General features: G+C 71.8%; 52 protein-coding genes and 1 pseudogene (2 of these 53 cut by a window edge). 5 read left to right on the forward strand and 48 right to left on the reverse strand.

The genetic code is table 11. The features are described from left to right. Positions 1-380, reverse strand: partial view of a proteasome accessory factor PafA2 family protein gene (locus ET989_RS06705; protein ID WP_131167770.1) — the 5' portion only. The gene continues 997 nt to the left of window position 1, outside the view; 380 of the gene's 1,377 nt are visible here — the first part of the coding sequence; the start codon lies at positions 378-380; its stop codon lies off the left edge, out of view. Positions 381-440: 60 nt separating this feature from the next. On the opposite strand from ET989_RS06705, the gene ET989_RS06710 reads away from it, so the two are divergent. After that, positions 441-857, forward strand: coding sequence for a DUF3054 domain-containing protein (locus tag ET989_RS06710; protein WP_131167771.1), 417 nt, complete (start codon positions 441-443; stop codon positions 855-857). 87 nt (positions 858-944) lie between these two features. Here the strand turns inward: ET989_RS06710 and arc are convergent, their stop codons facing one another. The 5 genes and pseudogenes from arc to metH all read right to left on the reverse strand — a co-directional run bounded on the left by arc (position 945) and on the right by metH (position 9,055). Continuing rightward, positions 945-2,528, reverse strand: a complete 1,584-nt coding sequence (gene arc / locus ET989_RS06715) for a proteasome ATPase (protein WP_131167772.1) — start codon at positions 2,526-2,528, stop codon at positions 945-947. Next, positions 2,525-3,418 (reverse strand): annotated as a pseudogene (locus ET989_RS06720) (tRNA (adenine-N1)-methyltransferase); the annotation flags it as partial. The pseudogene ET989_RS06720 and the gene arc, both read right to left, overlap by 4 nt. 22 nt (positions 3,419-3,440) lie before the next feature. Next, positions 3,441-4,952 carry an ABC transporter substrate-binding protein gene (locus tag ET989_RS06725; protein WP_131167773.1) on the reverse strand — a complete coding sequence of 504 codons (1,512 nt, stop codon included), beginning with the start codon at positions 4,950-4,952 and terminating at the stop codon, positions 3,441-3,443. Further along, a complete protein-coding gene (locus ET989_RS06730; protein WP_131167774.1) occupies positions 4,945-5,640 on the reverse strand; it encodes an HAD family hydrolase in 696 nt (231 codons plus the stop codon). The genes ET989_RS06725 and ET989_RS06730 overlap by 8 nt, the downstream gene beginning before the upstream one ends. Then, entirely contained in the window at positions 5,630-9,055 is a 3,426-nt protein-coding gene (gene metH / locus ET989_RS06735) for a methionine synthase (protein ID WP_131167848.1), read from the reverse strand. The genes ET989_RS06730 and metH overlap by 11 nt, the downstream gene beginning before the upstream one ends. 122 nt (positions 9,056-9,177) lie before the next feature. Between metH and ET989_RS06740 the strand changes: the two genes are divergently transcribed. Both ET989_RS06740 and ET989_RS06745 read left to right on the forward strand, forming a co-directional pair. After that, positions 9,178-9,963, forward strand: a complete 786-nt coding sequence (locus ET989_RS06740; RefSeq protein ID WP_131167775.1) for a PAC2 family protein — start codon at positions 9,178-9,180, stop codon at positions 9,961-9,963. 75 nt (positions 9,964-10,038) lie between these two features. Then, complete coding sequence (locus tag ET989_RS06745) at positions 10,039-11,535, forward strand: carboxyl transferase domain-containing protein (protein ID WP_131167776.1); 1,497 nt, start codon at positions 10,039-10,041, stop codon at positions 11,533-11,535. Positions 11,536-11,644: 109 nt separating this feature from the next. On the opposite strand, the gene ET989_RS06750 is transcribed toward ET989_RS06745, so the two are convergent. The 24 genes from ET989_RS06750 to ET989_RS06865 all read right to left on the reverse strand — a co-directional run bounded on the left by ET989_RS06750 (position 11,645) and on the right by ET989_RS06865 (position 37,876). Further along, positions 11,645-12,424, reverse strand: a complete 780-nt coding sequence (locus tag ET989_RS06750) for a lysophospholipid acyltransferase family protein (RefSeq protein WP_131167777.1) — start codon at positions 12,422-12,424, stop codon at positions 11,645-11,647. Between the two features lie 3 nt (positions 12,425-12,427). Next, positions 12,428-13,099, reverse strand: coding sequence for a ribulose-phosphate 3-epimerase (gene rpe / locus ET989_RS06755; protein WP_131167778.1), 672 nt, complete (start codon positions 13,097-13,099; stop codon positions 12,428-12,430). Positions 13,100-13,183: 84 nt separating this feature from the next. Then, positions 13,184-14,479, reverse strand: a complete 1,296-nt coding sequence (locus ET989_RS06760) for an RsmB/NOP family class I SAM-dependent RNA methyltransferase (protein WP_131167779.1) — start codon at positions 14,477-14,479, stop codon at positions 13,184-13,186. Next, positions 14,476-15,411: a methionyl-tRNA formyltransferase gene (fmt, locus tag ET989_RS06765; protein ID WP_131167780.1), complete on the reverse strand. Its 936-nt coding sequence runs from the start codon at positions 15,409-15,411 to the stop codon at positions 14,476-14,478. Before fmt ends, ET989_RS06760 begins: the two co-directional genes overlap by 4 nt. A 41-nt stretch (positions 15,412-15,452) precedes the next feature. Continuing rightward, positions 15,453-17,396, reverse strand: a complete 1,944-nt coding sequence (locus ET989_RS06770; RefSeq protein WP_241656240.1) for a primosomal protein N' family DNA-binding protein — start codon at positions 17,394-17,396, stop codon at positions 15,453-15,455. A 29-nt stretch (positions 17,397-17,425) separates the two neighbouring features. Further along, positions 17,426-18,616, reverse strand: coding sequence for a methionine adenosyltransferase (metK, locus tag ET989_RS06775; RefSeq protein WP_131167782.1), 1,191 nt, complete (start codon positions 18,614-18,616; stop codon positions 17,426-17,428). Continuing rightward, positions 18,613-19,833, reverse strand: coding sequence for a bifunctional phosphopantothenoylcysteine decarboxylase/phosphopantothenate--cysteine ligase CoaBC (gene coaBC / locus ET989_RS06780; RefSeq protein WP_131167783.1), 1,221 nt, complete (start codon positions 19,831-19,833; stop codon positions 18,613-18,615). The genes metK and coaBC overlap by 4 nt, the downstream gene beginning before the upstream one ends. A 24-nt stretch (positions 19,834-19,857) precedes the next feature. Continuing rightward, positions 19,858-20,196 (reverse strand): DNA-directed RNA polymerase subunit omega, encoded by a 339-nt coding sequence (rpoZ, locus tag ET989_RS06785; protein WP_131167784.1) that lies wholly within the window; start codon positions 20,194-20,196, stop codon positions 19,858-19,860. 29 nt (positions 20,197-20,225) lie between these two features. Further along, positions 20,226-20,777 (reverse strand): guanylate kinase, encoded by a 552-nt coding sequence (gene gmk, locus ET989_RS06790; RefSeq protein WP_131167785.1) that lies wholly within the window; start codon positions 20,775-20,777, stop codon positions 20,226-20,228. After that, positions 20,774-21,085 carry an integration host factor, actinobacterial type gene (gene mihF / locus ET989_RS06795; RefSeq protein ID WP_131167786.1) on the reverse strand — a complete coding sequence of 104 codons (312 nt, stop codon included), beginning with the start codon at positions 21,083-21,085 and terminating at the stop codon, positions 20,774-20,776. The genes gmk and mihF overlap by 4 nt, the downstream gene beginning before the upstream one ends. An 83-nt stretch (positions 21,086-21,168) precedes the next feature. Continuing rightward, a complete protein-coding gene (gene pyrF / locus ET989_RS06800) occupies positions 21,169-21,975 on the reverse strand; it encodes an orotidine-5'-phosphate decarboxylase (protein ID WP_131167787.1) in 807 nt (268 codons plus the stop codon). Next, entirely contained in the window at positions 21,972-23,042 is a 1,071-nt protein-coding gene (locus ET989_RS06805) for a quinone-dependent dihydroorotate dehydrogenase (RefSeq protein ID WP_131167788.1), read from the reverse strand. Before ET989_RS06805 ends, pyrF begins: the two co-directional genes overlap by 4 nt. Continuing rightward, complete coding sequence (carB, locus tag ET989_RS06810; protein ID WP_131167789.1) at positions 23,039-26,371, reverse strand: carbamoyl-phosphate synthase large subunit; 3,333 nt, start codon at positions 26,369-26,371, stop codon at positions 23,039-23,041. Before carB ends, ET989_RS06805 begins: the two co-directional genes overlap by 4 nt. 1 nt (position 26,372) lies before the next feature. After that, positions 26,373-27,527, reverse strand: a complete 1,155-nt coding sequence (gene carA / locus ET989_RS06815; RefSeq protein ID WP_131167790.1) for a glutamine-hydrolyzing carbamoyl-phosphate synthase small subunit — start codon at positions 27,525-27,527, stop codon at positions 26,373-26,375. Positions 27,528-27,541: 14 nt separating this feature from the next. Next, positions 27,542-27,988 carry a transcription antitermination factor NusB gene (nusB, locus tag ET989_RS06820; protein WP_131167791.1) on the reverse strand — a complete coding sequence of 149 codons (447 nt, stop codon included), beginning with the start codon at positions 27,986-27,988 and terminating at the stop codon, positions 27,542-27,544. Further along, positions 27,985-28,554 carry an elongation factor P gene (gene efp / locus ET989_RS06825; RefSeq protein WP_131167792.1) on the reverse strand — a complete coding sequence of 190 codons (570 nt, stop codon included), beginning with the start codon at positions 28,552-28,554 and terminating at the stop codon, positions 27,985-27,987. Before efp ends, nusB begins: the two co-directional genes overlap by 4 nt. Positions 28,555-28,590: 36 nt before the next feature. Next, a complete protein-coding gene (locus ET989_RS06830) occupies positions 28,591-29,277 on the reverse strand; it encodes an FMN-binding negative transcriptional regulator (protein ID WP_131167793.1) in 687 nt (228 codons plus the stop codon). Beyond that, entirely contained in the window at positions 29,277-30,356 is a 1,080-nt protein-coding gene (aroB, locus tag ET989_RS06835; protein ID WP_131167794.1) for a 3-dehydroquinate synthase, read from the reverse strand. Before aroB ends, ET989_RS06830 begins: the two co-directional genes overlap by 1 nt. Beyond that, complete coding sequence (locus ET989_RS06840; RefSeq protein WP_131167795.1) at positions 30,353-30,862, reverse strand: shikimate kinase; 510 nt, start codon at positions 30,860-30,862, stop codon at positions 30,353-30,355. The genes aroB and ET989_RS06840 overlap by 4 nt, the downstream gene beginning before the upstream one ends. Next, positions 30,859-32,046 (reverse strand): chorismate synthase, encoded by a 1,188-nt coding sequence (gene aroC / locus ET989_RS06845; protein WP_131167796.1) that lies wholly within the window; start codon positions 32,044-32,046, stop codon positions 30,859-30,861. The genes ET989_RS06840 and aroC overlap by 4 nt, the downstream gene beginning before the upstream one ends. Before the next feature lie 60 nt (positions 32,047-32,106). Continuing rightward, positions 32,107-33,264, reverse strand: a complete 1,158-nt coding sequence (gene mltG, locus ET989_RS06850) for an endolytic transglycosylase MltG (protein ID WP_131167797.1) — start codon at positions 33,262-33,264, stop codon at positions 32,107-32,109. Then, a complete protein-coding gene (gene ruvX / locus ET989_RS06855) occupies positions 33,261-33,743 on the reverse strand; it encodes a Holliday junction resolvase RuvX (RefSeq protein ID WP_131167798.1) in 483 nt (160 codons plus the stop codon). The genes mltG and ruvX overlap by 4 nt, the downstream gene beginning before the upstream one ends. Continuing rightward, positions 33,740-36,418, reverse strand: a complete 2,679-nt coding sequence (alaS, locus tag ET989_RS06860; protein ID WP_131167799.1) for an alanine--tRNA ligase — start codon at positions 36,416-36,418, stop codon at positions 33,740-33,742. Before alaS ends, ruvX begins: the two co-directional genes overlap by 4 nt. A gap of 90 nt (positions 36,419-36,508) precedes the next feature. Then, the gene (locus tag ET989_RS06865; protein WP_131167800.1) at positions 36,509-37,876 is read right to left on the reverse strand and encodes a replication-associated recombination protein A; all 1,368 of its coding nucleotides are present in this window, start codon (positions 37,874-37,876) and stop codon (positions 36,509-36,511) included. 41 nt (positions 37,877-37,917) lie between these two features. Between ET989_RS06865 and ET989_RS06870 the strand changes: the two genes are divergently transcribed. Further along, positions 37,918-38,652: a 2,3-bisphosphoglycerate-dependent phosphoglycerate mutase gene (locus tag ET989_RS06870; protein WP_131167801.1), complete on the forward strand. Its 735-nt coding sequence runs from the start codon at positions 37,918-37,920 to the stop codon at positions 38,650-38,652. Between the two features lie 19 nt (positions 38,653-38,671). On the opposite strand, the gene aspS is transcribed toward ET989_RS06870, so the two are convergent. From aspS to ET989_RS06885, 3 genes are all read right to left on the reverse strand, one after another. Beyond that, the gene (gene aspS, locus ET989_RS06875; RefSeq protein WP_131167802.1) at positions 38,672-40,489 is read right to left on the reverse strand and encodes an aspartate--tRNA ligase; all 1,818 of its coding nucleotides are present in this window, start codon (positions 40,487-40,489) and stop codon (positions 38,672-38,674) included. Between the two features lie 194 nt (positions 40,490-40,683). Next, on the reverse strand, positions 40,684-42,015 hold the full coding sequence (hisS, locus tag ET989_RS06880; RefSeq protein ID WP_131167803.1) for a histidine--tRNA ligase: 1,332 nt from the start codon (positions 42,013-42,015) through the stop codon (positions 40,684-40,686). A 7-nt stretch (positions 42,016-42,022) separates the two neighbouring features. Continuing rightward, entirely contained in the window at positions 42,023-42,709 is a 687-nt protein-coding gene (locus ET989_RS06885; RefSeq protein WP_131167804.1) for an MBL fold metallo-hydrolase, read from the reverse strand. A gap of 65 nt (positions 42,710-42,774) precedes the next feature. On the opposite strand from ET989_RS06885, the gene ET989_RS06890 reads away from it, so the two are divergent. Beyond that, positions 42,775-44,019, forward strand: coding sequence for a DUF349 domain-containing protein (locus ET989_RS06890; RefSeq protein ID WP_131167805.1), 1,245 nt, complete (start codon positions 42,775-42,777; stop codon positions 44,017-44,019). A 6-nt stretch (positions 44,020-44,025) separates the two neighbouring features. Here ET989_RS06890 and ET989_RS06895 read toward each other — a convergent pair whose 3' ends face one another. The 15 genes from ET989_RS06895 to hisB form a co-directional block, all read right to left on the reverse strand. After that, positions 44,026-44,643: a response regulator gene (locus ET989_RS06895; protein ID WP_131167806.1), complete on the reverse strand. Its 618-nt coding sequence runs from the start codon at positions 44,641-44,643 to the stop codon at positions 44,026-44,028. After that, positions 44,640-44,915 (reverse strand): ATP-binding protein, encoded by a 276-nt coding sequence (locus ET989_RS06900; RefSeq protein WP_206662253.1) that lies wholly within the window; start codon positions 44,913-44,915, stop codon positions 44,640-44,642. The genes ET989_RS06895 and ET989_RS06900 overlap by 4 nt, the downstream gene beginning before the upstream one ends. Positions 44,916-45,031: 116 nt before the next feature. After that, positions 45,032-47,341, reverse strand: coding sequence for a RelA/SpoT family protein (locus tag ET989_RS06905; protein WP_131167807.1), 2,310 nt, complete (start codon positions 47,339-47,341; stop codon positions 45,032-45,034). Between the two features lie 30 nt (positions 47,342-47,371). Next, a complete protein-coding gene (locus ET989_RS06910; RefSeq protein WP_131167808.1) occupies positions 47,372-48,457 on the reverse strand; it encodes a potassium channel family protein in 1,086 nt (361 codons plus the stop codon). A 3-nt stretch (positions 48,458-48,460) separates the two neighbouring features. Then, positions 48,461-48,994: an adenine phosphoribosyltransferase gene (locus ET989_RS06915; RefSeq protein ID WP_131167809.1), complete on the reverse strand. Its 534-nt coding sequence runs from the start codon at positions 48,992-48,994 to the stop codon at positions 48,461-48,463. Then, the gene (secF, locus tag ET989_RS06920) at positions 48,991-50,157 is read right to left on the reverse strand and encodes a protein translocase subunit SecF (protein ID WP_131167810.1); all 1,167 of its coding nucleotides are present in this window, start codon (positions 50,155-50,157) and stop codon (positions 48,991-48,993) included. The genes ET989_RS06915 and secF overlap by 4 nt, the downstream gene beginning before the upstream one ends. Next, complete coding sequence (secD, locus tag ET989_RS06925; RefSeq protein WP_131167849.1) at positions 50,157-51,635, reverse strand: protein translocase subunit SecD; 1,479 nt, start codon at positions 51,633-51,635, stop codon at positions 50,157-50,159. Before secD ends, secF begins: the two co-directional genes overlap by 1 nt. Before the next feature lie 110 nt (positions 51,636-51,745). Then, positions 51,746-52,141 (reverse strand): preprotein translocase subunit YajC, encoded by a 396-nt coding sequence (gene yajC, locus ET989_RS06930; protein WP_131167811.1) that lies wholly within the window; start codon positions 52,139-52,141, stop codon positions 51,746-51,748. 75 nt (positions 52,142-52,216) lie between these two features. After that, positions 52,217-53,257, reverse strand: coding sequence for a Holliday junction branch migration DNA helicase RuvB (gene ruvB, locus ET989_RS06935; protein ID WP_131167812.1), 1,041 nt, complete (start codon positions 53,255-53,257; stop codon positions 52,217-52,219). Next, positions 53,257-53,865 (reverse strand): Holliday junction branch migration protein RuvA, encoded by a 609-nt coding sequence (gene ruvA / locus ET989_RS06940; RefSeq protein WP_131167813.1) that lies wholly within the window; start codon positions 53,863-53,865, stop codon positions 53,257-53,259. Before ruvA ends, ruvB begins: the two co-directional genes overlap by 1 nt. 31 nt (positions 53,866-53,896) lie before the next feature. Continuing rightward, a complete protein-coding gene (gene ruvC, locus ET989_RS06945) occupies positions 53,897-54,463 on the reverse strand; it encodes a crossover junction endodeoxyribonuclease RuvC (protein ID WP_131167814.1) in 567 nt (188 codons plus the stop codon). Positions 54,464-54,519: 56 nt separating this feature from the next. Beyond that, complete coding sequence (locus ET989_RS06950) at positions 54,520-55,308, reverse strand: YebC/PmpR family DNA-binding transcriptional regulator (RefSeq protein ID WP_131167815.1); 789 nt, start codon at positions 55,306-55,308, stop codon at positions 54,520-54,522. A 177-nt stretch (positions 55,309-55,485) separates the two neighbouring features. Beyond that, the gene (gene priA / locus ET989_RS06955; RefSeq protein WP_131167816.1) at positions 55,486-56,214 is read right to left on the reverse strand and encodes a bifunctional 1-(5-phosphoribosyl)-5-((5-phosphoribosylamino)methylideneamino)imidazole-4-carboxamide isomerase/phosphoribosylanthranilate isomerase PriA; all 729 of its coding nucleotides are present in this window, start codon (positions 56,212-56,214) and stop codon (positions 55,486-55,488) included. 74 nt (positions 56,215-56,288) lie between these two features. After that, positions 56,289-56,900 (reverse strand): imidazole glycerol phosphate synthase subunit HisH, encoded by a 612-nt coding sequence (gene hisH / locus ET989_RS06960; RefSeq protein WP_131167817.1) that lies wholly within the window; start codon positions 56,898-56,900, stop codon positions 56,289-56,291. Continuing rightward, on the reverse strand, positions 56,897-57,463 hold the 3' portion of the coding sequence (hisB, locus tag ET989_RS06965) for an imidazoleglycerol-phosphate dehydratase HisB (RefSeq protein WP_421958212.1). It continues 45 nt past the right edge of the window; 567 of the gene's 612 nt are visible here — the last part of the coding sequence; its start codon lies beyond the right edge, outside the window; the stop codon is at positions 56,897-56,899. The genes hisH and hisB overlap by 4 nt, the downstream gene beginning before the upstream one ends.

Raw genomic sequence — 57,463 nt, forward strand, 5'->3', positions numbered from 1 at the left:
GAGCGGCGCAGCAGGTAGTTCTCGTGGTAGCCGTAGGTCTGGCCCTTGCCGTCGGTGTTGTTCCTGAAGACCCGCACGGGGGTGCCCAGGGCGTTCGACACGGCGGCCGCGGCTTCGGCGACGATGCGGTCGCCGGCCAGTTCCCAGACCAGCGCGTCCGTGGGCGAGGTCGTCTCGGGGGTGCAGTACTCCGGGTGTCCGTGGTCGACGTAGAAGCGCCCTCCGTTGCCGAGCATGCGGTGCCGGGAGTCCTCGACGACGGGGGTGGCCGGGACGCCGCAGGCCTCCACCACCAAGGACGACAGGGCGTGCGCGTCGAGGTCCGGACGCCCGGGCGCAGCGATGCCGTACTCCGTCTCGGTCCCCAGGAGCAGCGGCATGCGGGCATTGTCGCAGGCGGCCGCTACGCTGGCGCGAAACCGGACCTGCGAAGGGGTGTCATGAGCCGCATTCTCGCGATCGTCTCCGACCTGGCGCTGGTGGTGGTCTTCGTCATGATCGGGCGCGCCTCCCACGCCGAACCGCTCGACATGGAGGGCATCCAGCGCACCGCGCTGCCGTTCCTGGCCGGCACCCTGATGGCGTGGATCGGCTTCCTGCTCAAGCGGCACTCCGGCCTGACGCTGGTCAACGGCGTGTTCGTGTGGGCGATGACGGTGGTGCTCGGCATCTTGTTCCGCCTGCTGCTGGGTGACACCGCCGAGTTCAGCTTCGTCCTCGTCACCGCCGCCGTGCTGGCCGCCTTCCTCATCGGCTGGCGCGCTGTCGTGTGGTTGGTCCGGCGCAACCGGCCGGAGCAGCCCAGGGCCAAGGACCCGCGCCGCTCCGGCAACCCCGCCAAGCGCAACGCCGGCTAGCAGCAGCCGAAGCGGAGGGCGCACTCCCAGTGCCTGCGCGCGACCCTCTTCCGGCAGGGCGCAACGGCGTCACGGATCGAGTGCGAGTCACCCGTCGAGAGCCCGGATTCCACCCTGTGAACCACCCGCCAACGTGCGCATGAAGACGATCCGTTCCCCGCGGCGTCCGGACAGCTTCGCCCAGTCTTCCGGGTTGGTGGTGTTGGGCAGGTCCTCGTTCTGGGCGACCTCGTCCCGCACGGCAGCGAGCACGTGGGCCCGGCGGACGCCGCGCTCGCCCCCTTCCAGCAGCTCCTTGATGGCCGTCTTCTTGGCGCGCGCCGCGATGTTGGCCAGCATCGCCCCGGAGGTGAAGTCACCCACGTACAGCACCTCGCGCTGGCCGCTGGCGTAGGTCACCTCGACGAACTGGTTCTGCTCGGTCCGGGCATACAGGTCGTCCACGGCGTCGGCGATGACGGACGCCCGGAGCACCCCGGCCCCGCCGGCGGCGTCCGCCTCGGCCCCGTTCCACGGGGTGGCGCCGGTGAGGGACAGCCCGAGGATCTCGGCCGCGCCAGCACGCCCCGGCCGGTCGAGGCGGATCTTCACGTCGAGGCGGCCGGGCCGCAGGATGGCGGGGTCGATGAGGTCCTCGCGGTTGGTGGCGCCGATGACGATCACGTTGGCCAACGACTCCACGCCGTCGATCTCGGCGAGCAGCTGGGGCACGATCGTGGATTCGACATCCGAGCTGACGCCCGACCCGCGGGTGCGGAACAGGGAGTCCATCTCGTCGAAGAAAACGATGACCGGACGCCCCGCCTCGGCCACCTCGCGGGCCCGGGCGAAGGTGAGCCGGATCTGGCGCTCGGTCTCGCCGACGTACTTGTTGAGCAGCTCTGGGCCCTTGATGTTGAGGAACGAGGAGCCCGCCGAGTTGGCCACCGCCTTGGCGACCAGGGTCTTGCCGCAGCCCGGCGGGCCGTAGAGCAGGACGCCCTTGGGCGCGGCCAGCCCGAACTCGATGAACAGGTCGCGGTGCCGGAAGGGCAGCTCGACCGCGTCGCGCACCTGGGCGATCTGGTCGTCGAGCCCGCCGATGTCGGCCCAGCTGACGTCGGGCACCTCCTCCAGCGTGAGTTCCTCGACGTCGGTGCGTTCGACGGACGCCCACGCCACCAGCGCCCGCCGGTCGGCCAGCAGGGACTGACCCGGCGTCAAGTCGGCGTGCCGCAGCGAGGACGCCAGCGTGACGACGACCTCCTCGTCGTTGGTGCCCGCCACCAGCGCGGTGGTGGCGTCGAGCCGCTCGCGCACCCGGACGATCTCCCCTGCCGGGGGGTGGTCGACCACCGCGACGGCGACGTGCGCCTCGTTGACCAGCACGCGGGCGCCCACGTCCAGGCGCTCCACGTCGACGACCTCGGGTGCGACGGCGGCGCGCAGCAGCCGCCCGCCCACGTGGACGTCGGCCAAACCGGCCTCCGGCAGCCCGAGCACCACACCGAACTGCTGCGGCGGCAGCGCCAGGGCGGCGACCTGCTCGCGCAGGGCGACGAGCTGGCCGCGGGCGTCCCGCAGCGTCGCGTTCAGCTTGTCGTTGTGCTGGGCCAGGGCACGGGCGTCCGCGCGCGCCTGCGCCAGGCGGCGCTCGGCCACCTCCAGCCGGCGGGCGTCACCGTCGGTCACGCCTGCTCCGACTCGATGACCGGCGCGGCCTCGACGCCGGCCGGACGGGGACCGGTGTAGTCGGCGCCGTAAGCCCCCGGCGCCGGACGCCGCTTCTTGCGCGGGGCGATGTGCCCGGGGGCCAGCCGGCGCGTGAACATCAGGAAGCCCGTGTGGCCCGACGTCGCGTGGCCGGGCCGGATCGCCAGGCCCTCGGCGTGCCAGTCGCGGGCGGTGTACTCCTTGAGCACCGGCTCGGTGAAGCCGCCGTGGGTGCGCAACGTGTCGGCGGTACGACCGAGCTGGGTCGCGGTGGCGACGTAGCAGCACAGGACACCACCCGGCACGAGCCGCTCGGCGACGGCGTCGATGCAGTCCCAGGGGGCGAGCATGTCGAGGATCGCGCGGTCGACCTCCTCGGGCCCGATCACCTCGGCCAGGTCGCCGAGCCGGACCTCCCACGTGCCGGGCTCCTCGCCGTAGAACGAGCGGACGTTCTTGCGCGCCACCTCAGCGAACTCGGCGCGGCGTTCGTAGGAGTACAGGCGCCCGGCCGGCCCCAACGCGCGCAGCAACGCCAGCGAGAGCGCCCCCGAGCCGACGCCGGCCTCCAGCACGCGGGCGCCCGGGAAGATGTCGGTCTGCATCAGGATGTGCGCGGCGTCCTTGGGGTAGATCACCGCGGCCTGGCGCGGCATGGCCACCATCACGTCGTGCAGCAGGGGGCGGAAGACCAGGAACTCGGCGCCGCCCACCGACAAAGCGACGACGCCCTCGGGTTGCCCGATCAGGTCGTCGTGGCTGATGCCGCCGTGCGTGGTGTGGAAGTTGCCGCCCGCCTTGAGCTTGACCGTGTGCCGACGCCCCTTGGCGTCCGTCATCACGACGCGCTCCCCCTCGCGGAGGGGACCGGTGGTGGTCGGGTAGGTGAAGTCAGTCACGCAGGCTCCAGAGTCCGAGTTGCCAGGCCGGCCCGAAGGGCTGGCCCTGGAGGGTGGTGCCGGGCCCGAGCAGCATGTTCTCGGGGCCGACGGAGAGGGGGATGAGCGTGAGGTCGACCGCCGCCTGCTGCTGGATCTCGGCGAGCAGGGCGTTGCGCGTCGCCGGGTCCGGCGTCTCCCGGGCGCTCTGCACGAGCTGGTCGATCTTGGCCTGCGATCCGGGCAGGGCGTCGTCGACGTAGGGCTGCAGCCAGCCGAACGCCGTGTTCACCCAGGCGGGGCGGTCGGTCAGCACGAGGTCGGCCTCGAGCGTGTCGGGGACGAGCTGCACCGACATGCCGGCGCTCTCCTCCAGCCGGTCGCGCAGGACGGCGGCCCGGTCGCGCGCCCCGGGCGCACGGCTGGTGTAGGCCAGCGTCAGCCGCAGGCGCTGGCCGCCCAGGTCGGGCATCTCGGCCTGGCCGCCGACCGGAAAGGCGTCCACCGAGCCCTCCACCGTGGGCGGCACGACGGACGCCAGCGTGCGGTCCGCCTGCAGGGCGGCCGCGACCGCACCGCGGACGGCCGGGTCGTCGCGGAACGGCGACGCCGGGCGGAAGACCAGCCGGTTCACGCGGGCCCCCGCCAGCTCGACGCGCGTGAATCCGGACTCGGTCCGCCCGCCCCCCGCAGCCATCTCGGTCGTGATGCGCTCCAGCGCCGAGGCCGACAGGCTCCGCCACACGACATCGGTGGACGCCTCGGCGACGGCCGCCTCGACCGCGGCCGAATCGGCCGCGAACTCCAGCTGGATCTCGTCGATCTGGCCGGTCAGGGCACCCCGGTAGTCGGTGAAGCGCTCGAAGACGAGGCGGTCCGGCGCGGTGGTGACGAGCTCGTAGGGCCCCGACCCGACCACCTGGCCCTCGTTGGGGCGCACGGCGTCCGGATCGTACAGCTCCTCGTCCACGATGCTTGCCGCCGGCGTGGCCAGCGCGTGCCCGAACTGGGTGTCGGCGTACTTGAGGTGGAACCGGACCGTGAGGTCGTCCGCCACCTCGACGCGGTTGAGTGAGTCGAAGAGCCGGATCGAGCTGCTCGGGACGCTCAGGCGGTAGGCCCGCTCGATGCTGAACTTGACGTCCGAGGCCGTGAGGGCGTGGCCGTTGTGGAAGGTCAAGCCCTCGGACAGATCGCACTCGTACGTGGTGGGCGAGGTGTAGAGGCAGTCGCGTGCCAGGTCGGGCTTGAGCTCCGCGACCTGGGGGTGCACGACCATGAGCCGGCTGAAGGCGTTGAGGGCGACGATGGCGTCCGCCGCGGTGGTCGCCGCGGCAGGGTCGAACGTCGCGGGCACCTCGGTGGTCGTCACCGTGAACGGGCGCGGTGGCGGGGTCGGTGAGGCGGAGGCCATCGTCGCCGGCGTGTCGACCGGCTCGTGCGCGGGTTCGGGATCGTTGCTCGGCAGGGTGCAGCCGGCGAGCACGACGAGCAGCGCCACGGTGCCCGCGAGCGGCCTACGCATCGCGCAGCTCGCGCCAGTGCCGGCCGACGGCAGCCAGCCCCAGCCCCTCCAGGGTGGGGACGATCTGGCGTCGCGTCGTGGGCTCGATGTCCTGCTCGAACGGGATGGCGAGCGTGGCCAGCCCCGCACGCTCGGCGGACGTGGTGCCCGGGATGGAGTCCTCCAGGGCGAGGCAGTCGCGCACCGCCAGGCCGAGCCGCTCCACCGCCATCAGGTAGGGCTCCGGGTCGGGCTTGCCGCGCGTGACGACGTCGCCGCCCACCACGACCTCAAACGGGTGCGACCCCATGCCCGACAGGATCGCCTCCAGAACGCTGGTGAACGTCGCCGACACCAGCGCGTTGCGGACGCCGGCCGCGGCCGCGGCGTCCAGCAGCTCACGCGCGCCGGGCCGGAACTCGACGCCGCGGGAGGTCATGTCCTCCAGCGCATAGTCGTTCAGGACGCCCGCGTAGTGGTCCACGTCGAGGTCGTCGCGGCCCGCCCAGCGCATGAGCATGGCGGCGCTGTCGCGCAGCGAGCACCCGGTGAGGCGGTTCTGCTGCTCGGAGGTGATCGTTCCGCCCCACTCGGCCATCAGGCGCCGCTCGGCGGCGTGCCACGACCGCTCGGAGTCGACAAGGGTGCCGTCGAAGTCCCAGAGCAGCGCCGCGGGCAGGTCGTGGCCGGGGGTGGGGTCAGCGTGCATTGAAATACTTGGCCTCCGGGTGGTGGACGACGAGCGCGTCGGTGGACTGCTCGGGGTGCAGCTGGAGTTCCTCGCTCAGGACCACACCGATGCGCTCGGGCTCCAGCAACGCCACCAGCTTGGCACGGTCGGCCAGGTCGGGGCACGCCGGGTAGCCGAAGCTGTACCGGGACCCGCGGTAGGCCTGGTCGCGGATCATGGCGTCCACGTCGCCGTCGGGCGCCCCCGACAGCCCCAGGTCCTCCCGGACGCGGGCGTGCCACATCTCGGCCAACGCCTCGGTCAACTGCACCGACAGGCCGTGCAGCTCGAGGTAGTCGCGGTAGGAGTTCTCGGCGAACAGGCGGCCGGTCTCCTCGGCGACCCGCGACCCCATCGTGACGAGCTGGAACGAGATCACGTCCGGCCCCAGCTCGGCGGCCTCCTGGTCGTTGCGGAAGAAGTCGGCCAGGCACAGGCGGCGATCCCGGGACTGGCGCGGGAACGTGAACCGGGTCAGCTCACGCGTCGGGTCCTCCGGTGCCCCCACGATGAGGGTGTTGCCCTCGGCATGGCAGGGCCAGTAACCGTAGGTGACGGCGAACTCGGCCAGGCCGTCGGTCGCGATCCGGTCCAGCCACGTACGCAGGCGCGGGATCCCCTCGCGCTCGACGAGCTGCTCGTAGGTCTCCCCGCCGCGCGTGCCCCGCAGGCCCCACTGGCCCATGAAGGTGGCCCGGTGGTCGAGCCACGTGGAAACGTCGGCGAGCTTGATGCCCTTGACGACGCGGCTTCCCCAGAACGGCGGGGTCGGCACGTCGACGCGCCGGGCCACGTCCGAGGGCTCGGTGTCGGCGTAGGCGTCCGGCTCGGGCATCTCCTGGCGGGTCTTGCCCTGGACACGGCGCTCGCGCGGGGCCGGAAGCGCCTCTGCCTCGCCTCGCTTGACGGCCATGACCTGGTCCATGAGCGACAGGCCCTCGAAGGCGTCGCGGGCGTAGCGCACCTCACCTTCGAAGAGGTTGTTGAGGTCCTGCTCGACGTAGGCGCGGGTGAGCGCGGCCCCGCCGAGGAGCACCGGCTTGTCGATGAGCCCCTTGGCGTTCAGCTCGAGCAGGTTGTCCTTCATGACGACGGTCGACTTCACCAGCAGCCCGGACATGCCGATCGCGTCGGCGTTGTGCGCGACGGCGGCCTCGATGATCGTGCCGACGGGCTGCTTGATGCCGAGGTTGACCACCGTGTAGCCGTTGTTGGTCAGGATGATGTCGACGAGGTTCTTGCCGATGTCGTGCACGTCGCCCTTGACCGTGGCCAGCACGATCGTGCCCTTGCCCTCGGTGTCGGACTTCTCCATGTGCGGCTCGAGATGGGCGACCGACTTCTTCATCACCTCGGCCGAGGCGAGCACGAACGGCAGCTGCATCTGGCCCGAACCGAACAGCTCGCCGACGGTCTTCATGCCGGCCAGCAGGTCCTCGTTGACGATGTCGAGGGCGGGCTTGGTGGCCAGCGCCTCGTCGAGGTCCTGGGCCAGACCCTTGTCGTCGGCGTCCACGATGCGACGCTGGAGGCGCTCGCCCAGGGGCAGCGCCTTGAGCTCTTCGGCGCGAGCGGCCTTGGTGTCGGCGGTGGTGACGCCCTCGAACAGCTCCAGGAAGCGGGCCAGCGGGTCGTATCCCTCGCGGCGCCGGTCGTAGACCATGTCGAGGGCGACCTCGCGCTGCTCCTCGGGGATCCGCGCCATCGGCAGGATCTTGGACGGGTGCACGATCGCCGAGCTCAGGCCGGCGTCCACGCACTCGCTGAGGAACACCGAGTTGAGCACGACGCGCGCCGCCGGGTTGAGGCCGAAGCTGACGTTCGAGACGCCCAGCGTGGTCTGCACATCGGGGTACTTCGCGGTGATCTGCCGGATCGCCTCGATGGTCTCGATGGCGTCGCGACGGGTCTCCTCCTGGCCGGTGCCGATGGGGAAGGTCAGGCAGTCGACGATGATGTCGGACGTGGCCAGCCCCCAGTTCTGCGTGAGGTCGGTGATGAGCCGCTCGGCGACCCGCACCTTCCACTCGGCGGTGCGGGCCTGGCCCTCCTCGTCGATGGTGAGGGCGACGACGGCGGCGCCGTGCTCCTTCACGATGGGCATGACGCGGGCGAACCGACTGGTGGGGCCGTCGCCGTCCTCGTAGTTGACCGAGTTGATGACGCAGCGCCCGCCCAGGGACTCCAGGCCGGCCTCGATCACCTCGGGCTCGGTGGAGTCGAGCATGATCGGCAGGGTGACCGACGTGTTCAGCCGGGAGGCGAGCTCGCGCATGTCGGCGGTGCCGTCGCGGCCCACGTAGTCGGCGCACAGGTCGAGCAGGTGCGCGCCCTCGCGGGACTGGCCCTTGGCGATGTCGACGCACTCGTCCCAGTTGCCGGAGAGCATGGCCTCGCGGAAGGCCTTGGAGCCGTTGGCGTTGGTGCGCTCCCCCACGGAGAGGTACGAGGTGTCCTGCCGCAGCGGGGTGTCGGCGTACAGGCTCGAGACGGACGCCACGTCCGCCGGCTGGCGGGGGGCGAGCGGACGCCCGCCCACGGCGTCCGCGAGCTGGCGGATGTGCTCGGGCGTGGTGCCGCAGCAGCCGCCGACCAGCCCGAGGCCGAACTCGGTGACGTACTGGGTGAGGGTTGCGGTGAACTCCTCGGGGCCGAGCGGGTAGCGGGCGCCGTCGGCGGTCAGCTCGGGCAGGCCGGCGTTGGGCATGCAGGCCACGCCCACCTTCGCGTTGCGGGACAGGTGGCGCAGGTGCTCGCTCATCTCGGCCGGCCCGGTGGCGCAGTTGAGGCCGATCACGTCGACTCCGAGCGGCTCGAGCGCGGTCAGCGCGGCGCCGATCTCGGAGCCCATCAGCATCGTGCCCGTGGTCTCGACGGTCACGTTGACCAGGATCGGCAACTTCACGCCGGCCTCAGCCATCGCGCGCTTGGCACCGACGATGGCGGCCTTGGCCTGGAGCAGGTCCTGGCAGGTCTCGACCTGGAAGGCGTCCACGCCGCCGCGGATCATCGCCGCGGCTTGGGTCCGGTAGCCGTCCCGGATGGTGGCGTAGGGAAGGTGACCCAGCGACGGCAGCTTGGTGCCGGGCCCCATGGACCCCAGCACCCAGCGGGGCCGGTCGGGGGTGGACGCCGCGTCCGCGGCCCGGCGGGCGATGCGGGCGCCGGACTCTGCCAGCTCGGCGATCCGCTCGGGGATGTCGTACTCGCCGAGGGCGGCGAGGTTGGCGCCGAAGGTGTTGGTCTCCACGGCGTCCGCGCCCGCGTCGAGGTAGGCGGCGTGGATGGCCCCGACCACGTCGGGGCGCGTGACGTTGAGGATCTCGTTGCAGCCCTCGAGCCCGGCGAAGTCGCCCTCGACGGTGAGGTCGTACCCCTGCAGCATCGTGCCCATGCCCCCGTCGGCGATGACGACGCGGGAGGACAGTGCGGTGGCAAGGGAGTTGTTCACCGCTCAAGGATACCGATCCGCTGTGCAGGGCCGGGCGGCGTCCGGCCCGCGCTAGGGTGGCGCGCATGGTTTCGACGCGCCTCACCGACCTGCGTCGTCCGGTCGTCCTGTTCGCCTTCAGCGGCTGGAACGACGCCGGCGACGCCGCCACCGGCGTCATCGACCACCTCACCGAGTCGTACGAGACGGAGTTCGCCTTCCAGCTGGACCCGGACGAGTACTACGACCTGACCGAGAACCGGCCGGTGCTGGTGCGACAGGACGACGGCGAGCGGAGCGTCCAGTGGGCGACCACCGAGCTGCTGGTCGCCCACCTGCCGGAGCGCGACCTCGTTCTGGTCAACGGCCCCGAGCCCAACCTGCGCTGGAAGGGGTTCTCCGCGGCGCTGGTCTCGGCGTTCCGGTCGATCGGGCCCGAGCGGGTCATCGCCATGGGCTCCATGCTGGCCGACGCACCCCACAGCCGGCCCGTGCCCGTCTCCGAGGACGGCACCGACTACGAGGGCCCCACGGGCATCGTCGGCGTCCTCGCGGGTGCCTGCCGGGACGCCGGACTGACGACCACCAGCCTGTGGGCCTCCGTGCCCCACTACGTGGCCGAGCCGCCCAACCCCAAGGCGACCCTCGCGCTGCTGCGCCGCCTCGGCGAGTTCCTCGACACCGAGCTGGACGAGCACGACCTGCCCCAGATGGCCGCGACCTGGGAGGCCCGGGTCACCGACCTGGTCGGCGACGACCCGGACATCGCCGAGTACGTCACCGGGCTCGAGCAGCGTTACGACACCGCCGAGGCCACCGGCGACGAGATCGCCTACGAGTTCGAGCGGTACCTCCGCCGCCGGGGTCGTTGAGAGTCGCCGCCCGCGGCGGCCATGACTAGCCTCGGGATCGACCCGGCACCCGGGTCAACGACCCCGGAGGGACCGATGGCGCGCCTGTCCGTTGTTGAGTTGTTGTCGACCGTGTTCGACGACCTGCGGCCCTGGGAGCTGCCCGTCGCGGACCCGACCCTCACCACCACGTATCGCCCGGAGCTGGACGCCGCGCGCGAGCGCACCGGTCACGACGAGTCGGTGCTGGCGGGCGAAGCGCTGCTCCGCGGACGGCGCGTCGCCTACGTCGCCGGTGACCCGGCCTTCCTGCTCGGCTCCATCGGTGTTGCGGCAGGCGAGCGGATCACCGCCGCGCTCGAGCGGGCCACCGCCGAGCGTCTGCCCGTCATCGCGTTCCCCGTGGGCGGCGGCACCCGCATGCAGGAGGGCACGATCGCCTTCCTGCAGATGGTCAAGGTCACCGGCGCGGTCATGGCGCACAAGGCCCAGAACCTGCCCTACCTGGTCTACCTGCGGCACCCGACGATGGGCGGGGTGTTCGCGTCCTGGGGGTCGCTGGGCCACGTGACGCTGGCCGAGCCGGGAGCCCTGGTCGGCTTCCTCGGGCCCCGCGTGTTCGAGGCGCTGTACGGCGAACCGTTCCCCTCAGGCGTCCAGCTCTCGGACAACCTGGCCGACCGCGGCGTCATCGACGCCGTCTGCCCGCCCGAGCAGCTCGGAGACGCGCTCCACCGCCTGCTGACCGTGCTGCTCGCGCGCATCGAGGCCCACCTCACGTCGGAGGACCACGCCGTCGCGCCCCGCGAGCCGGACGCCGTCGCCCTGCCGGACGTGCCCGCCTGGGAGTCGGTGCTGCGGACCCGCCGCGAGGACCGCCCCGGCCTGCGGGACCTGCTCGAGCTGGCGGCGACCGACGTCACCATGCTGAACGGCACCGTCGACGGTGAGTCACACCCCGGCTCCGTCCTGGCGCTGGCGCGGTTCGGCGAGGCCCCCTGCGTCGTCGTGGGCCAGGATCGCGGTCTGCAGGACGTCCCGCTGGGGCCGGCCGCGCTGCGCGAGGTGCGCCGCGGCGTCCGGCTGGCCCGCGAGCTGCGGCTGCCGTTGGTGAGCGTGATCGACACGCCGGGGGCGGCGCTGTCGAAGGAGGCCGAGGAGCGCGGCATGGCGCCCGAGATCGCCCGCACGCTCAGCGAGCTGCTGACCCTGCCCACGCCGACGGTGAGCCTGCTGATGGGGCAGGGCACCGGCGGCATCGCGCTGGCGCTCACGCCCGCCGACCGGGTGCTGGCAAGCCAGCACGCGTGGCTGGCGCCGCTGCCGCCGGAGGGGGCGTCCGCGATCATGCACCGCACGACGGAGCGGGCCCCCGAGCTGGCGAGTGCCCAGGGCATCCGGTCGGCAGACCTGCTCGCCAACGGCATCGTCGACCGCGTGGTGCCCGAGCCCGACGACCTCGCCGCGGAGCCGGACGCCTTCTGCGCCGCCCTGGGCTCAGCCCTGCGCGACGAGCTGCTGCGCGTCATGGCCCAACCACGCAGGAAGCGTCGGGCCGCACGGGCCCGGCGCTACCGCGAACTGGGGTTGTAGGTCAGGCGAGTGCCTGGCGCATGGTGTCGGGGGCCCGACGACGGAGGCGTCGAACTGGGCCGGCGACTGGGCCTCGGGCAGGATGAACCCGCCCCTAAGCAGGCGGGTATTAGCGGGGAGTCCAGCGGGGCACCCGGGCCGACTTGCGCGGGTCCCAGATGCCCTCGGGGCGGGGCTCGCCGCGCAGCTGCTCGACCAGGGTGGTCACGGCGTCCATGATGCGCTCGGTGGCGATGCGCATGGCCTCCACGTCGGTGCGGCCGACCAGGTCGGCGAGGTCGACCGGCTCCCCCATGACGACGCGCACGGTCTTGCGCGGGAACAGCCGCGGGAGCGACAGCTTCCGCCCCGGCATGATCGCGTGTGTGCCCCAGTTGGCGGTGGGGATCACCGGCACCCCGGTGGCCAGCGCCAGCCGCGCCACGCCCGTCCGGGCGGTCTGGGGCCAGAGGTCGGGGTCACGGGTGCGCCCGCCCTCGGGGTAGATGCCGACGCACTCCCCCCGCTCCAGGGCGGCCTGGGCCGGCGCGAGCGAGTCGCGGGCCTGGGCCGAGTTGCGCTGAACCGGGATCTGCCCGCACTTGCGCGCGAACCAGCCGACCACGGGCGTCGACCACAGCTCGGCCTTGCCGAGGTAGCGGGGCCAGCGGCCAGACCAGATGATGTAGCGGCCCACGGCCAGCACATCGAGGTAGGAGACGTGGTTGCTGACCAGGATCATGCCGCCGCTGGGGGGCAGGGAGGCGGCGTCGTCCCAGACCTCCTTGGACACGGCGCGCAGGACGTGGCCCACCGCGATGGCGAGGCGCCGGTAGACGGGGCCGTCGCCGGGCTGGCTCGGCGTGCGGAGCGGACGCTGGCTGCGGTTCCGGTCGAGTGCGGTGCCCATGCGTCAGTGCCCCGCGCAGCGGGCGTCGGCGAGGTCCTTCAGCGACCGCACCATGGCGTCCGGGTCGTCGGCGCGGAAGACGGCCGAGCCGGCGACGAAGACATCGGCCCCGGCGTCCGCCACCTGTTCGATCGTCGACTCGGAGACGCCGCCGTCGACCTGGATCCAGATCTCCTGCCCGGAGTTCTTCACAATTTCGCGGGTGCGGCGGATCTTGCCGAGCATGCCGTCGAGGAACTTCTGGCCGCCGAAGCCCGGATCGACAGTCATGATCAGCACCATGTCGAACTCGGTGATGATGTCGCCCAGTGGCTCGATGGGCGTCTGGGGGCGCAGTCCGATGGACGCCCGCGAGCCGAGCGAGCGGATCTGGCGCGCGGTCCGGATGGGGGCGTGGGACGCCTCCAGGTGGAACGTGACCGACTCGCAGCCAAGCTCGGCGTAGGCGGGGGCGTGCACGTCGGCGTTCTCGATCATCAGGTGGACGTCGAGGAACGCGTCGCGGTGGTTGTTGCGCAGGCACTCCACCACGGGCAGCCCGAGGGTGAGGTTGGGCACGAAGTGGTTGTCCATCACGTCGATGTGGATTCCGGCGGAGCTGGGGATGCGCCGGATCTCGCCATCGAGGCTCGCCAGGTTCGCGTTGAGGACGCTCGGATGGATGCGGTTCGCCACGAGGCGACTCTAGCGGCTGGCTCCCCGGCCCACCGCCTCCCCGGTGTACGGGTCGACGAAGCGCCCGCCGAGACGCGTTCCCGCTCAGCTCCTGCGCAGCAGGGCGACGAACATCGCGTCGGTGCCATCGCGGTGGGGCCACAGCTGCGTCGTCGCCTCGCGGGTCACGTCGTCGCGGCCCGCCAGCACGGCGTCCAGGACGCCTTCGGTCTCGTCGCGGTGCGGCGAGCAGGTGACGTAGGCCACCACTCCGCCCGGCAGGGCCGAGTCGAGCGCGGTGACCAGCAGGCGGCGCTGCAGGGGGACGAGCCCGGCGAGCGACTGGGGCTGCCGCCGCCAGCGCGATTCCGGACGCCGGCGCAGGGCCCCCAGCCCGGTGCAGGGCACGTCGGCCATCACCTTGGCGAAGGTGGACGCCGGCCAGGCCGGGCGGGTGCCGTCGGCCGCGACGGTGACCGGCCGGTGGGGCCCGTCGTACGCGCGCAGGGCCTGGGCGACCAGCTCGGCGCGGTGGGGCTGCAGCTCGGAGGCGAGCAGGGTGCTGCCCTGCCCGATGGCCAGGCCGGCGAGCAGGGCTGCCTTGCCGCCGGGCCCGGCGCAGAGGTCCAGCCAGGGCCCGGTGGGGGTTGCCGTCTCGGCCAGCGCGAGCGCGGCCAGCTGGCTGCCCTCGTCCTGGACGCCGGCGCGCCCCTCGCGGACTGCGGGCACGTCGGCGGGGTTGCCGGCCCGGCGCGCGCCGAACGGTGATCGGGCCGTCGGCTCGCCCTCCAACTCGTCGACGCTCGCCAGGCCCGGTCGGACGACCAGGGTCGGCACGGGCGGCACGTTGTTGGCGGCGAGTGCCTCTTCGGCCTCGTCACCGAGCAGGTCGACGTAGGCCTGCGCGATCCAGCGCGGGTGGTGGGTGCGGAGCGCGAGGCGGCCCAAATCGTCCTCAGCACGGGCGAGGTGCTCGACCCAGCCCTCGAGGTCGCGCGCGGCGACCTTGCGGAGCACGGCGTTGGTCAGCCCGGCGACCTTCTCCCCCACGGTTGCCGCGGCCAGGTCGACCGTGGTGGCGATGGCAGCGTGCGGCCCGACGCGCATGCTGAGCAGCTGGTGGGTGCCCAGCCGCAACGCGTCGGCCAGCGCCGGGTCGAAGGAGTCCCGCCCGGACGCCGCCGCGAGGATGCGGTCGTAGGTGCCGAGCAGCCGGCACGTGCCCGACACGAGTTCCGTGACGAACCCGGCGTCGCGCGCCTCCAGCCCGGCCTCGGCGAGCACCCTGGCGGTCTCGAGATTCGCGTAGGCGTCCTGCTGGGTGACCGCACCGAGGATGCGGTGCGCGATCAGTCGCGGCCGGTCCGGACGCCGACGCCGCAGCTTCCGGTTGCCCGTCACGCGAGCCACACCTGCTCGCCGCGCAGGCCGCGGCCCCAGTCGGCGCCGGCCATCTCCTTCTTGCCCAGCGGCTGCACGCGGAGGAGCTCCAGCGCGGTGGTGCCCGTGCCGACGAGCACCCGTCGCCGTTCGGCGCGCACCTCACCCGGAGCCAGGCCGGCCTCGTCGGAGGGGCGCCCGAGCGCGACCTTGAAGCGCTCCCCTTCCGCTCCCTGAGCCTGTCGCAGCGTCGTCCAGGCCATCGGCGCCGGCGAGCAGCCGCGGATGAGCCGGTCCAGCTCGTCGGCGGGACGCGTCCAGTCGAGGCGAGCCTCCTCGACGGTGATCTTGGGGGCGAGCGTCACGGCGTCCTCATCGGTCTGCTCCACGGGCTCGGTGGTGGCGAGGGCGTCCACGGTGTCGAGCAGCAGGCGGGAACCGGCGTGAGCGAGGGTGTCCAGCACCTCACCGGCGGTCTCGGTGCCGGCCAGCGGCAGCTCGGTCGTTCCGTACACGGGCCCCGCGTCCAACGCGCGCACGAGCCGGAACGTGGTGGCGCCGGTCACGGTATCGCCGGCCATGAGCGCCCGCTGCACCGGGGCGGCACCGCGCCAGCGCGGCAGGAGGGAGAAGTGCAGGTTGATCCACCCGAACCGCGGGATGTCGAGGACGTGCTGCGGCACCAGCGCCCCGTAGGCGACGACCGGGCAAGCGTCGGGGGACAACTCGGTCAGGGCCGCCACGAACGCGGGGTCGCGGGGGTGCGTGGGCTTCAACGTCGGGATGCCGTGGTCGGCCGCCCACTGCCCCACCTCGCTCGGCACGAGCCGCTTGCTGCGGCCGCGGGCGGCATCGGGGCGGGTCACCACGGCGACCACCTCGTGGTCGGAGGCGACCAGCGCCGCCAGCGACGGCAGGGCGACGGACGGGGTTCCGGCAAAGACGAGACGCACCGGGTCAGCTTACGCCGCACCCCAGGGCCGGGCGCGCAGCCTCAGAAGGGATCCACCTGGAGCCTGAGCGCGCCGTGCGCCTTGCGGGAGAGACGGTCGGCGACCACGCCCTTCAGGCCGGCGACCAGGGCGTCCCCGTGGGCGGGCGGGCACCGGACGGTCAGGCGCCATGTCTCGCCCTCCCCGGTCGTCTCCAGCGGCACCGGGCCGAACGGCTCGGCACCCGGCACGGGACGCCAAGCGGCCTCGGCCTCGTCCAAGGCGGCCCGGGGCCCGTCGAACTGTACGAGCCGGGCCGCGGGCGGGAAGCGGGTCTCGACGCGCTCGGCGTACTCCCGCGCGGCGAAACCGGCCACGTCGAGGCGGACGAGCGCCTGCAGGGCGCGGGCGTCCGGCTCCCCCACCGCCATGACGGTGCCACCGCGTGAACCCGGCCGGACGAGGGCGCACACACCCAGCCAGCGGCGCAGGGCCTCCTCGGCGGCGCGCAGGTCGGGACGCCCCAGCAACAGCCCCGTGTCCAGCAGGAGAGCCGCCGCGTACCCCCCCTCGGCGACAGGCTCGGCACCGGGTGTGGCCAGCACCAGCGCGGGCTCGTCGCCCACCGCGTCCACCAAGTGTCCCGACCACGACTGCACGACCCGCACCTGCGGGAAGGCGCGGCCCAGCTCCTCCGCCGTCCGCCGGACGCCGACGCGCGGCGCCCGCAGCCGGGCGTCCCCACACTCGGGGCAACTCCACGGCCCCGGGAGCGGGCCGCAGTGCGTGCAGACCAGTACCCCGCCGCGCTCGCCCCGCAGCGGGTACGCGCAGCGCGGGCAGCGGGCCGGTGTGCGGCAGCCCTGGCAGGCCATGCTCGGGGCGTAGCCGGCCCGCGGCACCTGCAGCAGCACGGGCCCCGACGCCAGCCCGGCCCGGATCGCGCCGAAGACGTCGTGGGGCAGGCGGGCAGCGCGGGCGGCCGGGTCCCGGTCCTCCGCGCGATCGTCGGCCGAGGCGATGCGGACGGCGGGCCCCAGCCGGCGCACCTCGCGCGCCTCGTGGGCCAGCGGCACCAGCCAGCCCCGCTGGGCCAGCGCCTCGACCTCCGCCGTCCGGCCGTAGCCGGCGAGCAGGAGGGCGCAGTGCTCGGCCCCGGCGCGCAGGGCGGCGACCTCCCGCGCGTGCGGGTACGGGGCACGGGGTTCGGCCAACGCGTCGTTGCCCTCGTCCCAGACCACCACGAGCCCGAGGTCGGCCACGGGGGCGAACACGGCACCGCGCGTGCCGAGCACCAGCCGGACGTCCCCGCGCGCGACGGCCAGGAAGTTGCGGTAGCGAGCCGCCGGCCCCAGGTCGGCCGACAGCGTCGTGAAGCTGCCCGCCCCGAACACCGCTGCGCACCGGGACCCCAGGTGGGTCAGCGCGTCGGCGTCCGGCACCACCAGCAGGACGCCCCGGCCCGCCCCCAACACCGCCGCAGCGGCGTCCAACACCCCGCCGGACCAGTCGCCGGGGGCGTCCGCGACGGGCACGGGGTTCCACGCGGCGCGCAGGGGGCGGCCCTCTGACAGGCCCGCCAGGTAACGCTCGCCGCCGGGGAACCCGGCCAGCACCCCCGACGACTCCCCCACGGCGGGCTCGGGCCGCTCCGGCCGCGCGGCGGCCTCGGACGCCGCGTGCCGGGGTGGGACCGCCAGCCGGGCGACGTCGGAGAAGGTGCCGCCCCAGTGGTCGGCCACGGCCCGGACGAGCGAGGCGGTCGCGGCGGTCAGCACCACCTCGGGTGAGACCACCCGCTCCAGTGGGGCGAGGCGCTCGACGTCGGTGCTGTCGGCGAGCTCGAGCACCCAGGCGTCGCGCAGCTTGCCGGCGAACCGCACGCGGACGCGCACGCCGGGACGCACGTCGTCCGCCTGCTCGTCGGTGATCGCGTAGTCGAAGGCCCGGTCGAGGTGCGGCAGCGGGACGTCGACCGCGACCCGCGCCACCCTGACCTGCCCCATGCGCCCGATCGTAGGGGGCGCCGCCGACATCAGCCCCGGACGGCCCTTGCCAGCGCCTCGGCGCGGTCGGTGCGCTCCCAGGTCATCTCGGGCAGCTCGCGGCCGAAGTGGCCGTAGTTCGTGATGCGCGAGTAGATCGGGCGCAGCAGGTCGAGGTCGCGGATGATGGCGGCCGGTCGCAGGTCGAAGGTCGCCAGCACGGCGTCGTTGATCTGCTGCACGGGCACCTTCTCCGTGCCGAAGCACTCGGTGTAGAAGCCGACCGGGTGCGCTCGGCCGATCGCATAGGCGATCTGCACCTCGCAACGGTCGGCGAGCCCGGCGGCGACCACGTTCTTGGCCACCCAGCGCATCGCGTAGGCGGCCGATCGGTCGACCTTCGAGGGGTCCTTGCCGGAGAAGGCGCCGCCGCCGTGGCGCGCCATGCCGCCGTAGGTGTCCACGATGATCTTGCGGCCGGTCACGCCGGCATCACCCATCGGGCCGCCGATGACGAACTTGCCCGTCGGGTTGGTGTAGGTCTTGCGGCCCTCGGAGCTGATGTCGTACCGGGCCAGGACCGGGTCGATGACGTGGCGCACGATGGCGTGCTTCACGATGCCGTCGCGCCAGGCCGCCTCGGTGTGCTGGGTGGAGACCACGACGGTGTCGACGCGGACGGCCTTGTCGCCGTCGTACTCGATCGTCACCTGGGTCTTGCCGTCGGGCAGCACCCACTCCAGCTCGCCGTTCTTGCGCACCTCGGCGAGGCGCTCCGAGAGCCGGTGGGCGATGTCGATGGGCAGCGGCATCAGGGTTGGCGTGTCGGTGCACGCGTAACCGAACATCAGGCCCTGGTCGCCAGCGCCCTGGCGGTCGAACGCATCGATCGCGACGCCGTCGCGCACCTCCTCGGCGTTGTCGACGCCCTGGGCGATGTCGGGGCTCTGGTTGCCCAGCGACACCAACACGCCGCAACTCTTGCCGTCGAAGGAAGCCGCGGCCCGGTCGTACCCGGTGGCCAGGATGCGCTCGCGCGCGATCGAGGAGATGTCGGCGTAGGCCGCGGTGGAGACCTCGCCGGCCACCACGACGGTGCCGGTGGTCACGAGCGTCTCCACGGCCACGCGGCTGTTGATGTCCTGGGCCAGCAGGGCGTCCAGGACGGCGTCGCTGACGGAGTCCGCCAGCTTGTCCGGGTGCCCCTCGGTGACGGACTCCGACGTGAACAGACGGCTCACAGATCCCCCTTCGACGCCACGACGGCGTCCCAGATGTGGTGCGCGATGACGGTCTTGTCGCCGCTCGCGGACGCCACCGGCCCGGTGGCGTCGATGATGGTGATGGCGTTGGCGTCCGAACCGAACACGGCGCCTCCGCTGACGTTGTTGAGCACGAGCAGGTCGCACCCCTTGCGCGCGAGCTTGGCCCGGCCCAGTTGGAGGAGTTCGGCGTCGTCGGCCGCGGTCTCGGCCGCGAAGCCCACGATGACCTGGTCGCGCGGGCGGTCGTGGCTGAGCGTGGCGAGCACGTCGGTGGTCTGCTTGAAGGCGACGGTGAGTCCGCCGTCGCCGTCCTTCTTGATCTTGCCGACTGCCGGGTCCACCGGGGTGAAGTCGGCGGGAGCGGCGGCCATGACGAGGGCGTCCGCGTCCGCCTGCAGCGCGAACATCGCCTCGGCGAGGTCGGCGGTGGACGTCACGCGCACGACCTCCAGACCACTGGGGATCGGCAACGCTACGTTCGCCGCGACCAGGGTCACGCGGGCGCCGCGCAGGGCGGCGGCCTGGGCCAGGGCGAGGCCCTGGCGGCCGGAGGAGGCGTTGCCGAGGAAGCGGACGGGGTCGAGGGCTTCGTGGGTGCCGCCGGCGGAGACGACGACGTGCCGGCCGGCCAGGTCGCGGGCGCGGACGGCGTCCACGGTGGACGGCGCGTCCAGGAGCGAGGCCGCCACCTGGGCGATGTCGAAGGCCTCGGGCAGGCGGCCCGGGCCGGTGTCGGTGCCCGTGAGGCGCCCCGAGGCCGGGTCCATGACGAGGACGCCACGCTCGCGCAGCGTCGCCACGTTGGCCTGCGTGGCGGCGTGCTCCCACATCTCGGTGTGCATGGCGGGCACCATCAGGACCGGGCAATGGGCGGTCAGGAGGACGTTGGTGAGCAGGTCGTCCGCGCGCCCCGACGCCGCCCGCGCGAGCAGGTCGGCGGTCGCGGGAGCCACGACGACGAGGTCGGCGGTCTGGCCGATGCGCACGTGGGGCACCTCGGTGACGGCCTGGAAGACCCCCGTGTGGACGGGCTTGCCCGAGAGGGCGGCCCATGTCGTCTCCCCCACGAAGGTGAGGGCGTTCGGAGTGGGGACCACGGTGACCTCGTGGCCGGATTCGCGAAGGCGCCGGAGGACTTCACACGCCTTGTAGGCGGCGATTCCTCCGGCGACTCCCAGGACGATGCGGCTCACGGCTGACCCCCGGGTGGACTTGGCTCAGGCCAGGTCGTCGGGATCGAACGGGCCCAGCCCGAAGTCGGGGTCGGCCTCGGCCTCGGCGCGAGCGGCCGCCTCGGCCTCAGGGTCGATCTGGGTCACCTCCAGCACGTCGGCGTTGATCTCGCGCAGGGCGATGGTCAGGGGCTTCTCCTGCACGGAGGTGTCGACCAGCGGGCCGACGTTCTCGAGCAGGCCCTCGCCGAGCTGGCTGTAGTAGGCATTGATCTGGCGCGCGCGCTTGGCGGCGAAGAGGACCAGCCGGTACTTGGAGTCAACCTTGCTCAGGAGCTCGTCGATCGGCGGGTTGGTGATGCCCTCAGGGATGTTGGTGCTCAACGTCAACCTTCTCCACTCATGTGATGGGTCTACAAACTCAAGAAGCTTACCAGCTTGGCGACCGTGTCACCCAACTCGTCATTGACGATGACCTCGTCGAACTCCTCCGAGGCGGCGAGTTCGACCCGGGCGGTCTCCAGGCGGCGCGCCACCTGGTCGGGCGACTCGGTGCCCCGGCCCTCGAGGCGGCCGACCAGGGTGGACCAGTCCGGCGGGGAGAGGAACACGAAGCGCGCCTCCGGCAGGGTCTCGCGCACCTGGCGAGCACCCTGCAGGTCGATCTCGAGGATCACCGGACGCCCCTGCGCGGCCATCGCCCGCACGGGTTCGGCGGGCGTGCCGTAACGGTGGCGTCCGTGCACCACGGCCCACTCGAGCAGCCCGTCGTTGGCGACCATATCGTCGAACTCGGCCTCGGACGTGAACAGGTAGTGGACGCCGTCCACCTCGCCGGGGCGCGGTGGACGGGTCGTCGCCGAGACCGAGACCCACACCTCGGGGTGGGCCCGCTTGAGCCGCTGCACCACGGTCCCCTTGCCGACGCCTGCCGGCCCGGAGATGACCGTGATGCCGGGCGTCACTTGAACTCGGCCTTGAGGCCGGTCATTTGGTGGCGGCCCAGGCCGCGGACGCGCCGGTTCGCCGCGATGTCGAGCTTCTCCATCACCGCGGTCGCGCGCTTCTCGCCCACACGCGGGAGGGACTTCAACAGGTCGACGACCTTGACATGCGCGAGCACGTCGTCGCCCGACGCCTCGTCCAGCGCCGCACCCAGCGTGAGCGCACCGGTGCGCACCTTGGCCTTGAGCTCGGCACGGGCGCGACGGGCCTCGGTGGCGGCCGCACGGGCGGCCTGCAACTGCTCCGTGGTCAGCTGAGGAATGGACACTGCTCGTGCTCCCAACGTGGTCAAGGGACGGTGTTCTGGACTGGCTCCGCGCCCGAACTGCGGATTCGGTCAAATCTTAGCAATCACTCCGCAAGAAAAGTCGAAACCCTTCGTCGGAGAGCCTCTGCATCAGGACCTGCCTGCAGGATACCCCGCCCGACCATGGGGAGCACGTTGTCGAACGCTGCCCCGAACAAGCCCGGGAGATCCTCCATCCGCCCGCCCTGCGCGCCGATCCCCGGCACCAGGATGGACCCGTTGAAGTCGGAGACGTCGATGCCAAGGCTTCCGTGCGTTCCGCCCACCACCAGGCCGATCGCCCGCGTGCGGGCCCGGGTGTTCAGTTCCTTGGCCGCGTCGACGACCTCCTGGGCGACCGATCCGCCGCGGCCCAGGGCGAGTTGCACCTGGCCCCCCTCGGGGTTGGACGTGCGAGCGAGCACGTACACGCCCTTGTCGAAGGCGACGGCGCGTTCGAAGGCCGGCATGAGCGAGCCGAAGCCCAGGTAGGGCGACAGGGTCACGGCGTCGCCGGCCAGCGGTGAGTCCTTGCCGAGGTAGGCCTCGGCGTAGGCCTCCATGGTCGAGCCGATGTCCCCGCGCTTGGCGTCCACGATCGACAGGGCACCGGCCGCGCGGATGTCGGCCAGGACGCGCTCGAGCACGGCCATACCGGCCGAGCCGTAGACCTCGAAGAAGGCCGCCTGCGGCTTGAACACCGCCACGGTCTCCCCCAGCGCGTCCACGATCGTGCGGCAGTAGGTCTCCAGGCCGGACGCCGTGAGCGGCATGCCCCAGGACGACAGGAGGTTGGCGTGGGGATCGATGCCCACGCACAGGTTGCCGCGGGCGGCGACGACCTCCTTGAGACGCTGGCGGTAGGTGCTCATCCAACCTCCTCGTTGATGGCCCCGATCAGGGCGGGCCCCGCGTAAACGAAGCCAGTGTAGATCTGCACGAGGCTCGCGCCGGCGTCCAGCAGGGCGCGGGCGTCCGCCCCGGTCATGACCCCGCCGGAACCGATGACGGGCAGGTCGCAGTGCCCCGCGACGTACCCCACGACCGCGCGGGCGCGGGCGGTCAGCGGACGCCCCGACAGCCCGCCTGCCTCCTGCGCCAGGTGGGCGTCCGCGGGGGCGAGGCCGTCGCGCGACAGCGTCGTGTTGGTGGCGATCAGGCCCGACACGCCCGCGTCCGTCGCGGCTGCGAGCACCTCGTCGACCTGCGGCCAGGTGAGGTCCGGGGCGATCTTGACCAGGACCGGCACGGGCCGGGCGGCGTCGAGGGCGCGGGCTCGCTCGGTGAGGGCGCCGAGCAGTTCGGCGAGCGCTCCCCCGTCCTGCAGCGTGCGCAGACCGGGAGTGTTGGGGCTGGAGACGTTCACCGCGATGTAGTCCGCGTGCGGTTGCACGGCGTCGAAGGAGGTCAGGTAGTCGGCCACGGCGTCGGTGACCTCGACGACCTTGCTCTTGCCCAGGCTGATGCCCAGCGGGATGCCCGCCGCCCCGTTGCCGCGGTAGACCCCCTTTGACGCGAGCCGGTCCGCGAGCGCGCGGGCGCCGTGGTTGTTGAAGCCCATGCGGTTCACCAGGCCGCCGGATGCCGTGGCCCGGAACACGCGCGGGCGCGGGTTGCCCGGCTGCGGGATCGCCGTGACGGTGCCCAACTCGGCGAAGGCGAAGCCGAGGCGCTGCCACGCGAGCGCGGCGAGGCCGTCCTTGTCCATGCCGGCCGCCAGGCCGACCCGGCCCGGGAACCGGATGCCGGCCACCTCGACCGGGCTGGAGGGCGTCCGGGTGAGGGCTCCCACCAGCGACCGGGCGCCCGGCACGCGTGCCAGGGTCGCCAGGGCACCGATCATGTCCTCGTGGATGCGCTCGGGGTCGCCGCCGCGGGCCTTGAACAGGATCGGGCGCAGTGCCCGCTCGTACCCCGCCGACACCAGCGCGCGCCTCATGCCCGGCTCCGTGCGAGTTCGGCTGCGACATCGGCGTTCCAGGCCTGCAGGGGGCGGACGCCGACCTCCCCGGCCTGGGCGGCCTCGATGCCCTGCACGGCCGCCGAGAGGCCCTGCACGGTCGTGATGATGGGAATGTCCCGGAGGATGGCGGCCGAACGGATCGACCAGCCGTCGCGGCGGGGCTGTCCGTCCGAGCTGGCGCCCTGGGGGGTGTTGAAGATCAGGTCGACCTCGCCGGCGAGGATGGCGTCCACCACCGTGGGCTCGCCGTCCGCGCCGCGGCCCTGGTGTGCCTTGCGCAGGACGTCGGCGTAGATGCCGTTGCGGCGCAGCACCTGCGCGGTGCCGGCCGTGGCGACGATGCGGAAGCCGAGGTCGGCCAGCCGTTTCACCGGGAAGATCGCGTGCCGCTTGTCGCGGTTGGCGATCGACACGAAAGCGGTGCCCGACGTGGGCAGACCCCCGAAGCTCGCGGTCTGGCTCTTGGCGAAGGCGGTGCCGAACCGGGCGTCCAGCCCCATCACCTCGCCGGTCGACTTCATCTCGGGGCCGAGCAGTGAGTCCACCGAGAAGCCCTCGGCGGTGCGGAAACGGTTGAACGGCATCACGGCCTCCTTGACCGCGATCGGCCCGGAGTCGAGCAGGCTGGCGCCGTCCCCGGTCGCGCGCAGGACGCCGGCGGCCCGCAGGTCGGCGATGCTCTCCCCCAGCATGAGCCGCGCGCAGGCCTTGGCCAGCGGCGTCCCGGTCGCCTTGGAGACGAACGGCACCGTGCGCGAGGCGCGCGGGTTGGCCTCCAGCACGTAGAGGGTGTCGCCCTGCAGCGCGAACTGGATGTTGACCAGGCCACGGACGCCCACGCCTTTGGCGATCGCCTCGGTGGCCGTGCGGATGCGCTCGATGGCGTCGTCACCCAGCGTGATCGGTGGCAGGGTGCAGGCCGAGTCGCCGGAGTGGATGCCGGCCTCCTCGATGTGCTCCATGACGCCGCCGAGGTACAGGTCGGTGCCGTCGTAGAGGGCGTCCACGTCGATCTCGATGGCGTCGTCGAGGAAGCGGTCCACCAGCACGGGCTGCTGCGGGGTGATGAACGTGGCCCGCTCGATGTAGCCGGTCAGGGCGGCGTCGTCGTAGACGATCTCCATGCCGCGCCCGCCGAGCACGTAGCTGGGCCGGACGAGCACCGGGTAGCCGATGCGATGCGCGATCTCGACGGCCTGCGTGGCGCTCTGCGCCATTCCGTAGCGGGGCGCGGGCAGGCCGGCGGCCACGAGCACGTCGCCGAACGCGCCGCGCTCCTCGGCGAGGTTGATGGCCTCGGGGGTGGTGCCGACGATGGGCACGCCGTTGTCCTTCAGCGCCTGGGCGAGCTTGAGCGGGGTCTGCCCGCCGAGCTGGACGATGACGCCCGCCACCGGGCCCTTGTCCGCCTCGGCGTGGTAGACCTCCAGCACGTCCTCCAGCGTGAGCGGCTCGAAGTAGAGCCGGTCGGAGGTGTCGTAGTCGGTGGAGACGGTCTCGGGGTTGCAGTTGACCATCACCGTCTCGTAGCCGGCCTCGCGCAGCGCCATGGCGGCGTGTACGCACGAGTAGTCGAACTCGATGCCCTGCCCGATGCGGTTCGGCCCCGATCCGAGGATCAGGACGGCCGGCTTCGTGCGCGCGGCGACCTCGTCCTCCTCGTCGTAGGAGCTGTAGTGGTACGGAGTCCGGGCGGCGAACTCGGCCGCGCAGGTGTCGACGGTCTTGAACACCGGGTTGACCCCGAGCGCCCAGCGGACACCGCGGATCACCTCGTCGCTGGTGTTGCGCAGCAGGGCGATCTGGTGGTCGGACAGGCCCGTCCGCTTGGCCTTGCGGAGCACCGCGGGCGCCAGGTTGTCGTGGTCGCGGACGAGCTGGGCGACCTCCCAGACCGACGCGATCTGGTCGAGGAACCACGGGTCGATGCCCGTGGCGTCGTGTAGCTGGTCCACGGTCGCGCCGGCCCGGAAGGCGCGCATGACGAGCTGAAGGCGTCCGTCGTGCGGGCGGCCGACCCGGGACAGGATGTCCTCGAGCGGCTCGTCGACGGGCGAGGTGAAGTCGAACGGAGCCTTGGCGTCCTCCAGCGAGCGGAGAGCCTTGTTGAGCGCCTCGGTGAAGTTGCGGCCGATCGCCATCGCCTCGCCGACCGACTTCATGTGGGTGGTGAGCGTGTCGTCGGCGGTGGGGAACTTCTCGAACGCGAAGCGGGGCACCTTCACCACGACGTAATCGAGCGTCGGCTCGAACGAGGCCGGCGTCTGCTCGGTGATGTCGTTGGGGATCTCGTCGAGGGTGTAGCCGACCGCGACCTTGGCCGCGATCTTCGCGATCGGGAAGCCGGTGGCCTTGGACGCCAGCGCCGAGGACCGCGACACCCGCGGGTTCATCTCGATGACGACCATGCGGCCGTCGGCGGGGTTGACCGCGAACTGGATGTTGCAGCCGCCGGTGTCGACGCCCACCTCGCGGATGATCGCGATCGAGACGTCGCGCATCGCCTGGTATTCGCGGTCGGTCAGCGTCATGGCCGGCGCGACCGTGATGGAGTCGCCGGTGTGGACGCCCATCGGGTCGAGGTTCTCGATAGAGCAGATGATCACGACGTTGTCGGCCGCATCGCGCATCACCTCCAGCTCGTACTCCTTCCAGCCCAGGATCGACTCCTCGGCCAGCACCTCGGTGACCGGCGAGGCGGCCAGGCCGATGGCAGCCATCTCCCGCAACTCGGCCTCGTCGTGGGCGAAGCCCGAGCCGACGCCGCCCATGGTGAAGGACGGACGCAGCACGAGCGGGTAGCCGAGCTCGGACGCCGCCTCCAGCACCTCGTCGAGGGTGTGGCACACGAACGAGCGGGCGGACTCGGGGTGGGCGCCGGGCACGTCGAGGTTCGAGACGATCTCCTTGAACTTCTCCCGGTCCTCGCCGCGCTGGATGGCGTCGAAGTTGGCGCCGATCATCTCGACGCCGTACTTCGCCAGGACGCCCGACTCGTGCAGGGCGACCGCGGTGTTCAGGGCGGTCTGCCCGCCCAGGGTCGGCAGGATGGCGTCCGGTCGCTCGGCCGCGATCACCTTCTCGACCATCTCGGGGGTGATCGGCTCGATGTAGGTGGCGTCGGCGAACTCGGGGTCGGTCATGATCGTGGCCGGGTTGGAGTTGACCAGGATGACCCGGAACCCCTCCTCCCGCAGCACGCGGCACGCCTGCGTGCCGGAGTAGTCGAACTCGCAGGCCTGGCCGATGACGATCGGGCCCGAGCCGATCACCAGGATCGAGCTGATGTCGGTGCGCTTGGGCATGTCAGTTCTCCGTCCGGGTGGTCGAGCCTGTCGACGCCAGGACGGCGACGAAGCGGTCGAACAGGTACACCGAGTCGTGTGGGCCGGCGGCCGCCTCGGGGTGGTACTGGACGCTGAAGCCCAGGACCCGGCCCGACGCGTCGGTCAGCTCCAGGCCCTCCACGACGTCGTCGTTGAGGCACACGTGCGTCACGCGGGCGTCCCCCCAGCGGGTCGGGGTGTCGGCGTCCAGCGGCGCATCGACGGCGAACCCGTGGTTCTGGGCGGTGATCTCGACCGCCCCGGTGGCGCGGTCGAGCACCGGCACGTTGAGGCCGCGGTGCCCGTAGGTGAGCTTGTACGTGCCGAAACCGAGCGCGCGGCCGAAGATCTGGTTGCCGAAGCAGATGCCGAAGTACGGCAGGCCGGCGTCCAGCACGTCGGTGAGCAGGCCGACCGCCTCGTCGGCGGCGGCCGGGTCGCCCGGCCCGTTGCTGAAGAAGACGCCGTCGGCGCCGGTGGCGCGGATGTCGGCGAGCGTCGAGGAGGCCGGCAGCACGTGCACCTCGATGCCGCGGCGGGCCATCAGCTCGGGCGTCATTTCCTTGATGCCCAAGTCGATGGCGGCCACCGTGAAGCGCTTCTCACCGACGGCGGGGACGACCACGGGGGCGTCCACGGTCACGTCGCCGACGAGGTTGGCCCCGGCCATCGGTGGCTGCTCCAGCACGCGGGCGAGCAGCTTGTCGGCGTCCAGCTCGGTGGTGGAGATGCCGACCCGCATGGCGCCACGCTCGCGGAGGTGGCGGGTCAGCGCCCGGGTGTCGACCTCGGCGATGCCGACGACGCCCTGGGCGGCCAGCTCGTCAGCCAGGCTGCGGTTCGAGCGCCAGTTGGAGCGGACGCGGGCGGCGTCCCGGACCACATAGCCGGCGACCCAGATGCGGCGCGACTCGTCGTCCTCGTCGTTCCAGCCGGTGTTGCCGATGTGCGGCGCGGTCGCGACGACGACCTGGCGGCGGTAGCTCGGGTCGGTCAGGGTCTCCTGGTAGCCGGTCATGCCGGTGGAGAAGACGGCCTCGCCGAACGTCTCGCCGGGGGCCCCGAAGGACACTCCACGGAACGATCGGCCATCCTCGAGGACCAACAGGGCTGGTACGTCGACACGGGGTTCCATGGAGGTGTCCTTCCTCACGTTTGCTGGCTGTCCCCCGGGGTGGCCACCGCGAGCCGCTGGGCGGCCGCCGACAGCACGCCGTTCAGGAACGACGGGGATTCAGGGGTTGAGTACTCGGCGGCCAGACCGACCGCCTCGGAGATCGCCACGGCGGGCGGCGTGTCCGTGTGCGCGATCTCGTACAGGGCGATACGCGCGAGGTTGCGGTCGACGTGCGCGAGGCGGTCGACCGTCCAGGTGCCCGTCAGGGCGGCGGCGATGGCGGCGTCGAGCTCGTCGAGGTGCTCCAGCACCCCGTTGACCAGCTCGATGGTGAACGGTCGCACCGGCGGCTCGCCCAGGCCGATGCGCTCGGCCAGCGTGTCCGTGCCCGGGCGGTCCCGCAGCTCGCTCTCGTACAGGATGTCGAGGGCGCGCTTGCGGGCCTTCGTCCGGGTGGAGTTGTCGCGGTTCTGGGTCACCCGTTGACCCGGCCGAGGTAGCTGCCGTCGCGGGTGTCGACCTTGACCTTCGTGCCGGTCTCGATGAAGAGCGGCACCTGGATCTCCTTGCCGGTCTCCAGGGTGGCCGGCTTGGTGCCGGCGGAGCTGCGGTCGCCCTGCAGGCCGGGCTCGGTGTAGGTGATCTCGAGCTCGACCGAGGCGGGCAGGTCGATGTACAGCGGGTTGCCCTCGTGCGTGGCGACGATCGCGTTCTGGTTCTCGAGCATGTAGTCCTTGGCGTCGCCCACCGTCTCCTCGGAGATGTTGAGCTGCTCGAAGGTGTCGGTGTCCATGAACACGAACGCGTCGCCGTCGTGGTACAGGTACTGCATTTCGCGGCGGTCGACAGTGGCGCTCTCGACCTTGATGTCGGAGTTGAAGGTCTTGTCGACGATCTTGCCGCTGGTGACGTTCTTCAGCTTGCTGCGGACGACGGTGTTCCCCTTGCCCGGCTTGTGGTGCTGGAACCACTGGACCTGCCACAGCTGGCCGTCGATGACCAGAACGGTCCCGTTCTTGAGGTCGTTGGTCGAGATCGTGGGCATGGGAAGTCCTTCCGGCGTCGTTTCCGACGGGTCACTCTACCCGGTCTCGCGACCGGGACGCGCATCGGGCTCACCCAGGCGCCGGCCGGCCTTCACCTCGGCCATCAACCGGTAGCGCGCCTCGGCGTGCGGCAGGCTGATCTCGGCCATGGCGGACGCCAGCGCGTCCTCCCCGACGCCCTGCAGGCCCGCGATCACGCCGGCGATGTCCTCGGGTGCCCGGTTCTGGTTGAGCTTGGCCTTGGCCTCGATGCGGGCGATCGGCATCTCCAGCCCGACGATGGGCCGCAGCTGGCGGTCCCACTCCTCCTCGGTCAGCCCGGCCACGTACCCGTGTCGGTCGCCGAGGTCGAGGACGGCGGCGCGCACCCACTCGGGGTCGTCGTGGACCACCAGCGGCCCGTAGGCGTGCACCGTGACGTAGTTCCAGGTGGGCACCGAATGCTTCATCGCCTGGGAGGCGTACCAGTCCGGGTCGACGTAGCCGTCCGGGCCGCTCAGGATGGCCAGGGCGTCCCCGAGCCCGGTGTCGCGCCACTGTTCGTTGGTGCGCGTGACGTGGAACACGAGCGTTCCGAGCCCCCCGCCCGGGCGGTGGAGGACCGGCAGCAGGGTCGCGACCGGTCCGGACGGGTGCGCCGTGACGAGTTGGGCGGTCCGGGCGCCCGCCAACAGGTCGGCCGCGCGGTCGGCCCCCAACTCGAAGTGGCGGGGCGTGTACATCAGCGCGTCAGCTGGTCGTAGGTGTCGGCCAGGACGCCCTCGTCGGGGGCCTCGGCGATGAACGGCCGGGCGACGTCGTCGAGCAGCACGAACCGCAGGGAGCCGCCACGCGACTTCTTGTCCAGATTCATGGTGGCGCGCAGCTCGTCCCAGACGCCGGCTTCGTAGGTCAGCGGCAGCCCGACCCCGCCGAAAACGGAGCGGTGGCGCTCGACGAACGCGGCGTCCGCGTGGCCCAGGTTGGCCGACAGCAGCGCGGCGAACTGCGAGCCGATGGAGACCGCGTGGCCGTGCGGCATCGTGTAGCGCTCGCGCCGCTCGATGGCGTGGGCCAGCGTGTGGCCGTAGTTGAGCAGCTCGCGGCCCACGGCGTCGCCGACGCTGGTGCGCTCGCGCAGGTCGCCGGACACGACGGACGCCTTCACCTCCATCGAACGGACGACGGCCTCGGTCAGCTCGTCGCTGCCCGCGCGCAGGAGCGCGTCGGGCGCGGTCTCGAACAGCTCGAGGGTGCGCTCGTCGGCGATGAAGCCGTGCTTGGCCATCTCGGCCAGCCCGCCGCGCAGGTCGTCCACAGGGAGCGAGGTGAGGAAGTCGAGGTCGGCCAGTACCGCCTTCGGCTCCCAGAAGGCCCCGACGAGGTTCTTGCCGGCCTTGAGGTTGATGCCGGTCTTGCCGCCGACGGCGGCGTCCACCATGGCGAGGAGGGTGGTGGGCACCGACACGTACCGGACGCCGCGCAGCCACGTCCCGGCGACGAAGCCGGCCAGGTCGGTGGTCGCTCCCCCGCCGAGCCCGACGACGGCGTCCGAACGGGTGAAGCCCTCATCCGCCAGCACCTGCCAGCAGCCGTCCAGGACGCGGGTGGTCTTGGCCTTCTCGCCCTTGGGCAGCTGAATGAGGGTGACCTCGGCGTCCAGCCCGGCGGCCAGCTCCGCGGCGCGCTCGCGCAGCACCTTGGGGTGCAGGATCGCCACCTTGGCGGCGCCGCCGACAGCCTCGCCCAGCCCGGCGACCACGCCGTGGCCGACGGCCACGTCGTAGGGGCTGGCGGTGTTCACGCGGACGACCTGGCTCATGCGGCGGGCTCCTGCAGCAGGGTGATGATCTCGTCGACGACCTCGCCCGGCTGGCGGCCGGAGGTGTCGACGTGATGGCGGCCGACGGCCGCGTAGACCGGCGTGCGGGCGCGCAGCATCTTGATGAGCGTGCCCCGGATGCCCCCGCCGGCGAGCAGCGGGCGGCTGTCGTCCAGGCCGATGCGCTTGAACGCGTCGTGGGCGTCCACCTTGAGCCAGACCGTCCGGACGTCGGCCAGCGCCTCGGCGATCGCCGGGGTGAGCGGGGCGCCGCCGCCGAGGCTGACCACGCCGTCGCCGACGAGGAGCGACAAGGTGGCGTCCCTCTCGATGGCGCGGAAGGCCTCCTCCCCGTCGTCGGCGAAGATCTCGCGGACGAGCTTGCCGTGCATCCGCTCGATCTCGGTGTCGACGTCGAAGAAGGGCAGGCGCAGCCGCTCGGCCAGCAGGGCACCGACCGTCGACTTGCCGGAGCCGGGGGCGCCGATCAGGGCGATCGTCGTCACGCCAGCCCCCTCTCGGCGAGGCGGTCGAGGTACGCGCGGTGGTTGCGGGAGGTCTCCGCCAGCGAGTCGCCGCCGAACTTGTCGAGCATCAGCTCGGCCAGCACGAGCGCCACCATGGCCTCGGCGACCACGCCGGCGGCCGGGACGGCGCACACGTCGGAGCGCTGGTGGTGGGCCTGGGCGGGCTCCAAGGTCGTGGTGTCGACGGTGCGCAGGGCGCGCGGGACGGTGGCGATCGGCTTCATGGCCGCGCGGACGCGTAGCAGCTCGCCCGTGCTCATGCCGCCCTCGGTGCCGCCGGAGCGGTTGCCGGTGCGGGCGATGTGGTCGCCGTCCAGCACCATCTCGTCGTGGGCGAGGGAACCGCGGGTGCGGGCGAGCTCGAACCCGTCCCCGACCTCCACGCCCTTGATGGCCTGGATGCCCATGAGGGCGCCGGCCAGGCGGGCGTCGAGGCGGCGGTCTCCCTGGATGTGGGAGCCCACCCCGGGCGGCAGGCCCGTCACCACAACCTCGACAACGCCACCGAGGGTGTCGCCGTCGGCCTTGGCGGCGTCGATCTCGGCGAGCATGCGGGCCGAGGAGTCGGCGTCGAAGCAACGCACCGCGTCAGCGTCGATGGCGTCGCGGTCGGCGAAGGTCGGCAGGCGGTCTCCGGTGGAGGCAACGGAACCGATCTCGACGACGTGGCTGACGAGGCGGACGCCGTAGGCCTGGTCGAGGAAGTTGCTGGCGACGCGACCCAGCGCGACGCGCGCGGCGGTCTCGCGGGCTGAGGCGCGCTCGAGGATGGGGCGGGCCTCGTCCCACTCGTACTTCTGCATGCCGGCCAGGTCGGCGTGCCCCGGGCGGGGGCGCGTGAGCGCGGCGTTCCGGGCCTGGGCAGCCAGCACCTCGGGGTCGACCTCGTCGGGTGACATGACCGTCTCCCACTTGGGCCACTCGGTGTTGCCCACGACGATCGCGATCGGGGAGCCCAGAGTCTCCGCGTGCCGGACGCCGGTGAGCACCGTCACCTCGTCGGCCTCGAACTTCATCCGCGCGCCCCGGCCCACCCCGAGCCTGCGCCGCGCGAGGGCGTCCGCCAAGTCGTCGGAGGTCACGCGGACGTGCGAGGGGATCCCCTCGATCGTCGCCACCAGGGCGCGGCCATGGGATTCTCCGGCGGTCAACCAACGCAGCATGCCGGCCAGTCTTTCACGCCAACCGGGCCGCCCCCGTGCCACGCACGTGGGGCGGACGGGTCACTGGCAACGGCCGGGGGCTTGGGTGCGGCACCACACCTGGAGCTTCTGCGCCGAGGCGTTGTGGGCGGCCAGGTTGTCGTTGAACTCGGTCTCGCCGGTGTCGAGGTTGACGACGACGAAGTAGAGCCAGTTGCCCTCGGCCGGGTTCACGGCCGCGTCCATCGCGGCGCGGGCGGGCGAGGTGATCGGGCCGGGGATCCAGCCGGTGACCTTGTAGGTGTTGTACGGGGAGTCCGAGGCGCGCTCGGCTTCGGTGGTGAACACCCGGCCGGTGATGTTGTTGGCGTAGGCGACCGTGGCGTCCGACTGCAGCGGCATGCCCTGCTCGAGCCGGTTGTAGAAGACGCGGGCCACCTTGGCCCGGTCCTCGTTGGTGACGGCCTCGCGCTCGACGAGGCTGGCCATGGTGAGCGCCTTGTAGGCGTCGCCGGCCGGGGAGGCGGCGGCCTTGTTCTCGAAGTCGAGGTCGGCAGCGACGCGCTTGAACTGGTCGACGGCGGGCTTCATCACCGCCAGCGCGGTCGGGTCCTGGCCCACCTCGTAGGTGTCGGGGAACAGGAAGCCCTCCGGGCGTCCTTCGGCCCACTCGGGCAACTCGAGCTGGGCCGGGTCGGCCAGAACGGCCTCGAAGTCGGCCTGCGGGAGGCCCGTGAGCTCGGCCAGGGAGGCCACCTGCTCGCTGAGCCGCTGGCCCTCGCGGAGCTGGATCATGTTGCGCACGATGTTGTTCGGGTCGACGAGACGGTCGAAGGCGGCCTCGGCCGAGATCTGCGTGCGCATGCGGTACGTGCCGGCCTGCACCTTGGCGGCCTCGTCCGGACGCGTGCGCGCGTACTGGCGGAAGGTGTCGGAGGACTTGATGACGTCGGCGTCCTGCAGCACCTGGCCGATCTGGGCCATCGTCGCGCCGCGGGGCACCTCGACCTCGACGTCGGCCAAGCCATCGGCGCCGAGGTAGTCCTCGGCGGTGCGGAACTCCATGAAGGACTCCCAGGCGCGGGTGCCGACGAACCAGCCGCCGCCGATGAGGACGGCCAGCGCCACCAGCACGGCCATCCAGCCCTTCAAGCGGTGGCGCACCTCTGCGGTGTCCCACGCGCCGGTCTCGGGGTCCCGGAGGGTGTCACGGCGACGCGCCCGGCGAGGCTCGGTCATTGGTTTCCCTTTCCTTCGATCCGCTCCCCTGCGCGCGCGCCGGTCAGGCGCTCCGTGTCGAGAGCGTGGTTCAAGATTGCCACGGCGGCGGCCTGGTCGATGACGCCCCGCTGGCTCTTGGCCGAGCGTCCGGCCTCCCGCAGCTGCCGGGTCGCGGACACGGTGGTCATCCGCTCGTCGACGAGGCGCACCTCCAGCGGTGCGAACGCCGTGGCCAGCCAGCGCGCCTGCCCGCGCGCCTTCGCCGCCGACTCCCCCTCGGCGCCCTTCAGGTGCCGCGGCAGGCCGAGGTAGGCGACGACGGGCGCGTGCTCGTCGATGATCGCGCCGAGGCGGTCGCGGACCACCCGCGCGTCCTGCGCGGGGCTGATCGTCTCGACCGGGAACGCGAGCACGCCAGCGGCATCGCAGGCCGCGACGCCGATGCGCGCCACGCCCCAGTCGATGCCGAGCCGGACGCCGACGAGGTCGTCGGTCATGCGGTCGCGAGCGCCTGCCGGATCGCGGCCAGCGCGTCGGCCGCGCCCGCGGCGTCCGAGCCACCGCCCTGGGCGAGGTCGTCCTTGCCGCCGCCCCTGCCGCCGAGCAGCGGGGCCGCCACGCCGACCAGCTGGCCGGCGCGGGCGCCCGCGTCGCGGGCCGCCCGGGTGGTGGCCACGATCACGACAGGCTTGGCGTCCCCACCGATGAGGGCGACGACCGCGGGCTCGTTCGAGAGCTTGTCGCGCAGGCTCATGGCAAGGGTGCGCAGATCGGCGCCGCCGACGCCCGGCAGCTCGCGGGCGACCAGCTTGACCCGGCCGACGTCCGACGCCGTCGCCGCCAGCGCGTCGAGGTTGCCGAGCAGCTGCGCGGTGCGAAGGTCGGCGATCTCCTTCTCGGCGGCCTTCAGCTGCGCGAGCAGCTTCCCGACGCGGTCGACGAGCTGGTCGGGCTGGGTCTTCAGCGTGTCGGCCAGGGTGCTGACGAGGGCGCGCTCGGCCGCGAAGCGGTTGAAGGCGTCCGCGCTGACGAGCGCCTCGACGCGGCGGATGCCGGAGCCGACCGACCCCTCGCCGAGAAGGTTGACCAGGCCGATCTGGGCGGTCGAAGCGACGTGGGTGCCGCCACAGAGCTCGCGGCTCCAGGCGCCGTTGAGCTCGACGAGGCGGACGATGTTGCCGTACTTCTCGCCGAACATGGCCTGCGCGCCGAGCGCCTTGGCCTCGTCGATCGGCATCTCCCGGTCGGTGACCGCGAAATTGTCGCGCACCGCCTGATTGACGATGCCCTCCAGCTCGGCCTTGGCGTCGGTCGACAGGCCCTGGGTGGCGTTGAAGTCGAAGCGCAGGTAGCCGGGCTTGTTGTAGGAGCCCGCCTGGTGCGTCGCGTCACCCAGCATCTGGCGCAGGGCGGCGTTCACGATGTGGGTGGCGGTGTGGGCCTGGCAGGCCGCGAGGCGGGCCGCCGGGTCCACCTGCGCCAGCACCTCCGCGCCCGCCGCGAGTTCGCCCTCGGTGACCAACGCCTTGTGCACGGTCAGGCCCTGGACGGGGCGCTGCACGTCGAGCACCTCGAGCGAGAGCCCGGGCGCGGTGAGGACGCCCGCGTCGGCGTCCTGGCCGCCGGCCTCGGCGTAGAACGGGGTCTCGGCCAGCACGACCTCAACCTCGTCACCCGGCTGGGCCGCCGGGACGAGCGCGCCATCGCGGACGATGCCGCGCACACGGCTGGGCACCGTGAGGTCGGTGTAGCCGAGGAAGGGGGTCTCGCCCGCCTCGCGCAGCGTCCGGTACGCCTCGGTGTTGTGCGCGCCGCCCTTCTTGGCGCGGGCGTCCGCCTTGGCGCGGTCCTTCTGCTCCTGCATGAGGCGCTTGAACTCGCCCTGGTCGACCGACAGGCCGGCCTCGGCCGCCATCTCCAGGGTGAGGTCGATCGGGAAGCCGTAGGTGTCGTGGAGCTGGAAGGCCTGGTCGCCCGGAAGCGTGCCGGCGCCGGAGTCCTTCGCTCGCTTCACGGCGACGTCGAAGATTTGCGTCCCCGCGGTCAGGGTGCGGCGGAAGGCGTCCTCCTCCGCGTAGGCCGTGGTGGAGACACGCTCCCACTGGGAGGTGACGTCGGGGTAGGACTCCTCCATGAGTCCCTTGCTGATCGGCAGCAGATCGGGCAGCACGGGGTCGTGGACGCCGAGCAGGCGCATCGCGCGGACGCTGCGGCGCAGCAGGCGGCGCAGCACGTAGCCGCGTGCCTCGTTGCCCGGGGTGACGCCGTCGGTCATCAGCATGAGGCCGGAGCGGACGTGGTCGGCGACCACGCGCATGCGCACATCGTCGTCGTGGTTGGCGCCGTACGTCTTGCCCGACAGCTCGGCCGCCTTCGCGATCACCGGGAAGACCTGGTCGATCTCGTAGAGGTTGTCCTTGCCCTGGAGCAGGTACGCCACGCGCTCCAAGCCCATGCCGGTGTCGATGTTCGGCTTCGGCAGCGGGCGGAGCACGTCGAAGTCGTCCTTCGCTCGGACGGCCGAGAGCTCCTGCTGCATGAAGACCAGGTTCCAGATCTCCAGAAAGCGGTCCTCGTCGACGACCGGGCCACCCTCGGGGCCGTACGCGGGGCCGCGGTCGATGTAGATCTCGGAGCAGGGGCCGCCCGGGCCGGGAACGCCCATGTTCCAGTAGTTGTCCTTGAGGTCGCGGCGCTGGATGCGCTCGTCGGGCAGGCCCACGGACTTCCACAGCGCGACAGCCTCGGCGTCGCCGTCGGGGAAGTCGGGGTGGTGGCCGGGGCCGAGCACGGTGACCCAGACCTTGTCGGGGTCGAAGCCCAGCCCGCCGTCGTCGACCGAACCGGTGACGAGCTTCCAGGCGTGCTGGATCGCCCCCTCCTTGAAGTAGTCACCGAAGGAGAAGTTGCCGTTCATCTGGAAGAACGTGCCGTGACGGGTCGTCTTGCCGACCTCCTCGATGTCGAGGGTCCGCACGCACTTCTGGCAGCTGGTGGCAGTGTCGTAGGGCGCGTCCTCCGCGCCGGTGAAGTACGACTTGAACGGCACCATGCCCGCGTTGACGAACAGCAGGGTGGGGTCGTTGTAGACCAGCGACGCCGACGGCACCAGCGTGTGCCCGGCCTGGACGAAGTGGTCCAGGAACCGACGTCGGATCTCCGCGGTCTTCATGTGCTTGCTGCCCCTCACATCGAAACCGCCCACGCGGTGCGGGCGGACGCCCCATGATACGACGGACGCGCCCCGTTCCCGACCCGCGCGTCAGTCGCGCCCGAGCAGCGACCGGATGGCGGCGAGGCGCTCAGCGATCTGCGCCTCGTTCCCGTGGGTTGTCGGCTCGTAGTAGCGGGCCTGGGCGAGGTCGTCGGGCAGGTACTGCTGGGCGGCCACCGCGTGTGGCGCGTCGTGGGCGTACTGGTAGCCCTTCCCGTGCCCCAGCGCCTTGGCGCCGGCGTAGTGGGCGTCGCGCAGGTGCGACGGTACGGGGCCGCCCTTGCCTGCGGCGACGTCGGCCTGCGCGGCGTTGATCGCGGCGTAGGACGCGTTCGACTTCGGCGCCGTCGCGCAGGCGACCACCGCTTGGGCGAGCACGAGGCGTCCCTCGGGCATGCCGATGAGCTGGACGGCCTGCGCCGCGGCCACGCACGTCTGGAGCACCGAGGGGGCGGCCATGCCGACGTCCTCGCTGGCCAGGATGATGAGGCGCCGGGCGATGAAGCGGGGATCCTCCCCGCCGGCGAGCATGCGGGCCAGGTAGTGCAGCCCGGCGTCCACGTCGGAGCCGCGGATCGACTTGATGAACGCGCTGATGACGTCGTAGTGCTGGTCGCCGTCCCGGTCGTAGCGGACTGCGGCCTTGTCGACGGCCAGTTCGACCGCCTCGGGGGTGATCGTGCTGGCACCGAGGGCGGACGCCGACGCCGCCGCCTCCTCGAGGTAGGTCAGCGAGCGCCGGGCGTCCCCGCCGGCGAGCCGGACGAGCGTGGCGCGGGCGTCCGCGTCGAGGTCGTAGGTGCCGCCCTCGGGGGTACGGAGGCCGCGCTCGTCGCCGAGCGCCCGGTCGAGCAGGGCGTTGACGTCGTCGTCGGTCAGCGGCCTGAGCGTGAGCAGCAGGGAGCGCGACAGCAGCGGCGAGATCACCGAGAACGACGGGTTCTCCGTGGTGGCGGCGATCAGGGTGACCAGGCGGTTCTCGACGGCGGGCAGCAGAACGTCCTGCTGGGCCTTGTTGAAGCGATGCACCTCGTCGACGAACAGGACGGTGCCGCGGCCGCGGGCGAGCTCGCGCTTGGCGGCGTCCAGCTCGGCGCGTACCTCCTTGACGCCCGCGGTGACGCCCGACAGTTCGACGAAGCGGCGGTTGGTGGCCTGCGAGACCACCGAGGCGATCGTCGTCTTGCCCACCCCGGGCGGGCCCCAGAGGAACACCGACATGGGCTGACCTTCGGCGAGGCGCTTCAGCGGTGACCCGGGGCCGAGCAGGTGCTGCTGCCCGACGATCTCGTCCAGGGTCCGGGGGCGCAGGCGCACGGCCAGAGGTACGTCGTCGTGGCCGGCGCTCGACAGGGAGCCGCCCGTGCGCGCCGCGGGGGCGTCGCTGGGGTCGGGGTTGCCGAAGAGGTCCGTCACCCGTCCGACGCTACCGCAACGACCAGTGGCACAATCCGGGGATGGGCACCCTGATGCTGCTGCGCCACGGCGAGACGACCTTCAACGCCGCGCGGGTGTTCACCGGGTTGCTGGACGCCCCGCTCGCCCCGACCGGAGAGGCCCAGGTGGAGGTCGCCGCGGACCTCCTCCGCGCCGAGGGGCTCGTGCCCGACCTCGTGTGGCAGTCGACGATGCTGCGGGCGTCCCGCACGACCGAGCTGCTGCTCGGCCACCTCGGGATCGACCTCGAGGTGCGCTCCACGTGGCGGCTGGTCGAGCGCGCCTACGGGTGCCTCACCAACGTCTCCAAGCACGACGCACGCCTGCGGTTCGGCGAGGAGGCCTTCTTCACATGGCGCCGGACGCTGCACGGGCGCCCGCCCGCGGCGTCGCCCGAGCAGGTCGCGGGCTGGGTCGACCCGGCCCCGGTCGCCGACCGTGGCCCTCTGGACGCCGGCGTCGGCGAGTCGCTGGTCGACGTGGTCGAGCGCATCACGTCCTGGTGGGTCGATGACCTCGAGCCCGCCCTGGCGGGCGGGGCCACGGTGTTCGTCGTCGCCCACGGCAACACGCTGCGCGCCCTGGCGGCGCTGGTGGCGGGCCTGACCGACGAGCAGGTGGAGCGGCTCAACATCCCGGCCGGGCACCCGCTGGTCATGTCCTACGCCGACGGACGCCTCGGCGCGGCCCGCTACCTCGACACGGACGCCGCGCACGTGGCGGCGGCGATCGTCGCCGCGGAGGGCGGCACCTAGCCGCCCCCCGGGTCACGACTCAGGCCTGGGCGGCCTCGGGAGCCTTGCCTTCGGCCTTGGCCTCGGAGGGCTTCGGCTTGAAGTCCACGCCGGCCTCCTTGCGCTGCTGCGCCGAGATGGGCGCGGGCGCCTCGGTCAGAGGGTCGAACCCGCCGCCCGACTTCGGGAAGGCGATGACGTCGCGGATCGTGTCGAAGCCCCCGAGCAGCATGACGAGGCGGTCGAGGCCGAAGGCGATGCCGCCGTGGGGCGGGGCGCCGTAGGCGAAAGCGTCCAGCAGGAAGCCGAACTTCTCCTGCGCCTCCTCGTCGGAGAGCCCCATCACCTTGAACACGCGCTCCTGCACGTCTCGGCGGTGGATACGGATCGAGCCGCCACCGATCTCGTTGCCGTTGGCGACGAAGTCATAGCCGTACGACAGCGCCGAGCCGGGATCGGTGTCGAAGGTCTCCAGAGACTCGGGCTTGGGCGAGGTGAAGGCGTGGTGCACCGCGGCCCACTTGCCCTCGGCGATCGCGACGTCGCCGGAAGCCACGGCGTCCTCGCGCGACTTGAACATGGGGGCGTCCACGACCCAGAGGAACGACCACGCGTCCTCGTCGATCTGGCCGGTGCGGCGGCCGATCTCCAGTCGGGCGGCACCCAGCAGCTCTTGGGTGGTCTCGCGCGCGCCGGCCCCGAAGAAGATCGCGTCGCCCGGCTGGGCACCCATGGCGGCGGCGAGGCCGTCGCGCTCGGCGTCCGTGATGTTCTTGGCGACCGGGCCGCCCAAGGTGCCGTCCTCGCCGATGGTGACGTAGGCCAGGCCCTTGGCGCCGCGCTGCTTGGCCCACTCCTGCCAGGCGTCGAACTGGCGACGCGGCTGGGATGCCCCGCCGGGCATGACCACTCCGCCGACGTAGGGGGCCTGGAACACGCGGAAGGGCGTGTCGGCAAAATAGTCGGTCAGCTCGCGGATCTTGTTGTCGAAGCGCAGGTCGGGCTTGTCGGAGCCGTAGTTGTCCATGGCGTCGTGCCAGGTCATCCGCGGCAGCGGAAGCTGCATCTCGACCCCGATGAGCCTCCAGCACGCGGCCATGACCTCTTCGGCCAGGGCGATCACGTCGTCCTGGTCGACGAAGCTCATCTCGATGTCCAGCTGGGTGAACTCGGGCTGGCGGTCGGCGCGGAAGTCCTCGTCGCGGTAGCAGCGGGCGATCTGGTAGTAGCGCTCCATGCCGGCGACCATGAGCAGCTGCTTGAAGAGCTGCGGGCTCTGCGGCAGGGCGTACCACTTGCCCGGGTGCAGGCGGGCCGGCACGACGAAGTCACGGGCGCCCTCGGGCGTCGAGCGGGTCAGCGTCGGGGTCTCGACGTCGTAGAAGTCACGGCCGTCGAGCACCTCGCGGATCGCGCGGGTCACCTTCGAGCGCAGCACGAGGGCCTCGTGCTGGCGCGGACGCCGCAGGTCGAGGTAGCGGTGCTTGAGCCGGGCATCCTCGCCGACGGTGGTGCGCTCGTCGATCTGGAACGGCAGCGGCGCGGCGGGGTTCAGCACCTCGAGGGTGCGGATGGCCACCTCGACCTCGCCGGTGGCGATGTTGGGGTTGACGTTCTCGGGGGTGCGCGCGTCGACGACGCCGGTCACCGTGATGCAGAACTCGTTGCGCAGGTCGTGGATCCCCGCCTGCTCGAGGTACTCGTCACGGACGACCACCTGGCAGATGCCGGAGGCGTCGCGGAGGTCGATGAAGGCCACCCCGCCGTGGTCGCGCCGCTTGGCGACCCATCCTGCGAGGGTGACGGTCTGGCCCACGTCGCTCGAGCGGAGCTGTCCGGCCTGGTGCGTGCGCAACATGCTGCGTGATTCCCTTCTTGCCCCCGCATGGACGGTACGGGGCGCGTGGGGGTGATTGTACGCACTGCGGCGACGACGCGCCGCGCCGCGGCCGCGACGGTCTCGCTCGTGGATGCCATGAAAACCGCGCTCTAGATGACCCCCGGTGTGATCGACGACGTGGACGTCTACGTCGACGCGGCGACGGGCGAGATTCAGGCCTGACGACCGACGCCCGGGAGCAGGTCGGCCGCCGGCGGCGTCCAGATCGTGGGGTCGGCCGCGACCTGCTCGCCGGAGCGGATGTCCTTGACCGAGCCGTCGGAGAACCACACGTACGGGATGCCGCGCCGGTCGGCGTAGCGGATCTGCTTGCCGAACTTGTCGGCCTTGGGCGCCACCTCGGTCGGGATGCCGCGGGCCCGGAGCTGCGCGGCCACGCCCAGGGCGGCGCCGCGGGTCTCCTCGGCGTCCACCGCGACGAGGACGCAGGTCGGCACCGACCGCGACGCCACGAGCTGGCCGCGGGCGATCAGCGGCGCGAGGATGCGCGTGACGCCCACGGAGATGCCGACGCCCGGCCAGGTGCGCTTGCCGTCGGTGGCCAGCGCGTCGTACCGCCCGCCGGAGCAGATCGAGCCCAGCGATTCGAAGCCGGCCATCTCTGTCTCGTACACGGTGCCGGTGTAGTAGTCGAGCCCGCGGGCGATCTTGAGGTCGGCGACGAGACGCCCGGGCACGGCTGCCGCGGCGGCGGTGACGACCTCGGCCAGCGAGACGAGCCCCTCCTCCAGCAGCGGGTGCTCCACGCCCAGGGCGCGGACGCGCTCCACGAACGAGGTGTCGGCCGACTGGATGGTGGCCAGCGCCAGGCATTTGTCGGCCGCCTCGCCGCTCATGCCGAGCTCGTCGACCAGGAGGGCGCGGACGGCGTCCGGCCCGATCTTGTCGAGCTTGTCGACGCGCTGCAGCACCGCCATGTGGTCCTCGACGCCCAGGCCGCGGTAGAAGCCCTCGGCGAGCTTGCGGTTGTTGACGTGCATGACGACCGGCGGCAGCCCGAACTCGGTGTGGAGGCGCTCGAGGGCCTCCAGCATGACCACCGCCACCTCGATGTCGTGATGGGCGGCGAGCGTGTTCTCGCCGACGATGTCGATGTCGGCTTGGCAGAACTCACGGTAGCGGCCCTCCTGCGGGCGCTCGCCCCGCCACACTTTCTGGATCTGATAGCGGCGGAAGGGGAACGCGAGGTGCCCGGCGTTCTCCTGCACGTAGCGGGCGAAGGGCACGGTCAGGTCGAAGTGCAGGCCCAGGTCGTCACCGGACGCCGCGCCCGCCGGGTCGGCGTGCAGCCGTCGGACGACGTAGACCTCCTTGGTGATGTCGCCCTTACGGGTCAGGGCGTCCATCGTCTCGACCGCACGCGTCTCGACGGACGCGAAGCCGTGCAGCTCGAACGTCTGCCGCAGGGAGTCGAGGACGGCCTGCTCCACGATCCGGCCGTTCGGCAGGAACTCGGGGAAGCCGGACAGGGGCTTGGGTCGCATGGTCACCTCAGCGGAGATAGGAGTCTTGCAGGTACGGGTTGGTGGCACGCTCGCGGGCCATCGTGGTCTCGGGGCCGTGCCCGGGCAGCAGCGCCGCCGTGTCCGGCAGCACCAGGATGATGTCGCGCAGCGTCGCGCGCATGGCGTCGTCGTCGCCGCCGGGCAGGTCCGTGCGGCCGATCGACCCGGCGAAGACCACGTCGCCGGTGAAGATGAGCTCGGTCAGCTCGGGCGCCTGCGGGAGCGGCTCGGGCAGCCCCACGCGCCACAGCAGGCAGCCCGGGCGGTGCCCGGGAGCCACCTCGGTGGTGAACGCGATGCCGGCGAGCTCCAGCGCCTCACCGCCGACGAGTTCGCGGACGTGGGCCGGCTCCACGTGGTTGACCCCGAAGCGCTCGATGATCTGGGCGGCGATGTCGCCCAGCAGGCTCGGGTCGAACAGTTCGCGGTCCTCGGCGTGAATGTAGGCCGGCACGCCATAGTGGTCGGCGACATCAGCCGCCCCGCCCACGTGGTCGGGGTGGCCGTGGGTGAGCACGACGGCCTCCACCTGCAGGCCGCGCTGGTCCACGATCTGCTTGACGCCGTCGAAGGCGTTCACGCCCGGGTCGACCACCACGCAGCGCCGCCCGTCGAGGGAAAGGACGTAGCAGTTGGCCTGGAACGGGCCGGCCGGGAACGAGGTCAGGAACACGTTGTTCACCTTATCGCCGGACGCCGCTACGCACGGCGTCCCGGTTTTCGGGCAAGATGGAGCCCATGACTGACTCTGCAGGTCCGGCCAGCTTCGGTCGTGTCGATCCCGATGGCACCGTCTACGTGACCACGGGTGAGGGCGAACGGGCGGTCGGTCAGGTTCCCGACGTGTCCCCCGACGAGGCGCTCGCCTTCTTCGTCCGGCGCTATGAGGCCCTCGAGCTGGAGGTGGCGCTGCTCGAGCAGCGCCTGAACTCCGGTGCGGTCTCCCCCGACGACGCGCGCCACACGATCAAGAACCTCCGCAAGTCGGTCTCCGAGGCCAACGCGGTGGGCGACCTCGCCGCCCTGGAGACCCGGCTCGAGGCCCTGCAGCCCCGGCTGGCCGAGGCGTCCGAAGCCCGCAAGGCCGAGCGTGCCAAGCAGCACGAGGCCACCCGCGAGGCCAAGGAGGCCATGGTCGGCGAGGCCGAGGCGCTGGCGTCCGGCAACGACTGGCGCGGCGGGGTCAACCGCTTCCGGCAGCTGCTGGAGGAGTGGAAGGCGCTCCCCCGCATCGACCGCGCCATCGATGACGAGCTGTGGCACCGCTTCAGCTCCGCGCGCACCACGTACACGCGCCGCCGCAAGGCGCAGTTCTCCGAGCAGTCCGCCAAGTGGGGCGGGGCGAAGGCCACGAAGGAGCAGATCATCGCCGAGGCCCGCGAACTCGCGGACTCGACCGACTGGGGCCCCACCTCGGGTGCGTTCCGCGACCTGATGACCCGCTGGAAGGCCGCCGGGTCCGCCGCGCGCGAGGACGACAACAAGCTGTGGGCCGAGTTCCGCGGCATCCAGGACCAGTTCTTCAACGCCCGCACCGCCGCCCAGTCGGCGCAGGACGAGGAGTTCTCCGGCAATCTGATCGCCAAGGAAGAGCTGCTCACCCGGGCGGAGGCCGAGATCCTCCCGGTGACCGACCACGCCCAGGCACGCACCCAGTTCCGCCAGTTCCTGGCCCAGTACAACGAGCTCGGCAAGGTGCCCCGCGATGCCATGCGCGGCCTCGACAACCGCGTCCGCGCGATCGAACAGGCCGTTCGCAAGGCCGAGGAGGACGAGTGGAAGCGGACCGACCCCGAGGCGCGCCGGCGCGCTGAGGAGACGGTCGCCATGCTCGGCGCCGAGATCGCCAAGCTGGCCGCCAAGGTCGAGAAGGCCGAGGCCCGCGGCGACAAGCAGGCCGCCAAGAAGGCCCAGGACTCGATCGCGACCTATCAGACCTGGCTCGACCAGGCGAAGGCCACGCTGGCCGACTTCACCCGCTGAGGTCGCCTACCGGATGATCCCCGCCTGCCGGGCCGCGGCCACCGCCGCGGTCCGGTTGTCCACGCGCAGCTTCTCGTAGACGTGGCCGAGGTGCGTCTTCACCGTCGCCTCCGACAGGAACAGCCGGCGTGCGATCTGGCGGTTGGCCAGCCCTTCGGCCAGCAGCGCCACGACCTCGCGCTCCCGTTCGGTGAGCTCGTTCGGTGGCGCGACGACCCGGCGCGCGAGGCGTCCGGCGACGGCGGGGGCGAAGACGGCCTCGCCGCGTGCGGCGGCCTCGACTGCGGCCCCGAGTGCCTCGGGGGTGGCGTCCTTGAGCAGGTAGCCCGCGGCCCCCGCCTCGATTGCGGCGACGATGTCGGCATCGGTGTCGTAGGTGGTCAGGATCAGCACCCGCGCGCGCGGGTCGCGGCGCAGCAGCTCGCGGGTCACGGCGACGCCGTTGTCGGCGCCCAGCTGGAGGTCCATGAGGACGACATCGGGGCGCTCCCGGCCAACGACCGCCAGCGCGGCGGAGCCGTCACCGGCCTCCCCCACGACCTCGATCCCCGGCCGCGTGGCGAGCAGGGCCGTGAGGCCCGCGCGCACGACCGGGTGGTCGTCCACGATCACGACAGTGGTCATGCTCCCCCTCCCAGCGGCACCGAAGCTGCGACCGCGGTCCCCTCACCCGGCGCCGACTCGACGCCCAGGGTCCCGCCCAACGCGGCCAGGCGCTCGCGCATGGCGCGCAGGCCGAAGCCGCCGGCGTCCGTTGACTGGGGGGTGGCGGCGGGGTCGAAGCCGCTCCCGTCATCGACGACGTCCACAAGCAGTTCGTCGGGCGCGTAGCTCAGCGACACCACGACCCGCGTGGCGAGCGCGTGCTGCCGCACGTTGGCCAGCGCCCCCTGCACCAACCGCCTCGGACGCCAACCGCTCCAGCAGGCGGCGCACGGCCGCGGGCAGGGGCGCGTCTTCGAGCTGGGCCGGGCCGTACTTCACGGGCATGGCCAGCGCCATGATGCGTTGATCAGCCAGGCTTGACCCGGCTGACCTCGTACACGCCGGGGACGCGCTGCAGGCTCCGCAGCACCGTGTCGAGGTGCCGCGGGTCGGGCGTCTGGAACGTCAGCCGCATCGTGAACACGTGGTCCTTGGAAGCGTTGGCACTCACCGAGACGATGCTCATGTGCAGGTCGCTGAGAACCCGGGTGACGTCGCTGAGCATGCCCCCGCGGTCGATGCCCTCGAGCTGCACCGCGACGAGGAAGGCGGCGTCCGCGCTCGGCGCCCACGAGACCGGCACCAGCCGCTCCGGGTAGCGCTTGAGGGAGTCGACGTTCGTGCAGTCCTCGCGGTGCACCGAGATGCCCTCGCTGCGCGTCACGAAGCCAAGGATGGGGTCGCCCGGCACCGGCAGGCAGCACTTGGCGAGCTTGGTGTACATGTCGGGGTCGCCGTCGACGACGACGCCGGAGTGGTCGCGCGGCAGCTTGCGCATGGGGCGCACGAGCAGGGCCTCGTCCACCAGGGACGCCTCGGCCACTGCCTCTCCCCCGCCGATGGTCTGGACGATCTGCGCCACGACGGCCTGGGGGCCAACCGTGCCCTCGCCGATCGCGGCCCAGAGGCTGGGCACGTCGGAGACGTGGAAGTGCTGCACCAGCCCGGCGAGCACCTCCGGGGTGAGCAGGCGCGAAGCGACGTGCGCACGCCGCATCTGCTTGCTGAGCATCTCCTTGCCGTGTTCGATCGCCTCGTCGCGGCGCTCGCGTGTGAAGTGCTGGCGGATCTTCGAGCGGGCCCTGGGCGTCTTGACGAAGCTCAGCCAGTCGCGGCTCGGTCCGGCGTTCTGGGCCTTGGACGTGATGATGTCCACGACCATGCCCATCTCGAGATGCGAGTCCAGCGGCACGAGCTTGCCGTTGACGCGCGCCCCGATGCAGCGGTGGCCGACCTCGGTGTGGATCGCGTAGGCGAAGTCGACGGGCGTGGAGCCGGCAGGCAGCGAGATGACGTCACCCTTGGGCGAGAAGACGAAGACCTCGTTCTTGGCGATCTCCTCCGTGAAGGTGTCGAGGAACTCGCCGGAATCCTCGGTCTCCTTCTGCCACTCCGAGATCGACTGCACCCAGTTGATCTGGTCGCCGGCGGACTTGCCCTCCTTGTAGCGCCAGTGGGCGGCCACGCCGAACTCGGCCTGCCGGTGCATCTCGTGGGTGCGGATCTGCAACTCCACCGGCTTGCCGCCCGGCCCCAACACCGTGGTGTGCAGCGACTGGTACAGGTTGAACTTCGGCATCGCGATGTAGTCCTTGAACCGCCCCGGCAGCGGACGCCACCGGGCGTGCAGGACTCCGAGCACGTCATAGCACTCGCGCTTGGTCTCGACGAGGATGCGCAGGCCGACCAGGTCGTAGATGTCGTAGAAGTCCCGGCCCCGGACCATCATCTTTTGGTAGATCGAATAGTAGTGCTTCGGCCGGCCGTACACCGTCGCCTTGATCTTCTCGGCCGCCAGGTCCTCGCGCACCTGGGTGATGACGGTGCCGAGGTACTGGTCGCGCAGTGGCGCCCGCTCGGCGACCAGCTTCACGATCTCGGAGTAGATCTTGGGCTCCAGCACGGAGAACGACAGGTCCTCCAGCTCCCACTTGATCGCGTTCATGCCCAGGCGGTGGGCCAGTGGGGCGTAGATCTCCAGGGTGTCGCGCGCGATCCGGGCCTGCTTGTCCTGCCGCAGCGAGGAGATCGTGCGCATGTTGTGCAGGCGGTCGCCGAGCTTGATGACCAGCACGCGGATGTCGCGGGCCATCGCGACGACCATCTTGCGGATCGTCTCGGCCTTCGCGGACTCGCCGTAGACCATCTTGTCGAGCTTGGTGACGCCGTCGACCATCGTGGCGACTTCCTCGCCGAAGTCGGCCGTCAGCTGGGCCAGCGTGTAGCCCGTGTCCTCCACCGTGTCGTGCAGCAGCGCGGCGCAGATCGTGGACTCGGTCAGCCCCAGGCCGGCGAGGATCGTCGCGACCGCCAACGGGTGCGTGATGTAGGAGTCACCGCTCTTGCGAGTCTGCCCCTCGTGGTAGTGCTCGGCCGTGCGGTAGGCGCGCTCGATCAGCGCCGTGTCGACCTTGGCGTGGTGCTGGCGCATCGCCGAGAACAGCGGATCGAGGGCGGCGGCGGTGGACGGCTTCTGCGAGCCGAGCAGGGCGAGCATGCGCCGGACGCTGCGACGCGGCTGGTCGGGGACGGCTGGGACGGGGGCCGGGGCGTCCGGCACCGAGGGGACGCGTGGGTCGTACGGCGCGCTGGCGGGCTGGCTGGTGGTTTCGCTCATGCCCTCACCTCCCGTCATGGTGGACCGAGTCTAGCGCCGCGTGCCCGGTTCGGTTTCGGTGCCCGGCCGAGGGCGTGGCTTGCGGCTCGGCCGGACGACCACGAGCTCGTCACCGGTCTTGAGCGTGGCCACGCTCGGGTCGAAGAAGCGACGCAGGAGGCCGCCCCGGACCACGCCGAGCACCCGCTCGCCGGAGATCTCCTGCGTGCTGTGGCCCACCTCGTCCGGCGCGACGAGGCGCTGGGCGATGTCGAGGCCCTCGCCGTAGCTGAGCAGGTCCTCCATCGTGGCGCCGAGGTCGGGGCTCACCGCCGACAGGCCGACCAGGCGGCCCACGGCGTCCGAGCTCGTGACGACGCCGTCGGCGCCAGACTGTCGCAGCAGCGAGACGTTTTCCTCCGCACGGACGGCCGCGACGATGTGCGCGTGCGGGTTCAGCTGGCGCGCGGTCAGCGTGGCCAGGATGGCCGTGTCGTCGCGGTTGACGGTGATGACGATGTGCTTGGCCTTGGGCACCTCGGCACGGCGCAACAGTTCGCGTGAGGTGGCGTCGCCAAGGAAGGCGGCCATCCCGTTCCGGTTGGCCTCGTCGACGGCGGCCTGGCTGGAGTCGACGACGACGATGCGGTCCGGCTCGGCGCCGTTGCGCAGCAGGGTTGCCAGGGCGCTGCGCCCCATGGTGCCGTAGCCCAGGACGACGGTGTGGTTGCGCATCTTCTTCCTCCAGCGGGTGTCGACGATGGCCCGGCGGCCTTCGTTCGCGAGCACCTCGAGCGTCGTGCCGACCAGCAGGATCAGGAACGCGATGCGCAGCGGCGTGACGAGCATCGCGTTGAGCAGGCGCGCATGGTCGGAGACCGGGGTGATGTCGCCGTAGCCGGTCGTGGTGACCGTGACCGTGGCGTAGTAGAGGGCGTCGATGAGGCTGACGCCGTCGTTGTTGACGTTGTCGCGGTAGCTGGCGTGGTCGAGCCAGACGATGAGCGTGTTCAGCGCGATGATGCCGAGCGCCAGCAGGGCGCGACGGACCAGCTCACGGAACGGGTCCGCGGCGACCGTCGGCAGACTGACGAGGGCCTGGTAGCCCCACAGTGACTGCGACGAGCGCTCGGCCATCGTTCAGACCGTGACGACGGCGGACAGGGTGCCGGCGCCCAGCTCGACCAGGCGCCCTCGGCCCTCGAGGAAGCCCAACTCCATCAGGACAGCGACGTGCACCAGCTCGGCGCCCTGGCCCTTGATCAGGGCGGCGGTGGCCCCCACGGTCCCGCCGGTGGCGAGCACGTCGTCGATGACCATGACGCGGGCACCGGGCCAGAGGGCGTCGGTGTGGATTGTGAGGGTCTCGTGCCCGTACTCCAGCGCGAAGCTCTGCTCGTGCACCTTGCCGGGCAGCTTGCCGGGCTTGCGGACGGGCACGAAGCCGGCGCCCAGTTTGAGGGCGACCGGCGCGGCGAAGATGAAGCCGCGCGCCTCCATGCCGACCACGATGTCGATCGGGCCCGGGGCGAGCGCCACGAGCTCGTCGACGGCCGCCGCGAAGCCTCGCGGGTCCGCCAGCAGCGGCGTGATGTCCTTGAACACCACGCCCGGCTTGGGCCAGTCGGGGACGTCCCGGATCAGGTCCAGGATCAGCTGCTGGTTGGCGTTCATCGGGTGTCGTTCCTACGGTCGGCGCGGGTGGTGTGGCGGGGCTGCTGACGCGGGCCCAGGTCCTGCGGGCGGACCGCACCGAGCGCGGCCGGGTCGATGGGGGCATCACCGGCGCGGGTGACCAGGGGCGTACCGGTGGTGACCTGGACGGGGGTGGCCTCGCCTGCCGCGGCCTCGCGGGGGGCCTTGCTCGCCCGCTTGGCCACGCGCTTGTCGTGGGCCTGGATCTCGGGCTCGCGCTGCTTCATCTGGGCGAACATCGGCGCCGCCAGGAAGAGCGAGGAGTAGGCGCCAGCGATCATGCCGACGAACATCGCCAGGCCGAGGTCCTTCAGCGGGCCGGTGCCCAGGATGAACACGCCGGCGAACAAGATCGCGGCGACCGGCAGGACGCCGATGACCGTGGTGTTGATCGAGCGGACGAGCACCTGGTTGACCGCCAGGTTGACCAGCTGGCCGAAGGTGCGGTTCTGCTTGGGCAGGTCGGCGGTGTTGTCGCGGACCTTGTCGAAGACCACCACCGTGTCATACAGCGAGTAGCCCAGGATGCTCAGGACGCCGATCAGGGTGGCCGGCGTGAACGAGAACTGGAGCAGCGCGTAGGTGCCCACGGTCAGGATCAGGTCGTGCAGCAGCGCGACGAGGGCCGCCACCGACATCTTCCAGTTGCGGAAGTAGAGGGCGATCATCAGGGCGACCAGGGCGAGGAAGACCACGAGCGCGATCAGGCCCTGCTGGGTGATCTGCTGGCCCCAGTACGGGCCGATGAGGTTGTTGGTGACCTCCTCGGTCGGCACGCCCGCCTTCTCAGCGAGCTTGGCCGTCATGGTGGTGATCTCCTCGGCGGACAGGGCGCGCACCTGGACGCGGACCTGGTTGTCGCCGATGGTGTTGACCTTGATGTCGCCCAGGTCGGCCACGCCGCTGTCCTGGGCGGCCTTGCGGTAGTCGTCGATCGAGGTCGAGGTCACCTGGGTCGGCACGGTGAACTCCGAGCCGCCGGTGAAGTCGATCGACAGGTTGAGCCCGCGGATCGCGATGGTCAGCACGCACAGGGCGACGATGACCGCCGAGACCGCGTACCAGAGCTTGCGCTTGCCGACGAAGTCGTAGGAGACATCGCCGGTGTAGAGCCGGTGCGCCAGGCTCTGCTTGGTGCTCATCAGGCCTCCTTGGGGGCGCCGGCGCGAAGGCGGCGGATCGGGGAACGGCGCTGGACACCCATGTGCTCGGCCTCGAAGCCGGAGAACCTGCGGCCCTCTCCGAAGTACTTCGTGCGGCCGAGCAGGGTGACCAGAGGCTTGGTGAAGAAGAAGACGATCGCGATGTCGATCAGCGTGGTCAGGCCGAGCGTGAACGCGAAGCCCTTCACCGAGCCGATGGCGAGCGCGAACAGGACGACGGCCGACAGCAGAGACACGGCGTCGGCGATGAGGATCGTCCTGCGCGAGCCCAGCCAGCCGGTCTCGATCGCGGTGCGCAGCGAGCGGCCCTCGCGAACCTCGTCGCGGATGCGTTCGAAGTAGATGATGAACGAGTCCGCCGTCATGCCGATGGCGACGATGGCGCCTGCGATGCCGGGCAGGTTGAGCGCGAAGCCCATGCCCTCACCCAGCAGCACCATGACCTGGTAGGTCAGCACGGCCGCCAGCACCAGCGAGGCGATGACGACCACCGACAGGGCCCGGTAGTAGACCACCGAGTAGATCAGCACCAGCGCCAAGCCGATGAGGCCGGCGATGATGCCGCCGCGCAGCTGTTCGCCGCCCAGCGTCGGGGAGACGTTGGAGACCTCGGACAGGTCGAAGGCCAGCGGCAGCGAGCCGTACTTGAGGACGTTGGCCAGGTCGGTGGCCGACTCCTGGGTGAAGCTGCCCGAGATCTGCGCCTCGCCACCGGGGATGGCGCGCTCGACGCTCGGGTAGGTGATCACGTCGCCGTCGAGCACGATCGCGAACGTGTTCTGCGGCGACTCCTTCTGCGCCAGGGCGCCGGTGACCTTCTCAAAGATCGCGCCGCCCTCGGAGTTCAGGGACAGCGTCACGATCCAGTTGACGCCGCCCTGCGGGATGCCCGCGGCCGCGTCGGTCAGCATGTCGCCGTCGATGACCGCCGGGTACAGCAGGAACTTCATGGTCTGGTCGCGGTCACAGGTGATCAGAACCTGGTCGTCGACGTCGGGGAAGTCCTGGCCGCACTGGTAGGCCTCGAAGTCGGCGAGGTCGCGGGCGGACGGTTGCCAGGCGAGCACCTCGTCCACCGTCGGCCTGGTCTCCCCGGCCGTGGTCGGGCGCGGGTCGGGCGGCGGGAGCGGGAGGCCCGAGCTGGCGCCGGGCACGGCCTGCTGAGCGGCGTACACGGGACGGAACTTCAGCTGGGCGGTCTGGCCGACCATCTCCTGCAGCTGGGCGGGGGCGACGTTGGGCACCGAGACGGTGATCTGGTTGTTGCCTACCACCGCGACCTCGGACTCACCGACGCCGATCGAGTCGACGCGCTGCTGGATGATCGTGCGCGCCTGGTCGAGGCTGGCGGGGTCCACCGCGCCGGCGCCGGTGGTGTTCCGGGCCGTCAGGGTGATGGTGGTGCCGCCGCGCAGATCGAGGCCCAGCTTGGGCGCCCACGAGTTGGCCAGCGCCATGATGCCGAACAGCGCCAGCACCACGGAGAAGAGAACGATCAGGGTGCGCACGGGGCGCTGCTTGGTCCTGCTCTCGGTTGCCACGGGACTCAGTTCTTCCGGGACGTGGGTCAGTTGGTCTTGGTGTCGGGGTCGAGCGGGCGCTCAGGGTCGAACACCGGGCCGTCCAGCGGCTCGGTGGTCAGCTCGGCGGCCACGTCGGCGTCCTCGTCGTCGTACTCGAACTCCTCCTCGGCGGCGTCCACGGTGCGCATGATCGCCTGCTTGAGGATGGTCATCTCCACCCCGGGCGAGATCTCGACGACCGCGGTGCGCTCCCCCAGCTCGCGGATGGTGGCCATCACGCCGGCGGTGGTCATGACGCGCGTGCCCGGGCCGAGGTTGCTCACGAGTTCCTGCTGGGCCTTCTGCTTGCGCTGGGCCGGACGGATGAGCAGCAGCCAGAAGGCCAGGCCCATCACGGCGAGCATCAGCAGCGTGGACAGCATCGAGTTGTCGGCAGGCATGTTCTTGTACTAATCCTTCGGTGATTGGGGCGCGGGGGCACCATACGGTACGCCGCAGGAGAAGAGACTACCGGGTCAGGCGTCGAAGTCGGTGAAGAGGTCCGCCCGGCCCGGCGGGATGGACAACCCGAGGTGCCGCCATGCGCGCGGCGTCGCGACCCGGCCGCGGGGCGTCCGCATGAGGAAGCCCTGCCGGATCAGGTACGGCTCGGCGACCTCCTCGACGGTCTCGGTCTCCTCGCCGACGCTCATCGCGAGGGTCGACAGGCCGACGGGGCCACCGCCGAAGCGGACGCACACCGCCTCCAGCACGGCGCGGTCGAGCCGGTCCAGGCCGAGTTCGTCCACCTCGTACAGCTCGAGGGCGGCCGCGGCCACGGACGGCGTGACGCGGCCGGACGCCTTGACCAGCGCGTAGTCGCGGACGCGGCGCAGCAGGCGGTTCGCGATGCGGGGCGTGCCGCGGCTTCGCGAGGCGATGACCTCGGCGGAGGTGCCGTCCACGTCGACGCCCAGCAGGGCGGCGCTGCGCCGCACGATGCCGACCAGGTCGGCGGCGTCGTAATAGTCGAGCTGGCCGGTGAAGCCGAACCGGTCGCGCAGGGGGCCGGGCAGCAGGCCGGCCCGCGTCGTGGCACCGACGAGGGTGAATCGCGGGATCTCGAGCGGGATCTCGGTGGCACCCGGACCCTTGCCGACGATGACGTCCACCCGGAAGTCCTCCATGGCGAGGTAGAGCATCTCCTCGGCCGGGCGGCTCATCCGGTGAATCTCGTCGAGGAAGAACACCTCGCCCTCGGCCAGGCCGGACAGGATCGCGGCCAGGTCGCCGGCGTGCTGGATCGCCGGGCCGGAGCTGATGCGCAGCGGCGCGCCGACCTCGTTGGCGATGATCATGGCCAGCGTCGTCTTGCCCAACCCGGGCGGGCCCGACAGCAGCACGTGGTCGGGTACGGCACCGCGGTGCTGGGCGGCCGCGAGCACCAGGCCGAGCTGTTCGGCCACCCGGGGCTGGCCGCGGAACTCGGCCAGCGTCGGGGGCCGCAGCGCCCCGTCGACCACGTGGTCGTCGGTGTGCGCGTGCGGGTCGAGCGGGTCGTCGCTGAGCTTGGCCATCAGCGGGCCAGGCTCTTCAGGGCGGCGCGCATGAGGTCACCGATGCCGACCGCCGGGTCCTCCTCGCGCAGGTGGGCCACCCGCTCCACCGCGGCGTGGGCGTCCTTCCCGCCCCAGCCCAGCGACTCCAGGCCGGACGCCACCTGCTCGCGCCAGTCTTCGGCCGGCAGTGAGGCCGCGCCCGCCGAGAGGTTGGGGACGGCGCCGAGGGCGTTCACCCGGTCCTTGAGCTCGATGATCATCTTCTGGGCGCCCTTGGGGCCGATGCCCGGCACGCGGGTCAGGGCGGCCACGTTGCCCTGGCTGATCGCGACGCGCAGTTCCTCGGGCGGCAGCACCGACACGACCGCCTGTGCGATCTTGGGGCCGATGCCCGACGCGGACTGGACGAGCTCGAACGCGTCCCGCTCGTCGGGGGAGGTGAACCCGTACAGGGTGAGCGAGTCCTCCCGCACCACCAGCGAGGTGTGCAGGGTGGTCGGCTCCCCCACCCGCACGGACGCCACCGTGGCCGGCGTGCACAGCGCCCGGACCCCTAGCCCGGACAGGTCGAGCACCACCCACGTGCCGCTGACGGCGATCACGGTGCCGGTGAGTTGGGCGATCATGCGTGCCTTCCGTTCCTGCCGGTCGTGCCCTTCACGCCAGCCTCCTCTGCGCGGCGCGGGCGCGGGCCAGGGCCTGTCCCATCGCCAGGTCGCGGCGCACCTGCGCCTCGTTGATGCGGGCGATCGCCGGCGCGCGCCACAGGTGGCACACCGCGAGCGCGACGGCATCCGCGGCGTCCGCCGGCCTGGGCGGAGCCTCCAGCTTCAGGATGCGCATCACCATCTGCCCGACTTGGGCCTTGTCGGCGCGCCCGTTGCCGGTGATGGCCGCCTTCACCTCGCTGGGGGTGTGCTGGGCGACCTGCAGCCCGGCGCGGGTGCCGACGAGCAGCACCACCCCGGACGCCTGCGCGGTGCCGATGATCGTGCTCACGTCCCGGCGCGCGAAGACGCGCTCCACCGCGATGGCGTCGGGGCGGTACTCGGCCAGGTACTGCACGAGGCTGCGCTCCAGGCTGGCCAAGCGCTGCCCCGTCTCCATCTCGGCCGGCGTGCGGACGACGTCGGCGAGCAGGAGCGCGGGCTTGCGCCCGGAGTCGCCCTCGATGATGCCGACCCCGCAACGGGTCAGGCCGGGATCGATCCCGAGCACGCGCATGCCACCACCGGTTCCCTCAGCTGATCGAAGTCCGAACGTATGTTCGGATCGTAGCGTCAGGCGTCCAACGACTCGAGGATTTCGTCCGGCACGTCCTCATTGCTGTAGACGGCCTCGACGTCGTCGACGTCCTCGATGGCGTCCAGCAGCTTGAACAGCTTCTCTGCCGCCTCACGGGAGTCGATTGCCTGCTCGAACTGCGGGCGGAACTCCAGGTCGGCCGACTCGTAGTCGATGCCCGCGTCCTGCACGGCCTTGCGGACCGCGACCAGGTTGGCGGGGTCGGCGACGATCTTGAAGGTCTCGCCCTCGTCCACGATGTCCTCGGGCCCGGCGTCGAGGGTCGCCTCCATGAGTTCGTCCTCGGTCACCGTCTTGTCGGTGCCCTTCTTGTCGGTCGCCGGCTGCAGCTTCTTGACCTCGACGACGCCCATCCGGTCGAAGACGCGCGCGACCGAACCCATGTCGGCGACCGTGCCGCCGTTGCGGGTGATCGCGACCTTGACGTCGGACGCCGACCGGTTGCGGTTGTCGGTCAGGCACTGGATGAGGATCGCGACGCCGGCGGGGCCGTAGGCCTCGTAGGTGATCTCGTCGTAGGAAACCGCGTCGTTGCCCTCGCCCCCGCCGCGCTTGACGGCGCGGTCGATGTTGTCGTTGGGGACCGAGTTCTTCTTCGCCTTCTGGATGGCGTCGTACAGCGTCGGGTTGCCGGCCGGGTCGGGTCCACCGATGCGCGCAGCCACCTCGATCTTCTTGATCAGGTTCGCGAACAGCTTGCCGCGCTTGGCGTCGATCGCGGCCTTCTTGTGCTTGGTGGTGGCCCACTTGGAATGCCCGGACATGGGTCTCCTTCACTCGTCTCGTCAGGTCCGCCTTCCATCCTATCGTGGACGCCCGTGGGGCTGGTGCCGGTGATCGGGCTCGAGGCGTGTTCCGGGTCGCCGCCGCCTGCACGCTGCTCGCGCTACCGATCTACCTTTCCACCTGCGCCGGTTGAGGCGCCGGACGGCAGGCTGGAGTCACTCCTCGGCGACGGCCAGGGCGTCGGTGAGGGTGAAGTTGCCGACGTAGAGGGCTGTCCCGATGATGGCGCCGGTGACCCCCAGCGGCACGAGCCCCCGCAGCGCGCGGAGGTCGTCGAGCTGCGCGATGCCGCCGGAGGCGATGACCTCGGCACCCGTGCGTGCGGCGACCTTCTTCAGCAGATCCAGATTCGGGCCGGTGAGCATGCCGTCGGACTTCACGTCGGTCACCACGAAGGTGCGGCATCCGGCAGCCGAGAGGCGGTCGACGGCCTCGGCCCAGTCGCCGCCCTCGCGGACCCAACCGCGCGCGGCCAGGCGCGAGCCCTTCACGTCGATGGCGATGCCGATCCGCTCGCCGTAGCGCCCGATGACCTTCTCGCACCACTCGGGGTTCTCCAGGGCCGCGGTCCCGAGGTTGACCCGGGCGCAGCCGGTGGCCAGCGCGCGTTCGAGCGCCTCATCGTCCCGCAGGCCGCCGGACAGCTCGACCTTCAGGTCCATCGCCGCGGTGATCTCGGCGATGATGTCGGCGTTGGAGCCGCGTCCGAAGGCGGCGTCGAGGTCGACCAGGTGCAGCCACTCGGCGCCGGCGTCCTGCCAGCGCTGGGCGGCGGCGAGCGGGTCGCCGAAGGTCTTCTCCGACCCGGCGACCCCCTGGGCCAGCTGGACGGCCTGACCGCCCTGGACGTCGACGGCCGGCAACAGGACAAGCTTGTTCGTCACCTGCCGAAGACTAGCCCAGCGCTCACGGCTCGATGTCGCGCTCCCAGAACCGCGGGACCGCGACGCCGGCCCCGTCAGAGGGAGCCGACCCAGTTGCGCAGCAGCCGTGCGCCGGCCTCGCCGGACTTCTCCGGGTGGAACTGGGTGGCGCAGAGGGCGCCGTGCTCGACGGCTGCGACGAAACGGTCGGCGTCGTGCTCGGCCCACGTCACGCGGACGCCCTCGGGCAGGGGCGCGCGCACCGCGTAGGAGTGCACGAAGTAGAAGCGCTCGGCCTCGACCCCGGCGAACAGCGCCGAGCCCGGTGCGGTGCGCACGGTGTTCCAGCCCATGTGGGGCAGGCGCCCGGCGACCAACTGCTCGACGAGCCCGGGCAGGACGCCGACACCGGCGGTCTCGATGCCGTGCTCGGCGCCGCCGGCGAACATCACCTGGTGGCCCACGCAGATGCCGAGGACGGGGCGTCCGGCGGCCAGCCGCTCGCGGATGATGCGCGGGCCGTCCACGGACTCCAGGCCGGCCATGCAGGCGGCGAACGCCCCCACCCCGGGCACCACGAGGCCGTCCGCCGCGAGGCACTCCTCGGGCGAGGCGGTCAGGACGACGTCGGCACCCGTCTCGGCGAGGGCACGCGTGACCGAGTGCAGGTTCCCCGACCCGTAGTCGAGGACGGCGACCAGCGTCACAGGGCGCCCTTCGTGGAGGGCACGACGCCCTCGATGCGGGTGTCCGGCTCGACGGCGGCGCGCAGGGCACGGGCCAGCGCCTTGAACTGGGCCTCGACGATGTGGTGCGGGTCGCGCCCGCGGACCAGGTCCAGGTGCACGCACAGGCCGGCGTTCAGGGCCAGCGACTCGACGACGTGGTAGGTCATCGACCCCTGGTAGGGCACCCCGGAGCCGCCGATGCGGGCGTAGACCTGGGCGTCCGGCTCGCCGGTGCAGACGACGTAGGGGCGTCCGGCAACGTCCACGACGCAACGCGCCAACGCCTCGTCCAGGGGCACGATCGCGTCACCGAAGCGGCGGATGCCCTTCTTGTCCCCCAGCGCCCCGGCCAGCGCCTGGCCGATGACGATGGCGGTGTCCTCGACGACGTGGTGGCCGTCGATGTGGACGTCGCCCACGGCGTCCACCGTTAGGTCGATGAGCGAGTGCTTGGACAGCGCGGTGAGCATGTGGTCGTAGAAGCCGACCCCGGTGCTGATCGACGAGGCGCCGGTCCCGTCGAGGTCCAGCTCGACGGTGAT

Origin of the sequence: Propioniciclava sinopodophylli (assembly GCF_004324755.1) — a bacterium.
Lineage (GTDB): Bacteria > Actinomycetota > Actinomycetes > Propionibacteriales > Propionibacteriaceae > Propioniciclava > Propioniciclava sinopodophylli.

Coding starts and splice junctions, on each gene's coding strand:
- ET989_RS06710 (WP_131167771.1), top strand. CDS start 441: ATGAGCCGCATTCTCGCGATCGTCTCCGACCTGGCGCTGGTGGTGGTC.
- ET989_RS06725 (WP_131167773.1), bottom strand. CDS start 4,952: ATGCGTAGGCCGCTCGCGGGCACCGTGGCGCTGCTCGTCGTGCTCGCC.
- ET989_RS06730 (WP_131167774.1), bottom strand. CDS start 5,640: ATGCACGCTGACCCCACCCCCGGCCACGACCTGCCCGCGGCGCTGCTC.
- metH (WP_131167848.1), bottom strand. CDS start 9,055: ATGGGCACGATGCTGCAGGGGTACGACCTCACCGTCGAGGGCGACTTC.
- ET989_RS06740 (WP_131167775.1), top strand. CDS start 9,178: ATGGTTTCGACGCGCCTCACCGACCTGCGTCGTCCGGTCGTCCTGTTC.
- ET989_RS06745 (WP_131167776.1), top strand. CDS start 10,039: ATGGCGCGCCTGTCCGTTGTTGAGTTGTTGTCGACCGTGTTCGACGAC.
- ET989_RS06750 (WP_131167777.1), bottom strand. CDS start 12,424: ATGGGCACCGCACTCGACCGGAACCGCAGCCAGCGTCCGCTCCGCACG.
- ET989_RS06770 (WP_241656240.1), bottom strand. CDS start 17,396: ATGGGGCAGGTCAGGGTGGCGCGGGTCGCGGTCGACGTCCCGCTGCCG.
- pyrF (WP_131167787.1), bottom strand. CDS start 21,975: ATGAGCACCTACCGCCAGCGTCTCAAGGAGGTCGTCGCCGCCCGCGGC.
- ET989_RS06805 (WP_131167788.1), bottom strand. CDS start 23,042: ATGAGGCGCGCGCTGGTGTCGGCGGGGTACGAGCGGGCACTGCGCCCG.
- carB (WP_131167789.1), bottom strand. CDS start 26,371: ATGCCCAAGCGCACCGACATCAGCTCGATCCTGGTGATCGGCTCGGGC.
- carA (WP_131167790.1), bottom strand. CDS start 27,527: ATGGAACCCCGTGTCGACGTACCAGCCCTGTTGGTCCTCGAGGATGGC.
- efp (WP_131167792.1), bottom strand. CDS start 28,554: ATGCCCACGATCTCGACCAACGACCTCAAGAACGGGACCGTTCTGGTC.
- ET989_RS06830 (WP_131167793.1), bottom strand. CDS start 29,277: ATGTACACGCCCCGCCACTTCGAGTTGGGGGCCGACCGCGCGGCCGAC.
- aroB (WP_131167794.1), bottom strand. CDS start 30,356: ATGAGCCAGGTCGTCCGCGTGAACACCGCCAGCCCCTACGACGTGGCC.
- aroC (WP_131167796.1), bottom strand. CDS start 32,046: ATGCTGCGTTGGTTGACCGCCGGAGAATCCCATGGCCGCGCCCTGGTG.
- mltG (WP_131167797.1), bottom strand. CDS start 33,264: ATGACCGAGCCTCGCCGGGCGCGTCGCCGTGACACCCTCCGGGACCCC.
- ruvX (WP_131167798.1), bottom strand. CDS start 33,743: ATGACCGACGACCTCGTCGGCGTCCGGCTCGGCATCGACTGGGGCGTG.
- alaS (WP_131167799.1), bottom strand. CDS start 36,418: ATGAAGACCGCGGAGATCCGACGTCGGTTCCTGGACCACTTCGTCCAG.
- ET989_RS06870 (WP_131167801.1), top strand. CDS start 37,918: ATGGGCACCCTGATGCTGCTGCGCCACGGCGAGACGACCTTCAACGCC.
- aspS (WP_131167802.1), bottom strand. CDS start 40,489: ATGTTGCGCACGCACCAGGCCGGACAGCTCCGCTCGAGCGACGTGGGC.
- hisS (WP_131167803.1), bottom strand. CDS start 42,015: ATGCGACCCAAGCCCCTGTCCGGCTTCCCCGAGTTCCTGCCGAACGGC.
- ET989_RS06890 (WP_131167805.1), top strand. CDS start 42,775: ATGACTGACTCTGCAGGTCCGGCCAGCTTCGGTCGTGTCGATCCCGAT.
- ET989_RS06895 (WP_131167806.1), bottom strand. CDS start 44,643: ATGACCACTGTCGTGATCGTGGACGACCACCCGGTCGTGCGCGCGGGC.
- ET989_RS06905 (WP_131167807.1), bottom strand. CDS start 47,341: ATGAGCGAAACCACCAGCCAGCCCGCCAGCGCGCCGTACGACCCACGC.
- ET989_RS06910 (WP_131167808.1), bottom strand. CDS start 48,457: ATGGCCGAGCGCTCGTCGCAGTCACTGTGGGGCTACCAGGCCCTCGTC.
- ET989_RS06915 (WP_131167809.1), bottom strand. CDS start 48,994: ATGAACGCCAACCAGCAGCTGATCCTGGACCTGATCCGGGACGTCCCC.
- secF (WP_131167810.1), bottom strand. CDS start 50,157: ATGAGCACCAAGCAGAGCCTGGCGCACCGGCTCTACACCGGCGATGTC.
- secD (WP_131167849.1), bottom strand. CDS start 51,635: ATGGCGCTGGCCAACTCGTGGGCGCCCAAGCTGGGCCTCGATCTGCGC.
- yajC (WP_131167811.1), bottom strand. CDS start 52,141: ATGCCTGCCGACAACTCGATGCTGTCCACGCTGCTGATGCTCGCCGTG.
- ruvB (WP_131167812.1), bottom strand. CDS start 53,257: ATGGCCAAGCTCAGCGACGACCCGCTCGACCCGCACGCGCACACCGAC.
- ruvA (WP_131167813.1), bottom strand. CDS start 53,865: ATGATCGCCCAACTCACCGGCACCGTGATCGCCGTCAGCGGCACGTGG.
- ruvC (WP_131167814.1), bottom strand. CDS start 54,463: ATGCGCGTGCTCGGGATCGATCCCGGCCTGACCCGTTGCGGGGTCGGC.
- ET989_RS06950 (WP_131167815.1), bottom strand. CDS start 55,308: ATGTCCGGGCATTCCAAGTGGGCCACCACCAAGCACAAGAAGGCCGCG.